Below are 56510 nucleotides of genomic sequence, written 5' to 3' on the forward strand. Positions count from 1 at the left end.
CCGTCGAAGAACGGGAGGATTCGCTCGTGGTCGTAGGGGCTGCGCAGGGTGCGGTCGAAGTCGGTCACCGCGTCGAACTCGCCGCTGTCCCTGATGAATTCGTTGACCTGAAGGCGTACGGACTCGGCCGCGGGGTCCCACTCGGACCAGCCCTTGAACGGCGCGATGGTGGCGCCGACGACGCACTTCCCTGCCGCATGGGCCCGTTCGGCGATCGTGCGATAGCCGTCGATCATGTCCTGGGCCGTGACGCCCGTGTGGGCCTTGATGTCGTTGACGCCCTCGAAGAGGAACACGGTACGCACTCCGGGGTGCGAGAGCACATCGCGCTCAAGTCGGTTCAACGCGCTCTGCCCGGCGCCGTCCGCGAGCACCTTGTTCCCCGAAATACCTTCGTTGGCAACCCCCTTGACCGACAGGTCGTCCGCCGACTGCAACCGGCGGGACAGGTAGTCGGGCCAGCGCCGGTCGAGGTCGGTGGTCGACTGCCAGCCGTCGGTGATGGAGTCGCCGAGCGTCACGACGGCCCCCGTCTCCGCGCCGGTCCGCACGGTGACGGAGTCGAGGTAGAACCAGGAGCCGATCTGCTCGGTCCAGTTGTCCGCGCCTTCCTCGGAGGCGTGGTCGCCGGTGGCCGCGTACGACGTCTGCATGGCCATGGAGTGGCCCGTCGCCGTACCCGCCGCTTGCGCGGTGTGCAGGCTCACGACCAACGTGGTCGCGGCGGGCAGCCGCCCGGGCAACGGGTCGCTGTACGTGGTGTCGCCCGCGGGCACGGTGACGGAGCGCGCCCCGCCGAAGGTCAGATGTCGGTTGCTGCCGGGGACCAGTTCCGCGCCTTCGCGCTGAAGGCCGGCGTAGGCGCTGTCGAAGGTCACCGGTTGGTCGCCGAAGGCGTTGGAGAGCCGGATGCGCAGGCCGTCCCCGCCGACGCTGGTGTGCACGATCAGGCGGTAGCTGTGATCGGGCACTGCGTCACCCATGCGGTCGGCGCTCGCGCCCCAGGTGATCACGTCGTGGCGGGCGGCCGCCGGGCCGGCATGGGCGACTTCGGGTGCCCATGCGGCGGCGATCAGTAGCGTGACCGTGATGGCGGCGAGGCGACGCCACAGGTCGAACAGCCCACTGGGCATGACCGATTGCCCCCTCTCGGCCCTCACCGGCCGAACTCCCTCAGGACCGTGGCCTCGCCCGGATTCAGGCTCATCTTCCGTGACATCCCGCCGTACGGCACCGACGTCGTCCCTCTGCTCGCAAGCGCGCCCAGACGGCCGTTGCCGACGGGCAGGGCGGGGGACCCGGTGGGGCGCTGCGGGGCGCAAGAGGCGGTGGAGGCGGCCAGGCCGGCGAGTGCGGTGACGGCTCCGGCCGCCGCGGCGAGGGAGAGCAGGCCGCGTCTGCCGGGGAGTCTGTCCGGTGGATCGGTCGGGAGGGTGGCGTCCATCGTGCGGCTCCAAGGGGAAGGGCGGACAGGTCAGGACGACTTGGGTACGTCGATACGGTCGATGTCCGGTGCGTAGCCGGAGCCGCTGTCGAAGGTGATCGTGTTGCTGCCGGCCTTGAGGGTGACGGGCACGCTGACGGTCTCGACGCTCCCCCAGTCCCCGGTGGACGGGAACTTGTGACGTGTGGCGCCGTTGCCGTTCGCGGAGACGTCGGCCGAGCGGGCGTCACCGCTGATGTACGCGACCTTGACCATGTATGTGCCGGCCTTGTCCACGTCGATGTCGTTGAAGCGGAGCTTGCCGCCGCCGTAGAGGTTGCCGACCTTGTGGTCGCCGGAGCAGGCGCCGCAGTCCCCCACGGAGGCGTTGCCGCTGAGGGTGTTGGCCGGGGCCTCGGCCTCGTGACCCTTCCAGGTCACGGCGGCGCCGTTCGGGGTGACCGTGAACAGGCGCGAGCCGTGCGCGGGCAGGGCCCGCGTCACCTTGTTCTTGTACGTACCGAGGTTCTTGTGGTTCCACAGGTCCCGGACGTCGGCCCTGCCGGTGAAGCCGAGGGACGTCCAGTCGGCGGTGACGGAGGCCGGGGCGTCGGAGAGGTTGAAGAGGGCGACCGTGTAGCTGCCGTTCGCGTTCTTCGCGGCCCACACCTGTTGAGGGTCCGAGGGCGTGACCGGCCGGGCAGGAGGCGTACTCCCCTGGTTCAGGGCGATGACCTCGCGGTTGGTCAGCAGGGAGATGCCGTAGCCGTCCAGCTTGGTCAGGTCGTCACCGGTGTAGAGCGGGGACTTGGCGATGGCCCACAGGGTCGCGTAGCTCTGTCGCTCCGCCTTGGTCAGCCCGTCCATCTCTCCGTTGCCGACGTCGAGCGAGTCGAGGTCGTTCCAGCCGCCGGGACCACCGTGCCGCGTCCAGCCCGGAGCGTCGTCCCAGCGGTCGTCGACGGAGTTCTCCCAGCTGACCAGCGTGTTGCAGTAGCACTCGACGTCCGTGTCGATGCGCCAGCCGTTGGAGTACTTCTTCCAGTCGGCGGCGTGCCCGATGTCGAGGGACCAGGAGATCTCCAGGTGGACCGGGCGTCCGGCGGCGGCGATGGCCTTGTTCCAGGCGGCCACGTCGGCGACGTTGTCGTACTGGTCGCCGCTCTTGCCGGAGCCGGGGCCGACGCCGTCGAGCTTGAGGAAGTCGTAGCCCCAGTCCGCGACGAGCTGCGCCTGGGAGTCGACGTACTTCTGCGCGCACGGCTTCGAGAAGTCCAGTTTGTAGGCGCTGTCCCAGCCGTTGGTGGTGCGCAGGTCGCTGTAGACGATGTCGGCGGTGGTGCAGTCGCCGGTGTTCGCGATGGGGGTCTTGCCCTCGCCGTACGCCTCCTTCTCCAGGCCGGCCGGGAGGTAGATGCCCGCCTTGAGGCCCTTGGCGTGGATGTGGTCGGCGACGGACTTCATTCCGTGCGGGAAGCGGTCCGGGTCCGCCTTCTGGCGCGCGTTCTCGTCGAACTCGGGCTTCCAGGTCTTGTCGCGCCACCAGCCGGCGTCGATGTTGATGTACTCGTAGCCGTACTTCTTGAGCTTCGACGCCATGGCGTCGGTCTGCTTGAGGACGTTCGCCTCGGTGAGGTAGCTGTAGTCGCCGTCCGGGTTGAGGCCCGGGTACTTCGACGACTGCATGCTCCAGCTCGACCAGCCCATGTACGGCTTGGCCGCCGGCTCAGTGGGAGTGGTGGTGTCGGCCTGGGCCGCCGGGACGGTCGTCACGAGGCCTGCTGAGAAGGCGAGGACGACCAGGGCTCTGAGGGGGGTGCGGCGGCCGGAGCGGGCTGCTCCGGGCATGACGGAGTACGAGGATGACCGCATGGGTCGGACCTCCAAGGACGGTGTGAGCGGGGGTGGTTGGGGCCGTGCTGCGGGCAGTTGTCGGTCTTCGGTGCGCGTCGAAACTTCGGGGCGTCGCCGGCTGTCAGTGCCTGTCCGGTCTTCAGCACGCGTCTGAACGTCAGTGCGTGTCCGCTGTGATGAAGGACTGGATCGCGGTAGCCGCGGCACCGCGCGCCCACTCCTCGAAGGGCAGGGGGTGGGTTCGCAGGTCGCAGCGGGCGGCGGAGCCGAAGGCCGCCACGGTGAACGCCTCGCGGATCTGCTCGGCGAAGAGGTCGTACGCCGCCAGGCCCTCGCCGGAGATGATCACGCGCTCGGGGCCCAGGAGGTTGGCCACCGTGGCGATGCCGCGTCCGATCGCCTCACCCGCTCGCGCGTACACCTCCCGCGCTCCGGGGTCACCGCCGTGGGCCAGCTCCAGGGCCTCGGCAGCGTCGGCCACGTGCACACCCGTCACCTCCCGGACCTGGCTGACGATGGCGGAGTCCGCGGCGATCGCCTCGACGCAGCCACGGTTTCCGCAGTGGCAGAGGGGTCCGGCCGGGTCGATCGCCACGTGCCCGATCTCGCCGGCCACTCCGTTCGCCCCCGCCACCACCTGGCCGTGCACCACGAGGCCGCAGCCGATACCGGCTCCGACGGTCACCACCGCGAAGTCGGACAGGCCCACGCCGGCTCCGAACCACTGCTCGGCGACGGTCAGCGCCCGGACGTCGTTGTCCACGGTGACTGGCAACCCTGTTGTCATCCCGGCCAGTTCGGCGAGGCCGACGTCGCGCCACTCCAGGAAGGGCGAGTAGCGCACCGCGCCGGCCGCCCGGTCGACGTCACCGGAGACCGCGATGCCCAGGCCCTGCACCTGCACGCCGAAGCCGTCCGCCTCGGTCAGCAGCTCCTGCACGAGTCCCGCGATCGAGGCGAGGACCGACTTGGGGTCACGGGAGGTGAGCGAGACATGCCGGGCGATCCTGATGCGGCAGCACAAGTCGGCGAGTACGGCGATGAGTTCGTCGCCCGTCACCTTGACCCCGATGAACAGCGCCCGTCCGCCGTCGACCCGCACCGGGTTGGCGGGCCGCCCGAGAGACGGCTGCCGCGCGTCCTCGTCGACGTCCTCCAGGAGATAGCCGGACTCGATCAGCGGCCGCACCGCCTTCGTCACCGCCGCCGCCGAGAGACGGGTCCGCCCGGCGATCTCCGACCGGGTGAGCGGGCCGTGGGACAGCACGGTGGTGAAGATCTGGGAAGCGGCCGGCGTGTGGGCCGGGAACGCCTCGGTGAGGGAAGTCGAGCGCATGGCCGGGAACCTAGGCCCCTTATTTTCCGCTGTCAATGAAAGAAACAGGAATCGCCTGTGCACTCTCTTTGAGGCAGCGGAAACCTCCAAATGCCAGATACGCAAGGGGGATTGATACATGATCCAAGGATTCGGTCGGGTTCCCGCCTCGTTGGCGACCACGGCATCGACTCCCTCAAGTGGGACATGAACCGTGCGTTCAGCGAGGCGGGCCGGCCCCGCCGGCAGGACGGCACCGACCGCCTGGGACCCGCGTACGTACGCAACCTCCAGGGCGTGATCGACCGCCCCCGCGCGGACCATCCCACGCTCCGGATCGAGTCGAGCAGCCGTGGTGACGGACTTGCCGAACCAGCTGACAGGGCGCACGGTGCCACTGCGGTTCCGCTTCCACGTCGCCATGGCCGGAGCGCCGGGCACCGGCGGCGATCTCACGCGATGGCCGGAGGGCGAACCGCGGGAGACGGCCGCGTTGGTGGCCGACTACAACAACGTGCGCCATCTCGGGCAGCACGGCAGGCTGGACCGCCTGTCGCCTCCCTCCGACGACACACCCTCGGTGGTGCAGTACTCCGCGTCGGGACGCCACGGAGACCCTGCTGCTCGCGTGGCTGCGCGCCTCCCGTCACTGAAGCCCTCAACTGCCCGTCCACCCAAGGGTATTGATCCACAAAACTCGCTACCACGACGCACGCACCGCCTCCGTGCACCATGCCGCCGTACGCACCGCGTACGGAATGCACCTCGACCTGCCGCCCGGCGACTGGTCCAGCGCGGCCGTGCGCTGATCCGCGAGACGGAGGCCCGAGCCCCCGCACGAGTCCGGTCTCGGCTGGGCGTATCAGCAGGGCGTCGCATTGGCATGGACCTGCCCATGATCCTTCGATAGGCTCCCCAGCGGGCATTTCCTGGGAGCGCTCCCAGGCTTTGCTGTTCCACCCCCACGATGCTGGAACAACGAAGGGCCAACCCCATGAGACGCACGAAATCCCTGCGCATCACCCTGTCCGCATTACTGGTCGCCGGAGTGTCCGCCGGGTTCGTACCGGCCTCCGCCGGTGCCACCACCCCCGCGGACGAGAAGGCACCGGCCTCCGGGCCCATGCTCGCCGCCATGCAGCGCGACTTCGGCCTCACCAAGAGCCAGGCCGAGGCTCGGCTGAGCGCGGAGAAGAAGGCCACGTCCGTCGAAGGAAAGGCACGGCGAGCGGCCGGATCGTCCTACGGCGGCGCCTGGTTCACACCGGAGAGCGGCCGCCTGACCGTGGCCGTCACCGACCGGAACAAGGCCGCGGCCGTACGGTCGACGGGCGCCGAGGCCAAGCTGGTGAAGTACAGCGCCAAACAGCTCGACGCGGCCAAGGAACGCATCGACGCCCTCAAGGCACCCAAGGGCGTGGCAAGTTGGCACGTCGATCCGGCGTCCAACCGGATCGTGATCGAGACCCTGGCCGGACGGCAGGGCGACAACGATGTCAAGCGCTTCCTCGCGCAGGCCCGCGAGGCCGGCCCTGTCACCGTCGAGAAGACGGCCCACGCACCCCGCACCCTCGCCGCCGGCACGGTCGGAGGCGACCCCTACTACACGGGCAACGTCCGCTGCTCGATCGGCTTCTCGGTGAACGGCGGATTCGTCACGGCCGGCCACTGCAGCGGCGCCGGCGCCGCAGTGAACGGCTGGGACGGTTCGTACATCGGCAACTTCCAGGGGTCGTCGTTCCCGGACAACGACTACGCCTGGGTCAACGTGGGCAGCGGCTGGTGGACCGTCCCCGTGGTCCTCGGCTGGGGCACTGTCCCGGACCAGCTGGTGCGCGGCTCGGCCGAGGCCCCGATCGGCGCGTCCATCTGCCGCTCGGGCTCCACCTCGCACTGGCACTGCGGCAATGTGCTGGCCAAGAACGAGACCGTGAACTACAGCCAGGGCGCGGTGCACGAGATGACCAAGACGAACGTGTGCGCCGAACCGGGCGACTCGGGCGGCTCGTTCATCAGCGGCGACCAGGCCCAGGGTGTCACCTCGGGCGGCTGGGGCGACTGCTCCGGCGGCGGTGAGACCTGGTACCAGCCGATCAACGAGATCCTCAACCGGTACGGCCTGACGCTGACCACGGCCTGACCGCCGCACCGAGGGGCCGGGCTCGGTACGGCGTCGGAAGCACCACCCCGCCGTACCGAGTCCCCCGCATTTCTGCCCCAACGTGCCTTCACCGCACGCGAGATGGCCCCCACGCCCCTCACTGACAGCTCTGCGCGACGGCTTGGCCAGTGACATAATCGCAAGGTCCTTCACGGCCTGACCCAGGGTGCGCGCAGCGGTCCCGGTGAGTCGGTCAGCGATCTAGTACACGCTGGAGTCACGCATGACGGCACAGTCCTCCGGAAGCCGCATCGACACGAGCAGGGCCCACCCGGCGCGTGTCTACGACTGGCTGCTGGGCGGCAAGGACAACTATCCGGTCGATCAGGAAGTGGCGGAGAAACTGCCTCCGGAGTCCCGCCTCAGTGCCCGGCGCAACCGCGCGTTCATGCACCGTGCGGCGGCCTGGCTGGCGGGCAACGGCATCGACCAGTTCCTCGACGTCGGCACGGGCATCCCGACGAAGCCGAACCTGCACCAGATCGTGCAGGGCATCCTGCCGTCGGCGCGGGTCGCGTACACCGACAACGACCCCATCGTGCTGCGGCACGCGGAGGCGCTGCTGGTCAGCACGCCTGAGGGGGCGACCGACTACATCGAGGCAGACGTCCGTCAGCCCAAGGTCATCCTCGACCACGCCCGTACGTTCCTGGACTTCACCCGGCCCGTCGCGCTGTCGATGCTCGCCCTGATGCACTTCATCACCGATGAGGAGGACCCGTACGCCCTCGCGCGAACCCTCATCGAGGCTCTGCCCTCGGGCAGTTACTTCGTGTTCTCCCACGGCACCACCGATGAGCACCCGCACCTCGCGAAGACGGTGAAGAACACGTACCGGCAGGGCGAGATCCCGTTGCGGATGCGTACGCGGGCCGAGGTCGAGCCGTTCTTCGAGGGTCTTGAGTTGGTGGATCCGGGTCTCGTGACGGCGACCCAGTGGTACAAGGACTCGCCCGCGCCCGCGCCCGAGGCGGAGCCGAGCGGCTTCTACGTCGGGGTCGCTCGCCTGCCCTAAAGACCCGACTTCCGCGCATACTCCGCGAGTCCGTCGGCGGTGTCGCCCGCCCACCCCACGTAGCCGTCGGGCCGCACCAGGTACACGCCCGCGCCGTACGCCTCGTACGCCGGGATCCGGACGGTGGGGACGCCGAGCTCAGGGAGTTCGGTGTCCGTGCCCACCGTGAGCAGCGTCCAGTGCGGGCCGCGGAAGGTGTCGAAGAGGCGGACGCCGTCCACCGTTCCGTCCGGCGCCCGGTCTCCCGAGCGGACCGGCCCCGCGGTCGTGCGGGTGTCCACCGCGAGGGACGATTCCCGGTAGCCCAGGCCCAGTTGACGGGTCGCCTCGCCGCGGCGGATCTCCCCGCGGTGCACGCCCGTCGAAATACCGAGCATGTGCGCGGCGACCGGACGACGCTCCTCCTCATACGTCTCGACGAGGGACTCCGGGGCGCCGTCGCGCAGCACCGCGCCCAGCTTCCACCCCAGGTTGTACGCGTCCTGGACGCTGGTGTTCAGCCCCTGGCCGCCGGCCGGCGAGTGGACGTGCGCGGCGTCCCCGGCCAGGAGGACGCGCCCGGCGCGGAAGCGGTCGGCCAGCGCGGCCCGCGGTCGGAAGTCCGAGGCCCAGCGCACTTCGGTCACATCCTCGGGCGTGAGATGGGAACGCGCGGCGACGACCTTGCGGATGCCGTCGAGGGAGACGTCGGGCACGGTTCCCTCGGGGAACTGCGCGGTCACCTGGAAGTCCTCGATGCCGGCGAGCGGGCAGATCGCGAGGAAGCCGTCGCTCCCCTCGCGGGGCGGGAAGACGTGCCAGTTGTCGCGGTCGAGGCCGGTGATGCGCACATCCGCCACGAGCATCGGGTGCGGGTCGACGGTCTCGCCGGTCATGCCGATGCCCAGCGCGCGGCGCACGGTCGAGCGGCCACCGTCGGCGGCGACGGCGTACCGCGCGCGGACCGGGTCTCCGGCGGCGAAGTGCGCGGTCACCGTGTCCGCGTCCTGTTCCACCGCCACCAGCTCGCGGCCGAACTCCACCCGGCCGCCGAGCTGCATGAGCCGCTCGAACAGGATCTGCTGCGTGCGCCACTGCGGCACCATCCACGGGTCGGCATACGGGGAGTCGTCGCTCGCCTCCGCCGGGTCGAACATCCTGTGCTCGCCGACCCGCGTGCCGTCCTGCCAGATCACGCCGACGGGGTAGGGGCCACCGGCTGCGTGGATCGCGTCCAGCACGCCGAGATCGTGGAAGACCTCCCTCGTGCGCGGCTGGATCCCCTTGCCGCGCGACCCGGGGAAGAGCGCGTCGGCGCGCTCGACGACGAGGGCGTCGACCCCGCGCCGGGCGAGGTCGACAGCGAGGGCGAGGCCGGTCGGACCGGCGCCGACGATGAGGACCTCGGTGTGCGTGATGGTGTCTGTACGGGTGCCCACGACAAGCTCCTTAACGTCGTTAAGTTCCATGCTTCGCAGCATGCGCTTAACGGCGTTAAACTGTCAAGTGTGGCTACCCAGAGATCCCCCAAGCTGGACAAGACGCAGGTCGTCGACACCGCGCTGCGCCTGCTCAACGACGTCGGCCTCGACGGCCTCACGCTCCGCGCCATCGCCAAGGAGCTGAACGTCCAGGCGCCCGCGCTCTACTGGCACTTCAAGAACAAGCAGGAGCTGCTGGACGAGATGGCGACGGAGATGTACCGCCGCATGACGGCCGACGACCCGCTCACACCCGACGCCACCTGGCGGGAGCGCCTGCTGACGTCGAACCGCGGACTGCGTACCGCGCTCCTGAGCCACCGCGACGGCGCCAAGGTCTTCAGCGGCTCGCGCTTCACCGGCACGCTGCACGCGGTCGAGATGGAGCGGACGCTGCGCCTGTTCACCGGCGCCGGATTCACGCTCACCCAGGCGGTGCGGGCCACCACGACCGCGTACATGTACACCCTCGGTTTCGTCACCGAGGAGCAGGGCGTCCAGCCCCTGCCGGGCGAGCGCCGCGAGGGGTACGACATCGACGAACGCGCCCGCCGGATGGCCGACTTCCCCCTGTCGGCCGCGGCGGGCGCGGAGATCTTCGAGGACTACGAGCAGCACTTCGAGGACGGTCTCGCCCTGGTGATCGCGGGGATCGAAGCGCGCTACGGGATGGCCTGAGCCATTCCCGCGGTGGTGGCGAAGGGTTCGCGGCCGCGGGAGGCAGGGGTGGTTGGGGGCCTCCGGTCGAGGGCCGGCCGTCACTCGACCGGAGGCTGTACAGGAGGACCGGCGTCTACAGCCCCACGTCGCGGCTGCGGATGTCGTCCAGGGACTCGCGACGGACCAGCAGGCGGGCGCGTCCGCCGTCCACGGCGACCACCGGCGGGCGGCCGACCAGGTTGTAGCCGGACGCCATGGACAGGTGGTAGGCGCCGGCCACGGGCACCGCGAGCAGGTCTCCCGGGTGTACGTCGGCGGGGAGTTCGACGTCGGTGGCCAGGACGTCTCCGGCCTCGCAGTGGCGGCCCACCACGGTCATCGCCGTCCGGTCCGCGGTGCTGTGACGGCCGATCAGACGGGGTGCGTAGCGCACGCCGTACAGCGCCGGCCGAGGGTTGTCGCTCATGCCGCCGTCCACGGCCACGAAGGTGTGTGCACCGGTGCGCTTGACGGCGAGTACCCGATAGAGGGCGACACCGGCCGGTCCGGCGATGGCACGCCCCGGCTCGATGATCAGGCGGGGCACGGTGAGTCCGGCCGCCGCGCACGCCCCGACGAGCTCCGCCCGGACCTTGCGGGCCAGGGTGGTGACGTCCAGGGCCTGTTCACCCGGCCGGTACGCGATTCCGTGTCCGCCGCCCAGGTCGAGTTCGGGCAGGACGAGGCCGTGCTGCTCGTGCAGCCGGGCCATCAGCCCCACCATGCGCCGCACGGCTGCCAGATACGGCTTGACGGTGGTTATCTGCGAGCCCAAATGGCAGTGCAGGCCGGTGAGTTCGAGCTGCGGCTGGTCCAGTATGCGGGCGATGGCGTGCTGGGCGTAGCCGTCGGAGATCGACAGGCCGAACTTCTGGTCGTCGGTTCCGGTGCGGATCTTCTCGTGGCCACCGGCGCTGATCGCGGGCACGACGCGGACCATGACCTTCTGATGTCCGTCGGGCCCTACCGCGGCGGCCAGCCGGGCGATCTCGGAGGGGCTGTCGATCACGATGCGCCCGACGCCCAGGCGCAGCGCGAACTCCAGGTCGTGCGGGGACTTGGCGTTGCCGTGCAGCATTATCCTCTCGGGCGGGAACCCGGTGGTGACCGCGAGTTCCAGCTCACCGGCCGAACAGACGTCGAGCCCAAGACCCTCGTCGTCCACCCAGTGGGCCATGGCCCGGCACAGGAACGCCTTGGCCGCGTAGAGGACTTCGGCGTCGGGGAATGCGTGCCGGTAGGTGCGACAGCGCTCGCGTACCTCGCCCTCGTCGAGTACGTAGGCGGGGGTGCCGAAGCGGTCGGCGACGCCGGCGAGCGGTACGCCGCCCACGGCCAGGTCGCCCGGGTGGGGCTCGGTGGTGGAGGCGGGCCACACCGACAACTCGTCGGCGGTGGCGGTGGTGACTGCGGGTTCGTGAACAGTGGTCATCGTGTGTTTCCCTCTCAACCGATCCACAGAGCGAGCGCCGAGACGAGCGCGGCGGCGCCGGTCACCCGCAGTACCCCGACGGCCTGCGGATCCCATGTGTTCACGCGTGAACGGGAGACCCCGTCCGGCACGGAGGCGACGGGCCTGGCGGGCGCGGGAGCCGGCGCCGAGAACTGGGGGTCCACGGTGACCGTGGTGACTCCCAGCGGCGCCGCCAGCGCACGCAGCGCGGGCTCGGCGAGCCTGATCCACGGCTGCTCGGAACCGAGCGTCGCGGTCAGCTTCCGCTCCGAGGTGAAGCCGACGGCCGTACGGTCGCCGAGGGGGGTACGGAAGAGCCGGGCCGCGCATCCTGTCGGTCCCGGCCGGACCGGAACGAACAACGGTCCGGCCGGGAACCGATCAAGAGGCTCCGGGTCTTCGGGGTACGAGGGTTGTGCCATGGGATGCCTCCTGGAGGATCCGGGGTGATTCACGTGCGGGGATCGAGACCCCGGACGCCGGCGGCTGCCCGGGGCTCACCGCTGAAGCTATGCCCGCCCACTCCCGCTCACCGATACCTCATAACGGGACGCTGACGGTGAGCGGGCCGACGCATACGGGACGCTGACGCGAGGAGCGATCGACGGTGGAGACACCCGTCAGAGGAGCGCCAAGAAGTGGCGTTCGGGCTGTCCGAAGGCCCCGCACCAGGAGTGAGATGGAACCGACCCTCAGGACTGCCCGCGGGAAACCGTCCGTGGGCGCGTGCGAATGAAGAACGGTGAAGTCATGTCTGGTTCCGGCGCCCCCACAGCCGCTCGTGTCGTGGTGGGGGTGAGTGGCTCCCTCGGCAGCCTCACCGCTCTGTGCCGGGCGGCCGTGGAGGCCCGGCGCCGGAGTGCCGCGCTGTGGCCCGTCCTGGCCTGGGAGCCGCCGGGCGGGGATCTTGCCGCCCGCCGCTCCTCGTCGTCGTACGTGCTGCTCGACGACTGGCGGCGCATGGCGTGCCGGAACCTGCTCACCGCGCTCGACGACGCGTTCGGCAGCACCGGCCCCGGCGTCCCGGTGAGCGCCCTTGTCGCGCGAGGCACCCCGGGCCGGGCGCTGGTGGAGATCGCCGACGGCGAGGACGACATCCTGGTCGTCGGCGCCGGCCGGCGAAGTCGTTGCCACCGCGCTTTCTCCCGCTCGGTGAGCCGCTACTGCCTCGCCCACGCCGGCTGCCCGGTTCTCGCGGTGCCGCCGTCCCCGCTGGAGGCGGAGTTGACCAGTGCGCATCGCCGCAACACCTGGCGACTGCGCCTGGACGCACGACACTTGGCCGACGAGTCCGTACGGCCCGAGGCCTGAACCCGGCCGACGGGGCCTCGACTCCGGAAGAGTGCTGCCTGTCCAGGGGGTGACCGACAGGTCGGACTGCTCCGGCTCCTGCGCCGGCGCCATCCGCACACCGAGCACCATGGTGAGTTCGCCGCCGGGGGTGTCCTCGGCGTCGAGGGTGCCGCCCATGGCCTCGGCGAAGCCACGCGCGACCGCGAGGCCCAGGCCGACACCGGCGCCGCGCGGGGCGTCGCCGTAACGCTGGAAGGGCTCGAAGATGCGCTCCTTCGCCGACCCGCGCGTCACCGCTGTCTCCGTACACCCGGGCGTCTGCGACACCGCGCTTCTCCCGCTCTACGCCCACGAAGGCGTGACGCCTGCCGAAGGCGCCGGCCATGTGGTGCGCCTGTGTGACCCGGCGGTCGAAATCGTCAATGGCGCCTACTACGACCGCGACACGCAGGTGGATCCGGCCCCGGCCGCGACGGAGGGCCGCACGGTACGACGCCTCAACAGGCTCGCAGACCTGCTGATCGGCCGGACAGCGTGAACTTCCCCCACTGACGACGGAGTTGCCGACCATGCCGACGCGTGCCCGCGAGATGATCGAACTCGCGCCCCACCAGCTGCCCGCCCTCACGGACTGGTTCCCCCCGGACTCCCCGGGCCCGGCTGCCGTCGGCGAGCACGCCCTCGCCACCGGCATCGGCCGATGGTGGGCGGACCGAGCGATCCGCCCGCGCGCGATCGCCGTTTCCTTGCGCCGGACACGCCCTGCTGCGGGGTGCGCCGGACGTTCTCGCGCCCGAAGCCCTGGCGCCACTGGCGAACCACTACATCGACGCCCCGACCGGCTTCCTGCCCACCCTCGGCGCCGCCTTCGACCGGCTCACTCCCTGGGAACGGATGGTGTGGACCCTGCGGGCAGAACCCCAGCCCGTCACCACACCCCGCGGCGTGACCCTGCGCCGACTCGAACCCGCCGACGCCGACGCCGTGCACGCGCTCGGCCCCGACGCGGCCTGGATCCACACGAGTTGGGGCGGTCCGCCGGGCCTCGCCACCTCCGGTCACGGCTGGGCCACCACGGACAGGAAAGGCCAACTGCTCGCCATCGCCTGTACGTACTTCCGCGGTACCCACCACGAGGAGGTGGCGGTGTTCACAGCCCCGGACCACCGCCGCCACCGCCTCGCCCTGGCCTGTGTGACGGCCCTGTGCGCGGACATCACCGCACGCGGCCACACGCCCACCTGGAACTGCTCGGTCCTCAACCGCGCCAGTCGGCTGCTCGCCTGGACTGCCGGCTTCCGCCTGGTCCACGAGTACGTCCACCACTCGGCCGGGAGCCCCGCGAGACACCGCCGGCTCACTGCATGAACAGGCCTCAGTACGGGAGGGACGCTCTCAGCAGCGCGTCGACGCCCCCGACTGGTTGGTGAGGTTGTCGTTGGACATCCAGCCCGACGTGTTCGTGCCCGCCACCCGCACGTACGTCCAGTTGTGGCCGTATGCGTTGACGACCGAGCAGTGGTACCAGAGCTTGGAGCCGTTTTCGGCCAGGGCGACGGACGAGCACGTCTGGTACGGCCCGGTCACGATGTGGTAGCTGCCGGACATGTAGCCGTACGTGCCCGGGTTCGGGTCGCGGTGGGTCCAGCCGCTGCAACTCTTCGACACCGAGCTCGGCTTGGACGTCGGAGGGGCCGGCGGCTGCGAGGCCGTGGCACCGCCGTCGCTGCTCGGTCGCGCCGACGACCCGCCGCCGTTGTCCGTGTCGCCCGCGCCCTCGTCCCCCGCCTCACTCGGCTGCTGCGACGGTGTGCGAGACGGCGCCTGCGAGGTCGCCGACGACGAGGCGCTCGGCGACTTCTTGCCGCCACCCACGCTGCCCCTGCTCGGCAGATCGCTGACCTGCGAGGCACCGGAACGCGTCGGCGCCGTCCGGGCCTCGTCCGACTTCGTGTCGTCGCCGGTGCCCACCAGGGCGTACGTGATGCCGCCGCCCGCGATCACCACGGCCGCGGCCGTCGACGCGATGACGGCACGGCTGCGGCGCCGGGCGCGGCCGGAGGCGCGGCCCGCCGCCCGTCCCACGGTGGGCTCGCCGGACTGGGGAAGGGTGCTGGCCAGGCCCGGCGCCGGGTGGCCGCCGCCCTGCGGAGGCTGAGGGTACGGCGCGGCAGGAGATCCGAACCCGGGCCCGGACTGATGAACCGCATGCGGCGCGGGGACAGCACCCTGGGCCTGCGCCTGGGCCGGGGGCCCGAAGCTCACCGTGCTGCCCGCCGCCACCCGCTCCAGCATCTCCCGCGCCTGGCCCGCATCCGGCCGGCTCTCCGGGTCCTTCGCCATCAGCGCCCTGAGCACCGGCGCCAGCGCCCCCGCCCGCCCCGACTCGGGCAGCGGCTCGTTCACGATCGCCGCCAGCGTCGACCACACCGACGTACGGCGGAACGGCGACGTGCCCTCGACGGCCGCGTACAGCGTCATGCCGAGCGACCAGATGTCCGACGCGGGGCCCGGCTCCTTGCCCTGCGCGCGCTCCGGGGGCAGGTAGTCGAGGGAGCCGACGAGCTGGCCGCTGCGGGTCAGCTTGTCCATGGCGTCGTCGCCCGCGGCCTCCATGCTGGCTATGCCGAAGTCGGTGAGCACGACGCGGCCGCCGTCTTCGAGCAGTACGTTCCCGGGCTTGACGTCCCGGTGCAGCACCCCCGCCCGGTGCGCCGCGTCGAGCGCGTCCATCAGCTTGGCACCGATCGCGGCCGCCTCGTGCGGCTCCAGCGCGCCGCGCTCGGTGAGCACGTCGTCGAGCGAAGGCCCGTCGACCAGCTCCATGACGATGACCGGCAGGCCGTCCTCCTCTGTCACGTCGTGCACCGTGACCACTCCGTTGTGGCGGATACGGGCGGCGGCCTGCGCCTCCCGCTGCATGCGGACCCGCAGACCGGCCAGATCGGACGCGGAGGAGTCGGTGAAGGCTCTGAGGATCTTGACAGCGACCTCTCTGTCGAGCAGCTCGTCCACCGCCCGCGCGACCACCCCCATGCCGCCGCGCCCGATCATCGAGGTGACCCGGTAACGCCCCCCGAGTACCTTGCCGATCAGCTCGCTGCCGTTCTTTTCCCCCGACGTCACCGCACGCTCCGTTCCGTGACTGTTCGTCAATTCCCGTACCTGGAAGGCATAAGACTAGGGGAATGGGAACAGCGGGGAACTCGCGGCCGGCCGCTGGGCTCAGGTGCCCGGCTTGCGGCCGTAGACGTAGACGTCGTCACCCGTCTTCAGCAGGGACCAGTACTTCTTCGCGGTGGTACTGGTCATATTCACGCAGCCGTGCGAGCCGGGCGGGTTCCACATGCTCACGCCGACCGAGTGGAAGGCCTGGCCGCCGTCGAAGAACTGGCTGTAGGGCATGGGCACGTTGTAGATGCTCGACACGTGGTCGATGTGCCGCCAGTAGATCTTCTTCAGGCCGGTGCGGGTCTCGTAGCCGTTTCGGCCGGTGCGGACCGGCACCGGCCCGTAGACGAGGTTCTTGCCGTCCTGGATCCAGCTGAGCTGAAGCGTCAGGTTCACGCAGGCGATGCGCCCCTTGTTGACGGGACATTTGCCGTCTTTGTTGGGATTGCCGCCGACGGCCTTCTGCTTGTTCATCAGGTCCATCACGCCCCACGTGACGGGTCCCGCGTAGCCGATGTTCGGGCTGATGCCGTGCTTGTTCTGGAAGGCCTGGACAGCCTTGCAGTCCGCGGCGGACTGCTTTCCGTCGACCGGCCGGCCGAGGAACCCCTCCACCTGCTTCTGATAGGGACCGGTCGATGTCGTGCAGCTCGCGGCCTGCGCGGGCGCGGCGCCCAGCGCGAGCGTCAGCGGTGCGACGAGTCCGGTGATCCCCAGTGCGACGGCTCCCCGTCTGCGTATGTCCCCCATGGTGGGCCTTTCCTTGCAGGGCGCTCGATGCGCTCGAAGCGTTTCTCTGCCAGGTAGACCGGTCTCGGGTCGCTCAGGTTGTGGCGTTGCTCGGGCTGGGACCCAATGGTGACAATTCCGAGTTCTTCGCTGGTGAGGAGCGCGGCGACCACGAGCGTCGCTTCGGACTGTCCTGACATGGGCGCTCCCGCCTTGTCGTAGCGGCAGCGCGACCCTTTGTGACGGCCGGGTGTCCCGCGCGGCGGGCCGGGCGATCCCGGTCACGACTCCCCGGAGCCGGTTGCGGATGCTCCACACCCATACTGAGCAGCGGCGGCGCGTCAGCAGGCGCCGACCCACTCCTCGTCGCCGTCCGAGAAGAACTGGTGCTTCCAGATGGGCACCTCGTGCTTGAGGTCCTCGACGAGGCGGGCGCAGGCGGCGAAGGCCTCCGCACGGTGCGGGCAGGAGACCGCCGCGATCACCGCGACGTCGCCGATCTCCAGACGGCCCGTCCTGTGGACGGCGGCGAGGGCGCTGACCGGGAAGTCGGCGGCGACCTTCTCGGCGACCCGGCGCAACTCGCTCTCGGCGGCGGGATGGGCACTGTATTCGAGGGCATCCACCGACCTGCCGCCGTCGTGGTTGCGCACGGTTCCGACGAAGACGGCGGTGCCTCCGGCGGTGGCATCGCCCACGGCCTCGTACACCTCGTCCAGGGAGAGCGGGGTGTCGCGCAGTGCGAGCAGTTGAACGGGGTGGCCGGAGGGGTCCGGGATGTGCGGCATGGTTCGTTCCTGGGGTTGGGGGGCGTTGCGGTGCGTGCAGGGGCGGCGTGAACTCCGGCTTGTGCGTGGCGAGTTGGGGGGGATCAGCCGCCGGCGAACGGAGGCAGTACCTCGACCGTTCCCCCTTCGGCGAGGTGGACCGAAGCGTGGTCGCGCCCGCCGACCGGGCGGCCGTCCACAAGGAACGAGCAGTAGCCGAGCACCCGCGCCAACCGCGGACGGCCGTCGTGCCGGGAACGGACTTGTTCCAGCGCCTCCGCGAGTGTCGCCGCGCGGTAGGGCTCCTGGGCCGTACCGGCCGCGGCCTTGGCCGCCGCCCAGTAGCGGATGGTTCCGGCCGGCGTCGTCGGCGTCGCCACGGCTGTGCCTCCTGTTGTCGAGTTGCTCCGGTCTACGTTCGGCTGTCCCCACGCGGTCACTGTCCCGGCACCTCGAAGACTTCCGCGGTGGCCCCGGCGGGCACCCCGCCGGGCGGGATGACCGCGAGGCCGTCGGCGAACGCGAGGCCGCGCAGCATCGCCGGGCCGTCGAACGGGAGCGGTGCCACTTCGTGGTGCGTGCGTTGCACCGGCAGCAGCCGGGTGTCCCGCGGGTGGCCTGGCAGCTCGGTGGCGGCGCGCATCCGGCAGGGTTCCGCGTCCGGGTGCCCGCCGAGGTGCCGCAGCAGCGGCGCGGCGAGCGTCACCGTGCCGGCGACGGCGGCAAGTGGGTTGCCGGGCAGGCCGACCAGCCGGCGAGTCCGACCGTCGGGGGTGGGCGGCAGCTCGGCGAGCAGCATGGGGTGGCCGGGCCGTACGGCGACGGAGTCGACGAGCAGGCTGGCGCCCGCCTCTTCGAGGGTGGCGTGCAGGAAGTCCACCGGGCCGGCGGCGGTGCTGCCGGTGGTGACGACGACATCGGCGGGCGAGTTGTGTACGGCCTCCCGCAGCAGCCCCAAGTCGTCCGCCACCCGGCGGCGCCCGATCACGTCGGCGCCGCAACTTCTCAGCCACGGCGGCAGCATGGGTCCGAGCGCGTCGCGTACCCGCCCGTGCCGGGGGAGGCCGGCCTCCAGCAACTCGTCGCCGAGTACCAGGAGTTCGACGGTCGGGCGGCGGTGTACGGCGAGCCGGTCGTACCCGGCCGCCGCCGCGAGTCCCAGCACGGCCGGGGTCACCGTGATGCCGGCCGGGATCAGCGCCTCGCCCGCACGGCACTCCTGGCCACGCGGCCGGATGTCACGGCCCGGAGCCACCGAGCCGGGCCCGGTGGAGCGATCGCGCAGCGTGCCACTCTCGGCGTCGAACTCCCCATGTTCCCTCCGCAGTACGGCCGTTGCGCCCGTCGGCAGCCGGGCGCCGGTGGCGATGGGAACGGCGGTGCCGTAGTCGCGGAGCGGCGCGGACCGGTCGCCGGCGAGGACGGCGGCGCCGCCCACCAGCCACGGTCCCGGTCCGGCCACGGCCCAGCCGTCCATCGCGGACGTGTCGAACGGCGGCAGATCGGTGAGCGCCGTCAGCGGTTCGGCGAGAGCGTGACCGAGCGCGTCCGCCAGGGATCGGGTGACGACGGGCAGCGGCTGTCCGACGCAGTCCCGGGCGATCCGCCGGGCCTGGTCCCAGGTCATGTGGGACTCTGCTGCCACTCGCACTGCGCCCGTGCCGTCCAGGGTGTGCGCGCCTGCCGGGGTCATGCGGTGCCCGCGCTGTTCTCGGGCTCGGCAGCCCAGCGTTCGGCCGGCGCCGTCAGCTTGCGGTTCGCGACGTCAAGGTCGACGTCGAGTTCGGACTTGACGTCCTCGATCCATGTACGCATCCAGCTCACCTTCGTTCTTGTCTGCCTCTTGTTCGTTCTTGACTGCCTCTTGTCTGCCTCGGAGGCTCCTGAAATGGGGCCCGTCAGCCGCCGATGGCCGACATCGGGCGTTCCGGGCGGCGGAACTCCGGGCTGTTGATCGCGTGGCCGGGGCCCTTGCGGCCGACCGAGGTCCGCCAGGCCGCCTCCACCGTCGCGTCGTCGGCGCCGCCTCGCAGCAGAGCCCGCAGGTCGGACTCCTCAGTGGCGAAGAGGCAGTTGCGCAACTGCCCGTCCGCCGTCAGCCGCACGCGGTCGCACGTGCCGCAGAACGGGCGGGTGACACTGGCGATGACACCTACCAGCGCCTCGCTGCCCACGATCCGCCACTCCTCCGCGGGCGCGTTGTCCTGCCGCCCGACCGGCACCAGTTCGAAGCGCTCGCCGAGCCGCTCCAGGACCTCCGCGGCCGTGACCATCCGGTCCCGGTCCCAAGCTCCCTGCGCATCCAGGGGCATCGATTCGATGAACCGCATGTGGTATCCGTTCTCAGCCGCGAACGCGGTCAGGTCGACGATCTCGTCGTCGTTGACTCCCCGCACCGGCACCGCGTTGATCTTCACCGGGTTCAGACCCGCGTCCCGGGCGGCCGAGAGTCCGGCCAGTACGTCCTTGATCCGGTCGCGCCGGGTGATCTCGGCGAACCGCTCCGGGCGCAGGGTGTCGAGGCTGACGTTGACCCGGCCGAGCCCAGCCTCCCGCAGTGCGTCGGCGCCGCGTGCCAGGCCTATGCCGTTGGTGGTGATCGACAGTTCCGGAGCCGGCTCCAGGGCGGACAGACGGGCCACCAGGCCGGGCAGGCCCCTGCGCAGCAGCGGCTCCCCGCCGGTCAGCCGGACCTCGGTGATCCCGAGGCGCTCGGTGCCGATGCGGACCAGGCGTACGACCTCGTCGTCGGTGAGGACTTCGGCACGAGGCAGCCAGTTCAGCCCCTCGGCCGGCATGCAGTACGTGCAGCGCAGATTGCAGCGGTCGGTCAGCGAGACCCGCAGGTCCGTGTGGACCCGGCCGAAGCGGTCCACGAGGGGCGACGGAACGGCCGGAAGGCGCTCCGCGCGGTGGCGCCGGAACTGACCGGTCTCGGTCGGCTCGTCGCTGTGATCAAGCACGGTTGCGCCCTCCCATGAAATACCGGTGACCGGGGTTGGTGAAACATTAGAGACCAAAGTTCGCGAATGATCCAGGGGTCGGAATCCGAAGCCTTTCCTCACTCCACTTCTTCCCCACTTATCGATCATCATGGAAAGCTTTCCCCAAGAAGTCAAAGAGGGGCTCTCGATGGCATCATCGGTCGAGGTTATCGAGCCTCGAACCCCAGGCAGGACAAGGGAAAGCGCCTTGATAAGCGGCACCTATCAGGTGATCGGAAATGCCTCTTTGACGCACCACGCGGATTGCAGGAAGCTTCTCTCGCGGCGATGACGCGTAAACGTATCCGGCGCACACAAGTAAACCGCGGTAGAAGTGAACACGGAGAACAGGCGGCCGTTTCCCGGGGACCCGTCCGCCCAGGTGCATGAAAGAAAGAGGCAGACCAGATCATGAGCAGCAGCATCGAGGACCCGATCGACGACCTGACGGTCACGCCGCCCAAGACCTGGGCGACGGGTCTCCCCGCCGTGACGCACGCGCTGGAGTACTCCCTCAGCCAGACGTCCCCGCGCCGCACCATGCTGACGCTGCTGAACATCAACCAGGCCAAGGGCATCGACTGCCCCGGCTGTGCCTGGCCCGAGCACGCGCCGGGCAAGCGGCACATGAACGAGTACTGCGAGAACGGCGCCAAGCACATCAACGACGAGGCCACCTCGCGCCGCGTCACCCGTGACTTCTTCCGCGAGCACTCCATCGCCGAGCTGGACTCCAAGTCCGACTACTGGCTCAACCAGCAGGGGCGGCTGACCGAGCCGATGGTCAAGCGCCCCGGCGCGACCCACTACGAGCCGATCGGCTGGGACGAGGCGTTCGGCATCCTCGCCAAGGAGCTCAAGCAGCTCACCTCCCCCGACGAGGCCCTGTTCTACGTCTCGGGGCGCCTCAACAACGAGGCCGCGTTCCTCCTCCAGCTCTTCGCCCGCGCGTACGGCACCAACAACCTGCCGGACTGCTCCAACATGTGCCACGAGTCCAGCGGCTCCGCGATGTCGGAGACCCTGGGCATCGGCAAGGGCACGGTCTCGCTCGACGACCTGGAGAACTCCGATCTGGTCTTCGTCGTGGGCCAGAACCCGGGCACCAACCACCCCCGCATGCTGTCCTCCCTGGAGGAGACCAAGCGCAACGGCGGCAAGATCGTCGCCGTCAACACGCTCCCCGAGGCCGGCCTGCTCCGCTTCAAGCACCCGCAGCGCCCGCGCGGCATCATCGGCAAGGGCACGCAGATCGCCGACCAGTTCCTGCACATCAGGGCCGGCGGCGACCTCGCCCTGTTCCAGGCCCTGAACCTGCTGCTCCTGGAGGCCGAGGACGCCAACCCGGGCACGGTGATCGACCACGCCTTCATCGAGAAGAACACCATCGGCTACGAGGCCTTCGAGAAGCACGCGCGCCAGGTCACGTGGGAGCACATCTACGACGCCACCGGCCTCTCCCGTGAGGAGATCGACGAGGTCTTCGAGCGCGTCCTGAACGCCAAGTCGGTCATCGTGTGCTGGGCGATGGGCCTTACGCAGCACAAGCACGGCGTCCCCTCCATCCGCGAAGTCATCAACTTCCTCATGCTGCGCGGCAACATCGGCAAGCCCGGTGCGGGCGCGTGCCCGGTGCGCGGCCACAGCAACGTGCAGGGCGACCGCACGATGGGCGTGTGGGAGCGGATGCCGCAGAAGTTCCTGGACTCCCTGGGCAAGGAGTTCGGCTTCACGCCGCCCGCTCACCACGGTCTGGACGCCGTCGACGGCATCCGCGCCATGTACGAGAAGCGCGCCAAGTTCTTCCTCGGCGTCGCGGGCAACTTCGTACGGGCCACCCCCGACAGCGAGGTCACCGAGCAGGCGATGCGCAACTGCAGCCTGACGGCCCACGTCTCGACGAAGCTCAACCGTTCCCACACGGTCTGCGGTGAGACCGCGCTGATCCTGCCCACCCTGGGCCGCAGCGACAAGGACTTCCAGGCCACCGGCGAGCAGTTCATCACCGTCGAGGACTCGATGAGCGACGTGCACGCCTCCCGCGGCAAGCTGCCGCCGGCCTCCCCGGACCTGCTCAGCGAGGTCGCCATCATCAGCCGCATGGCTCTCGCGACCATCGGCGACAAGTACGGCATCCCGTGGCAGGGCTTCGAGGACGACTACGGCACCGTCCGCGACCGGATCTCCCGCGTGATCCCGGGCTTCGAGGACTTCAACGAGCGTGTGTCCGAGCCGGGCGGCTTCAACCTGCCCAACCCGGCCAACCGCGGCGTCTTCAACACCCCCAGCGGAAAGGCCGTGTTCACGCAGAACGATTTCACGATGCCGCACGTGCCGGAGGGTCACCTGCTGCTCCAGACGCTGCGCTCGCACGACCAGTGGAACACCATCTGGTACGCCCCCAACGACCGCTACCGCGGCATCCACAACGCCCGCCGTGTCGTGATGGTGAACCCCGCCGACCTCAAGCTGCTCGGCATCGAGGACGGCGACATGGTCGACCTGGTCAGCGTCTGGCACGACGAGCGGGAACGCCGCGCCGAGAACTTCAAGGTCGTCGCCTACCCGGCCAGCCCCGGCTCCGCCGCGGCCTACTACCCCGAGACGAACGTCCTGGTCCCGCTGGACAGCGTCGCCGACATCAGCAACTGCCCGACTTCCAAGGGAGTTGTGGTGCGTCTGGAGCCCGTCGGCACTCCGAGCTGACCCAACACCCGGCACTCCCACGGCAGCTCAGGGAGTGCCGGAGTCCTCGGAGTGCCCGCCGCGACGGCGGGCCGAAGCACCGTGTTCAGAAAGGTACTTGCCTGCATGCCCGCATCTCGCGCCGTCCGCGGCTGGCTTCCGGCGGCGGCCGCGGTGTTCGCCGCCGGGTGGGGCGCGAACCAGTTCACCCCGCTCGCGGTGGTGTACCGGACGCAGGAGCACTGGCCTCCCGTCCCGGTCGCCGCCATGTTCACCACCTACCTGCTGGGTCTGCTCCCCGGCCTGCTGCTCGGCGGCCCGGCCGCGGACCGGTTCGGCCGATGCCTCACGGTCCGGCCCGCCCTGGCCCTGTCCGCCGCCGCGAGCGCCCTGCTGGCGGCGGCGCCGGTGAGCGCGAACGCCGTCTACGTGAGCCGACTGGCCACCGGATTCGCGGCAGGTGTCGTCCTGACCGCGGGGACCAAATGGCTTCGGGAGCTGTCGGCCTGGGCCGGGCGCCCGGATGCCGGTGACCGGCGCGCGACGTACGCCACCGGTGGTGGCTTCGCGGCGGGTGCGGTGACGGCGGGCGCTTTCGCCGAGTGGCTGCCGCATCCGATGGTGCTGCCCGGCCTCGCCCACTGTCTGCTGGCCCTGCTGGTGCTGGGCGCGACCCGCCGCGTACCGGAGACGGCCCCTGCACCCGGTGCCGCCCCGGTGCCGTCCCGCGTCGTGGACCTGCACCGGGCGGTCGTCGGGAACAGGCGCTTCCTGTGGGTCGTGCTTCCCGCGAGCCCGGCGGTCTTCGGCGCCGCGACCGTGGCGTACGTCGTGCTGCCGCCGCTGGTGGCGAACCGGGTTCCCGGATACGCGCCGCTCTTCAGCGGTCTCGTGACGGCGCTGACGCTCACCATGGGCATCGTCGTCCAGCCCCTGGCCGTATGGCTGGACCACGCGCACAGCGCGCGGGCCACCCTGACCGCCATGGTCACCGTGATCGGAGGACTCGCCGTGGGCGCGATCGCCGTGCACCGGAACTCCGCCGGTCTCGTGTTGGCCGCGGCGGCCCTGCTCGGTGCCGGATACGGGCTCACGCTGGCGGCGGGCCTGATGGAGATCGAGCGGCTCATGCCGCCGAAGGCCCACCCCTCGACGGCGGTCCTCTACCAGGGCGCCACCTACAGCGGCTTCCTCACACCGCTCCTGCTCGCCCTCACGGCGGGCGCGGGCACCGCCCCCTACCCGGCGCTCCTGGCGGGCATGGCGGTTGTGGGCCTGCTGTGCCTGGCTGTCACAGCCGGGAACAGCCGCCGGAGTCTTCCCTGATGGCGCGGCCGCAGGACGAGGTCCGCCACGCGTCATATCGTCGACAACATCGGAGTACTGCTCCGAGGAGAGGAGCACCATCATGGGACGCGTGACCGCGCGTCGGCGTGTGCTGCGAGTTCGGGACGGGGTGTCCTCGTACCGGCCGGACACCATGGCCGTCGAGGAACCGATGGAGATCAGGGTGGGCGGGCGTCCGCTCACGGTGACCATGCGGACACCGGGCGACGACTTCGATCTCGCGGCCGGGTTCCTGGTGAGCGAGGGCGTGGTGCACGCCGGCGACGATGTGGCGGGGATCCGTTACTGCGCGGGCGCCACGGCCGACGGCGGCAATACGTACAACGTGGTGGACGTGGCCCTGGCCCCCGGCGTGGCCGCACCCGACGCCTCTCTGGAGCGGAACTTCTACACCACGTCCTCGTGCGGGCTGTGCGGCAAGGCCAGCCTGGACGCGGTGCGCACCTCTGCGGCGTGGACCGTCTCCGAGGATCCGCTGCGCGTCGGTCCGGAGCTGGTGACGGCGCTGCCGGACCGGCTGCGGGCGGCCCAGAAGGTGTTCGACAGCACGGGCGGCCTGCACGCCGCCGGCCTGTTCACCGCCGACGGCGAACTGCTGTGCCTGCGCGAGGACGTCGGCCGGCACAACGCCGTCGACAAGGTGGTCGGCTTCGCTCTGCGCGAGGGGCTGCTGCCGCTGCGCGAGACCGTTCTGATGGTGAGCGGCCGGGCCTCCTTCGAGCTGGTGCAGAAGGCGCTGATGGCCGGAATCCCCATGCTGGCGGCCGTCTCCGCCCCGTCCTCGCTCGCCGTGGACCTCGCAGCCGAGAGCGGACTGACCCTGATCGGCTTTCTGCGCGGCACCTCGATGAACGTCTACACCGGCGCCGAGCGGCTGGAACAGGTGCCCGTGGCCTGATGCCCTGACCGGTGACTCGTCCGGCGGCCAGCGAGCCCGGTTGGCATTCCCCTGGGCCGTCGGGTAGACCCATGACGTGCTGTTTCGCCAACTCGAATACCTGGTGGCCCTCTCGCGGGAGCGCCACTTCGCCCGCGCCGCCCAGGCCTGTTACGTCTCCCAGCCCGCCCTCTCCGAGGCGATCCGCAAGCTGGAGGAGGAACTGGACGTGCCGCTGGTCCGGCGCGGCCGCAAATACGAGGGCCTCACACCCGAGGGCGAACGCATCGTGGTGTGGGCGCAGCGGATCCTCGCCGATCGTGACGCGCTCAAGGACGAGGTCGGCGCGCTGCGCACCGGGCTGAGCGGCCGGATGCGGATCGGCTCGGTCCCGACCGCGTCCGGCGCAGTCTCCCTGCTGACCGGCCCGTTCTGCGCGGAGCACCCGCTGGTGACCGTGGAGGTGATAGCGGACCTCCAGTCGCGGGACATCCTCCGCCAGCTGCAGAATTTCGAGATCGACGCCGGAATCACCTATCTGCACAAGGACCTTGCGGAGAACTTCCACACCGTCCCGCTGTACGAGGAGCGGTACGTGCTCCTGATCACGGCCGCCGATGCTCTGGCGCATCGCACGACGGCCACGTGGACGGAGGCGTCACGGCTGCCGCTGTGCCTGCTGACCGACTCCATGCAGGGGCGCCGCGTGCTGGACGAGGTGTTCGCCGAGGCCGGGACCCGGCCGTCGCCCCGGGTCGAGACCGACTCGGTGGGCGCGCTGTTCGCCCATGTCAGGACGGGCCGGTGGGCCAGCATCGTGCCGCACGCGTGGCTGCATGTCTTCGGTGTCCCGCACGGCATGCGCGCGGTGCCACTCGTCGAACCCTCCCGGACCGTGCCGGTCGGACTGGTGGTCACGGCCCGCGAGCCGGGTTCGGTCATGGCCCGCGCGCTGACGGACGTCGCCCGGCACACCGACGTGGCGGCCGCGCTGGAACGCCTCCCCGGTGGTCCCGGGGTCTCCTAGGGTCTGTCGTTTGGATCCGGCCGGATCAGGGAGCAGGTCCCCCTGTTCGAGCTCAGCCGAGAGCTTGGGGAGTCGGCGACCGACGGCAACGCCGCGAGGTGCGGTGCCAGACCACGCGAGCCCGGCATGATCCAAACGAGAGGCCCTGGACGCGTCCGGCTACTCGCCGACGGACACGACCGTCACCGTCGCCTGCCCGTCGGGCGCGTCGTAGCTGACGCTGTCGCCGGCCCGGTGGCCGAGCAGCGCGCTGCCGAGCGGGCTGTCGGCGGTGACCAGCGTTTGGTCGAGCACCGCCGCGCCCTCGCCGATCTGGACGGTCGCCACCGAGCCGTCCGAGTACCTCACCTTGAGCGTGCTGCCCACGCCCACCACGTCCGCGCTGGGCCGGCCCGCGTCGGCGGCGCCGCGCAGGCGCACCTTGATCTCGTCGATGCGGGCGTCGAGACGGTGGGTCTCGTCGGAGCGGATCAACTCGTCGGCCTGGTCGGCACGGTCGCCCACCTCGGTGGTGTCCTGCAACGTGGCGGCGTCCGCGTCGCGTTCGGCCGTCACGTCGGCGAGTTCCTGCTCGAGCGCGCGGCGCTCGGTGGCGCTCATCGGTTCGGGCTCTCCGCTCATTCCTGCTCCCTTCACTTGTCGTGGCCGGTGGTCTGCGGTCGTCTGCGTCTGCGTCTGTGTCTGTGTCTGTGTCTGCGGGAAGGTCACTTGCCGTAGCGGGTCGGCGGGAAGGCCTCCCGCTCCGCCCGGGACATCTTGCCGCTGGGCATCTCGCCCCTGTCGACCTCGCGGTCGACCTCCCTCTGGATCTCCTCGTACTGCTTCGCGGGCCGCTCGGGCTTCTTCACCCGCAGCCCGACGCCCCGCAGGTCCTCCTGGGTGCGCCTTTCGAGCTCGTCCACGTTGGGCCGCAGGGGCATGCCCCGCCGGTCGTCGGGGTTGCCCTCGACGTCTCGGTTGGACTTGTGGTGATGGACCATGTGTCCTCCTTGGTTCAGGCGCCGTCAGGCGCGCCCGACCGGATCAGGCATCGGGAGTCTGCTGCGCCTCGGCCGCGGGCGGGTCCTCCGCGGCCCCTTCGGCCTTCGCCTTCTCTCCAGCGCCGTCCTTGCGCACGGTGCAGTGGATGGTGTCGTTCACCACGTCCGCGACGATGGTGTCCCCGGGCTCCGCGTCACCGCTCAGCAGGATCGACGCGATGCGGTTGTCGAGTTCGGCCTGGATCGTGCGCCGCAGCGGACGCGCACCGAACTCCGGCTGGTGACCGTGGGCGACGAGCAGCTTCTTGGCCGCTTCCGTGACGTCCAGGGTCATGCCCTGCGCGTGCACCCGGCGCTTGCTCCGGTCCAGGAGGTGGTCCACGATCTGCGAGAGGTCGTCCCCGCTGAGGCTGTGGAAGATGATGATGTCGTCGATGCGGTTGAGGAACTCCGGCAGGAACCGGCTCTGCAGGTCCTGCATCAGGTCGTCCTTGATCTCGGACGTGTCACCGTGGTGCGCGAGGATGCGGTGGGCGCCGATGTTGGACGTCATGATGACGACACAGTGCCGGAAGTCGACGGTGCGGCCCTGACCGTCCGTCAGACGCCCGTCGTCGAGGATCTGCAGCAGTGTGTTGAAGACGTCCGGGTGCGCCTTCTCCACCTCGTCGAACAGCACCACGCTGTACGGCTGCCGGCGGACCTTCTCGGTGAGCTGGCCGGCCTCCTCGTACCCGACGTATCCGGGAGGGGCGCCGACGAGCCGGGCGACGGTGTGCTTCTCCTGGAACTCGCTCATGTCGAACCGGATCATGTGATCCTCGTCGCCGAACAGCAGGTCGGCGAGGGTCTTCGCGAGTTCGGTCTTGCCGACGCCGGTGGGGCCGAGGAAGAGGAACGAGCCCACGGGGCGGTTGGGGTCACCCATGCCGGCTCGGTTGCGGCGTACCGCCTCCGAGACGGCAGTGACCGCCTCATCCTGGCCGACGATCCTCTCGTGCATCTCCGCTTCGAGATTGAGGAGCTTCTCCTTCTCGCTCGCGGTGAGTTGGGAGACGGGGATCCCGGTGCGGCGGGAGACGATGTCGGCGATGTCGGACGCGGTGACGGAGACGACGCCCTCGCGTCGCTCCTCGATCCCGGCGAGTTCGCCTTCGAGCTGCGCGATCTGCCGCTTGAACTCCGACGCCTTCTCGAAGTCCTCACCGGCCACGGCCTCTTGCTGCTCGCGCCGCAGCTTGGCGATGTGGTCCTCGCGGCTGACGACCTCGGTGGAGCGCCCGGCGCTGCGCAGCCGCACGCGCGCGCCTGCCTGGTCCATCAGGTCGATGGCCTTGTCCGGCAGGAACCGGTCGCTGATGTAGCGGTCGGAGAGCTCGGCGGCCGCCGCGAGGGCGCCGTCGGCGAAGCGGACCTGGTGGTGGGCCTCGTACGCGTCGCGCAGCCCCTCCAGGATCTGCACGGTCTGCTCGACGGTCGGCTCCGGAATCAGTACGGGCTGGAAGCGGCGCTCCAGCGCTGCGTCCTTCTCGATGTGCTTGCGGTACTCGTCGATGGTCGTCGCGCCCACGAGCTGCAGCTCGCCACGCGCGAGGGCGGGCTTCAGCATGTTGCCCGCGTCCATGGCGCCCTCGCCGGTGGCTCCCGCGCCCACGACGGTGTGCAGTTCGTCGATGAACAGGATGATGCTGCCGCTGGCCTGCTGGACGTCCTCGATGACCTTCTTCAGGCGCTCCTCGAACTGGCCGCGGTACTGCGCGCCGGCCACCATGCCGGAGAGGTCGAGCGAGACAACTCGCTTGTCCTTCAGAGTTGCCGGGACCTCACCCGCCACGATGCGCTGGGCCAGACCCTCCACGATGGCGGTCTTTCCGACGCCGGGCTCACCGATGAGTACAGGGTTGTTCTTGGAGCGCCGCGAGAGGATCTCAATGGTCTGCTCGATCTCGTCGGCCCGCCCCACGACCGGGTCGAGCATTCCCGCCTTCGCGTCCTCCGTCAGGTCCCGGCCGTACTCGTCGAGCGTCGTCGCCGGCTTCTTGGGCTCCGCGGCCCCTTCCGTGCGGGACGCCTGATCCGCGAGGCTCTCCAGTCGGTCCGGGCTGAAGCCCTGCGCGCGCAGCAGTCGGGCGGCGCCGCTGTCGGAGTCGCTCAGGAGCGCGGCGAGGATGTGCTCGGGGCCGATGTACGAGGCTCCGGCCGCCTGCGAGTGCGAGTAGGCGGCCTGGAGCGTGCGCTTGGCCGCCGGGGTGAGTCCGGGCTCCGCCGACGGCTGGCCTGACTCCTGCGGAAGGACTGCGGCGACTTCCGTCGACAGCGCGTCGGGGTCCACACCGATCTGGGAGAGCAGCTTCCGGGTCGGATCGATCTTCGTGGTCGCCCAGAGCAGGTGCTCGGTGTCGAGATCGGAGGTTCCGTCCTCGATCGCCTTCTGGGCGGCGAGACCGAGGAGTTCCTGCGACGAATCCGTCAACAGCCGTCCGATCGGCACGCGTTGGACGGCCGGCGGTGAGGATGCCGGCGACATTCCGAAGAACCGGTTGAACAAGTCGCTGAAGGGGTCGGACGAGCCGAACCCTGAACCGAAGGACATCGACATGCCTGCTCCTGATGGAGAGATATTGGTTCAACTCAAGCGCGATGTCAGCTGGGCCGCAACAGCAGCGAAATCGGTGCACCTGAGCGCCGGAATCAAGTGCGGAGGGGAATGCAACCCAATGGCGCGGGCCTGATTACCCAATGGCGCGGGCCTGATTGCGGGCGGGCGGCCGGGGACGCAGGCTGTCGTCGAGAGAATCCGGCGGGTGAGCGCCGCGAGAGTCGACGGAGTCGGAGAGCACATCATGGTTGAACGCGCAGACGTCACGCGGTCGCATCCCGCACGAACTGCCTGGTGGGCAGGGGCCGATCCGGCAACGGAGCTTCAGCACCTGTGGGGCGAGGTGAGCCGTCTGCTGGAGCGCTCCTCGCAGCCTGCCGGACCTTCGCAGCACTGGATGCCCGTGGTGGAGGAGGCGGACTCAGGTGTCGCCTATGTGGTGCGCGCGGAACTGCCCGGTGTCCCTCGTGAGCGCGTGAACGTAGAGGTGGACGGCAGGGAACTTCACATCTCCGGCGCCGTCGACGAAACCACGGACGGAAATGCGCTGCGTCGCCGGTCCGGGACCTTTTCCTATGGAGTTCGCGTTCCCGGCGACGTCGATATCGATCGTATCCAGGCGGATATGGCGGAAGGCGTCCTGACGTTGCGCCTGCCGAAGACCGCGGCGGTGACGCGGCGAACGATCGAAATCCGCGCCGAAGACACCGAAGAATAGCCGAAGGCACCGAAAAATAGGGGCCGAGCGGCGCCCGTCCCCTCTCAGTGTCCACCCGCCTGCTCCGGACGTCCTGTCTGCGGAGACCTCCTGTCGTGCGGATGTCAGCCGGTGACGATGCCCGTGACGAGGTTGATGGTCGTGGCGAGGATGCTGGTGCCGAACACGTACGACAGCAGCGAGTGCCGCAGCACCACCGAGCGGATCGTCGAGGTCGAGACGTTGGTGTCGGACACCTGGTAGGTCATGCCGAGGTTGTAGCTGAAGTAGAGGAAGTCTCTGTAGGCGGGCGGGTCGTCGTTGTTGAAGTCGATCCCGCCGGAGGCCGTGTAGTACAGGTACGCGTAGCGCGTGGCGTACATGAGATGGAGTGCCGCCCAGGCCATGAACACGCCGCCGAGCGCTACTGCCGCCGCGGCGTGGCCGCTTTCGGATTTGCCGAGCAGGAGCAGCAGCACGGTGGCGACCAGGCCGCACAGGGCGACGCCGACGATCACGAGCTCATCGGTGATGGGCTGGAAGTCCTCCCGTCGGGCATTGACCCGGGTGGCTTTGGCGTCCATCGGCCACAGCACCACCCAGCCCGCCAGCACGAAGAGCAGTTCGGTCGCGGCGATACCGGAGAGAACACCCAGCGCCGCGTTGTTCACCACTCCGACGATCGCCCCGACCACCGCACCACCAACCACGGCGGCACCGAGCCGGGGAACCGCGGACAAGGGCAACCGTGTGGTCATAGATCACCACACTAGTCTTTCCGCCACGGGCCAGCCTGGCGAAGCCTGCGGCGGGGGCACAGACTGGATTCAGCTGGATCCGGTGCAGTCGGCTGCAGTCGGCCGGATCCGCCGCAGTCGGTCGGAACCAGCTGCAATCAGATCGGAAACTCCGCTCGGAGCCGGTGGTATATACCGGACATGCCTTCTTCCCGCCGCCCAGTCGCTGCCGTGACCAGGCACGGTTGGCGGCCTGCCGTGGCCAGCGTGGTGCGCCTCCTCTCCCCGCGCGGCTCACTCGCGCTCCAGCGGGCGGACGGGGCTCTTCTCTTCGCCGTACGCGGCGCCTTGGCGATGGCACTTGTGGCGCTGCCGGTGGCGATCGCTGGGCGGCCCGATCTGTCCGTGTACGCGATGCTGGGCGCCTTCACCACGACGTTCGGGCGCAACCTGCCCTACCCGCGTCGCGCTCGCGTTCTCGCGCTGGTCGCGGTGGCCATGACGGCGTGCGTGGGCTGCGGATCGGCGCTCGCCGCGTGGGTTCGTCCGGGAGCCGGCGGCTGGGGTGCCGCCGTCGTGGTCGCGGCGACGGCGTTGGTCGCCGGGCTGGCGAAGCTGGCGTGTGACGCGACCCGGTTGAGCGGGCTCGGCGCGGTGCTGTTGTTGTTCTCCTTCGCGGTGGCGGCCAATGGCGCGCCCACCACCGCCGAAGTTCTCCCGCAGACCGGGCTTGCCGCGGCCGGCGCAGCGGTCGCCTGGGTACTCGGTGTGTCCGGCTGGCTGGTGCACCCGGACCGTCCGCAGAGATTCGCCGTGGCCAGGGCCCTGCGTGAGCTCGCGGGACTGCTGACCGGGCCTGGACCCGGCGGCGACACCCGGCAGGCGCGACACCGTACGACGGTTGCGGTGCTGCAGGCGTACCACTCCCTCGCTATCGCGCCTCCGACGCAGGCGCACCAGGCCGGCCGGGACGGAGTCTTCGTACGCCTCACCGACCTGTCGTGGTCGCTGCTGATCAGCTCGGCGCGCAGGGCGCCGGTCGACCCCGCCGCGACGGCGGAGCAGCTGCTCCGGCAGGCTCGTATCCTCACCGAGCGGAGCCGCCGACCGCCCGCGCTTCTGCCGGAGCTGGCCGGCCCGCCTGGCGAGGGCTCTCCCACGGCCCCTGTGTCGGGGCCCGCCGCGGGACCGGGCCACCCTGTCGCCTGGCGCGCCACCGAACTTCTGATGGGGCGACGCGCTGGTGGGCCCGAACACCGCGCCGTCCTCGCCGTTCCCGCGGTGCGGATGGTCCTGGGCACCGGGATCGCGGGCGGGCTGGCCGTGGCCGGGGGGCTTGAGCACAGCTACTGGGCGTCGATCTCCGCCGCCGCCGTGCTGCACTCCGTCAACCTCCGCACCACGGCCCAGCGCGCCGTCCAGCGCACCCTCGGCACGGTCATCGGTCTGCTCCTCGCACTCGGTGTGCTCGCCACAGACCCGAGGCCGGTGGCACTCGCCTGCGTGATCGTGCTGCTCGAATTCCTCCTTGAGTACTTCGTCCCGCGCAACTACGGGCTGGGCGTCGTCTTCCTCACCCCGCTGGCCCTGCTGATGAGCGACCTCGCCGCGCCCGCCCCTGCCGGGGAACTCGTCGCCGACCGCGTCCTCGGCAGCGTGCTCGGCATCGTCGTCGGGCTCGGCTGCGCCCTTCTGGTGGTTCATGACCACGCCGCGCTGCGCGTCGAGCGTGCGCTGGCCGCCTGCACGCAGGCATCCGATCAGGCGGCACGTTCGCTGGCCGAGAGCTCGGGACCCCAGCTTCCGGTCGTCCAGGTCCAACTGGTGCTGGCAGTGGTCGAGTTGCGCGATGCCGACGACGCCGCCGCGGGCGAACTGTGGCCGGCGGGGATCGACCCCGCCGAACTCGCGGCCGCCGAGCAACGTGCGTATCTCCTGCTGGAACGGCTCCACCATCAGCGGTAGCGGCCCACGGCCAACGCGCGCGGGCCTCCGGCCTCGGGCTAGCGTGGTGTGATGCGCCACGAGGTGTCCGATGCCCATACCGCGAGGACGGTGGGAAGCGGTGACCTGCCCGTTCTCGCCACCCCGTGGCTGATCGCGTGGATGGAGGCGGCCACCGTGCGGGCCGCTGCGCCCTTCACGGCGCCGGACCGGACGACGGTCGGAACCGGTGTCCGCATCAAGCACCTTCGTGCCACACGCGTGGGCGCCTGGGTCGACGTCCTCGCGGAGCCGCCGGCCGAAGCGGAAGGCCGACGGCTCACCTTCCTCGTACGGGCCCTGGACAGTACGGGAGCGCTGGTCGCGACGGGCGAGATCGACCGGGCGATCGTCGACCGGCGACGCTTCCTCGCAGGGGTGTCGGACCAGGACTCCGGGACCGATCAGGGTGCGCGTGGGGGCCATCCCTGATGGAAGCGCGCGGCGTCGGCGGCAAGATCGACGTCATGACATCCCTCTCGCGACGTTCCCTGTTGGCAGGCAGTGCGGCGGCGGGCACGATGCTGGTCGGCACGGGACGTGCTGCCGCGCAAACGCCGTCGGGCTCAGGCTCGCTGGACACACGCGCCTTACAAGAAGCGATCTCCGACCTCACCCACCCACCGGCCACGTCCGCGCAGTTACTCGTCGACCATCCGGGGCAGCGCTGGTACGGCACGTCAGGCGTGGCCGACATCGGAACGACCCGTCAGGTACGCCCGGACGACGCGTTCCGCGCGGGCAGCGTCACCAAGGCATTCGTGGCGACGGTGGTGCTGCAACTGTGGTCGCGGGGACTCGTGGACCTCGACGAGCCCCTCGGACGGCACCTCCCCGGACTGCTTCCGGCCGAGTCCGCGCGCATCACCGTGGCGCAGTTGCTGAACCACACGAGCGGGCTCCCCGACCATCGCGACCTGCCCGACGTCAGCACCCCGGAAGCCGTCCTGCGCCATCGGTTCGACAGGTGGACGCCGGAGGAACTGGTGCGCACCGTGACGCTCGATCCGCTCAAGTTCCGGCCGGGCAGCAAGCAGGAGTATCGGGGCATCAATTACGTCCTGCTGGCTCTGCTGGTCGAGGCCCTCACCGGACGCCCGTACGGCGAGGTGATCAGAGAGCGTGTCGTCCGTCCACTGGGCCTGCGAGGCACTCTGATACCGGGCCACGACACGCGACTGCACGGCTCTCATGTGCGCGGCTACCTGCAGATGACCGACGGGTCGCTGCGGGACGTGACCGTGTACGACCCTTCCTACGCGTGGGGCGAGGGCGAACTGGTCTCGACGGTCGCCGACCTCATCCGTTTCCATCAGGCGCTGTTCTCCGGCGAGTTGCTGCCACCGCGCGCGATGGGCCACCTCTTCACGATGCCACCCGACAGCGTGCGCATGCTCGACGGCAGTCCCGCCCGGTACAGCCTGGGTCTGCAGCAGGCCACGGTGAACGGCGTGACGTTCTGGGGGAAGACAGGGGACACCTATGGATACCGGACGCGCGTGTTCTCCACACGCGATCAGCGGCTCCGCTGGGTGCTCGCTTACACCCAGACCCGGCTGGCTTCTGCGGAGGACATGACCAACCGGGTCGTTTCGGTCCTGACCTCTTGAACCAGGGCCTCTCGTTTGGATCAGGCTGGGCTCGCGGGGTCTGGCACGCCCATCTGCGGCGTTGTCGTCACTCGCCGACTCCCCCAAGCTCTCGGCTGCGCTCGAGCAGGGGGGACCCCCATGACCCTGCTCCCTGATCCAGCCTGATCCAAACGAGAGACCCTAGCGGCGGACTTTGTAAAGGAGGTGCAGTACGCGGTCCCCCTGGAGCACCACGTGGGGGTCCTCCAGGAGGTGCTGGGTGTCGACGGACCCGAAATACCGCTTGCCCGAGCCGAAGACGACGGGCACGACGTCCATGGCCACCTCGTCGACCAGCCCCAGAGCGAGCGCCTGCCCGCCCACATCTCCGGCGGCCACGCCGACGGTGCTGTCCCCCGAGAGTTCCTTGGCCTTCGCGATCGCCTGCGCCACACCGTCCACGAAGTAGTACGACGCCTCTGGGTGCCAGCCCTCGGGCCTCGGCCGGTGCGACACCACGACCACGTGCTCCCCCGCCGGCGGTTTCCCCTCCCAGCCGTTGGTCATGTCGAACAAGTGCCGCCCGATCACCAGCGTCCCGATGCTCTCCCACATCGGCCGGACGTAGTCGGCTGAGATCTTCGACATCGACAGCTTCCCGTTCGAGCCGATCTCGATGTCGCCGTTCGCGTACCAGTCGAACAGCGGGCCGACCTGGTCCTCCGAGTCGGCGATGAAGCCGTCCACGGAAACCACGTTGTGCATGACCACTTTGCTCATCGGATCTCCTGGGTGTCCGTCGCGTGAATCCCTTACATGCATAGACCGAGCACGCCCCAGGGACTCATCGCTCGACGAGAGACATAAGCGGGCAGGTCGCACCGCCCGTCTACGTCACCCCGGGTGTCAGTCCCTTTCGACGTCGATGTTGGTCAACCGGGCGTAGCGCTGCGGGTCCCGGCGCCGGATGCGCAGGGCGATGTACATGCCTGCCAGCAGGACCACGGGCAGGGGTGCCAGGAGGACGGCGTTGACCGTGTCTGAAGCGCCCGTCAGAAGGTCGAAGTGGAGGACCGCCAGGACGGTGAGGAGCGCGAGACCGGCGAACGCGATCAGCGGGGACCAGACCACGCGGGCGGCCGACATGCCCCGTCGGTCGCGCCGGAAGAAGGCCCACACGGCGAGGGCCGCCAGGGCCTGCATGACCATGATGCCCAGGACGGCGATGCTGTTGGTCCAGATGAGGACCTGCGAGAACGGGTCGGCGGCAAGGGCGGCCCCGAGGAGGATCACCAGGAGGTTGAAGACGGTCTGCGTGCTCACCGCGATGCCCGGAGAGCCGTGCCGGGCGGAGACGATGCCCAGTCGCCGCGGCAGGAGTCCTTCGCGTCCGAGGGCGTAGAGGTAGCGTGCGGCGGCGTTGTGGAAGGCGAGGGTGGCCGCGAAGGCGCTGACGATGACGAGGGCGTGCATGGTGTCGGCCAGCCACGAACCTACGTACAACTCGCCTGCCCTGAAGGTGAGTTCGGGGCCGGTTGCGGCGCGGGCCATGGCCACCGCCTTGTCCGTGCCGAACGCGCCCATGATGAGCCATGCGCCGACGGAGTAGAACAGGGCGAGGAACCCGATGGCGATGAAGGTGGCACGCGGGACGGTGCGGCTCGGTTCGCGCACCTCCTCCGCGTAGATGGCGGTGGCTTCGAAGCCCGTGAAGGCGCCGATCACGATGACGAACATGCCCGCGATCCCGCCGGTGGCGAGCGTGCTCGGGTCGAAGGAGTGCACGTCGAGGGCCTCGGTGCCCCGGTGGCCGAGGATGCCGCCGTCCATGATGAGCAGGGTCAGCACTTCGAGGATCAGCGCGACGCCGAGGACCTTGGCACTGAGGGTCACCCTGAGCCAGCCGAGCACACCCACGGCGAGGACGCAGACACCGGAGAGCACCCACCACGGGATGTCCGCTCCGGTCGCGTCGTGCACCGAGCCGGCCGCGAAGTAGCCGAAGGCCGCAGCCACTCCGGGGGTGATGAGGTTGTACGACACCACGGCGACGTGGGCGATACCGACGCCGATGGTGCGTCCGAGGCCGCGGGCCACGTAGGCGTAGAAGGCGCCGGCGTTGCGTACATACAGGCTCATCGCCGTGAAGCCCGCGGCGAAGAGGACGAGCAGGGCGCCTGAGATCAGGTAGCCGAGGGGGGCGCCGGGGCCGCCGATGGCGATGGCGACGGGTGCCACGCCGGCGAGCACCGTGAGTGGGGCGGCGGCGGCCACCACGAAGAAGACGAGATCGAAGGTGCCGATCCGTCCGGAGGAGAGACCTCCGCCCGAGTCCTGCCCGGCGTCGCCGGGTGCGGGTCTACCGGCGGCTCCGGCCACTCCGGTGGCTCTGGTGGCTCCGGCCGCTCCGGCCGCGGGCTCGGCTGTGGACGGCTGGACGCTCATCGCTCCTCCTGCGGGGCAGAGGCGTCGCCGCCCGGTACGGAAATGGCGGGGAAGTTCGGGAAGTCGTGCTCGGGTGCGGGTCCCACGACGCGTCCGCCGTGGAGGACCAGGAGGCGTCGCGGGTGGGCCGCGACGGCCTCCGGTACGCCGGCTGCGGCGATCACGACGAGGTCCGCGCGGCAGCCGGGGGCGAGGCCGTAGCCGGTGAGGCCGAGTGCGGCCGCGGCCTCGTCGGTGGCCAACGAGGCCGCGTAACGCAGTTCCTCGTCGGTCATCAGGTCGCCTTGGAGGCCGATGACGGTGGCGCGTTCGAGCATGTCCGCGGTGCCGTAGGGCCACCAGGTGTCGCGGATGTTGTCCGAGCCGGCGAAGACGCGGACGCCGTGGTCGCGCAGGCGCAGCACGGGCGGCATGGAGTGCCGGGGGCCGTTCGTCATGATCGCCACTCCGGCCGTGGCCAGGGCGGTGGCGGTGCGGTCGAGTTCGGGGCCATCGACCTCTCCGAGGGCGTAGGCGTGGCTGACGGTGACGGTGCCGTCGAGGCCGAGTGCGGCCGTCCGCTCCGCGATGGCCCGCAGCTGCCGGGTGCCGGTCAGGCCGCCGTCGTGCAGATGGATGTCGATGCCCGCTCCGTGCCGCTCGGCCAGGCCGAAGACGATGTCGAGCTGGCCGTCCACGTCCCCGTCGAAGCCCGCCGGATCGAGCCCGCCGATCAGGTCGGCGCCCTCCGAGAGCGCCGCGTCGAGGAGGTCGGCGACGCCCGGCGCGGTGACCACGCCGCTCTGCGGGAACGCGACGATCTGGATACCCAGCCGGTCGCGGAACTTCTCCCGCACCTCGACCAGCGCGTGCAGGCCGTCCAGACGCACGTCCGGGTCGATGTCGACGTGCGACCGCACATGGCCGGTACCGAGGGACACCATGCGGTGCGCCAGAGCCGTGGCCCGGTCGGCCACCGGTACGTCGGTGGAGGCGCGCAGGGCCCGTTCGTTCGCGATGTGTTCGCGCAGCGTGGCCGAGGTGGGGTGCGGCTGCCAGGGTGCGCCGAGCAGCGTCTTGTCCAGGTGGGCGTGCCCGTCGACGAGCGCGGGCAGGACGAGTGCGCCCCTGAGGTCGATGCCGCCGGGCCCGACGACCGACCCTCGGCCGGTGTCGGGCCGGCCGGGCTCGTTGGGCCGGCCGGCCTTGTCGGGTTGGTCGACCAAAGCCGTGACCCGACCGTCCGCGAGGTGGATGTCGGCGCGCCGGCCGTCGGGCAGCGTGGCGTTCCTGAGGACCTCGGGGGCGAGCGGGATCGACGGGGTGTCGGCGTGATGCGACACGACTTCCTCCAACTGTTCGTTCGGCGCCCGGCACGACTGACCAGCCGGTCGGCGAATCCGGCGGAACGCTGCTGGTGAGCGGCGGGCAACGACAAGCTAACTGGTATACCAAATACCAGGCAATGGTCTGTGGGATCTTGTTTCCGCGGTCTGCGATGATCAGGAGCACCCCCGGGGGCGGTCACGGCCGTGCCCGCTCGCCACTGAAGAGGACTCGATGACCACCCGCGCTGACCGCCGCCCCACGATCGGTGAGACCCACCAGTCCCTGAGAGAGCGGGTCTACGTGGAACTCCGCGAGCGGATCATCGAGGGGACGTTCCCGGCGGGCATGCGACTGGTGGAGCGCGAACTGGCGGAGCAGCTGGGCGTCTCCCGCATCCCCTTGAGGGAAGCCATGCAGCGGCTCGAACGGGAGGGCTTTCTGTCCGTGCAGGCCAGGCGCGGCTCCGTGGTCACGGATTTCGGCGCGCAGGACGCGACGTACCTCTTCGACGTCCGGGAGAACCTCGAGGGCCTGGCGGCGGGACTCGCGGCGCGCCACGCGACGACCACCCAACTACGCACGATGGAGCGCCTGTTGACGCGCAGCCGCAAGGCGTCCGACGCGGGTCGGCTGCGCCAGGCCGTGGCGCACAACGCGGACTTCCACCAGCAGATCGTCGAGGCGTCGGGCAACCCGCTCCTCCAGGAGCTGATGGCACCTCTGGACGCGCGACTGCGCCGGCTCTTCCGGCTGACCTCCGACCTCAACGACGGCGATCCGATGTGCGGGGAGCACGAGCGTCTGTACGAGGCTGTCCGCGACCGCGACGCGGTCCGCGCGGAGGAACTGGCCCGACGCCACGTGGCCGGCACCCGCGACTCGGCGCTGCGTTACTTCTCCGACACGGCGACGCGGATCGCTGACGGAGGCAATGGCGTGGACAGCGGCACCGACGCGGGCTGAGCAACGCGGGAGGCCAGGGCCCCCGCCTCCCGCCACTCCTGTCCGAGGAGCAGCCCCGTGCCGAGTTCCGTCAGGCGGTCCGCCGGGTCCGGGCGCTCGCCGAGGCTCCGCGTTCTGACGGCGTTGTCGATCACCGCGAGGACCGCGCGGACGGTGATCTTGGCCTCGTCGAGGGCGCGGGCCGGTGGGGGTCATGCCCGCACGTCGCTGTTCGCCGCCGATGATGCCTCCGCGACGGGGAGTTCCGTCTTGCCGGGGAAGTGCTTGTGGAGGCTGGGCCCGGCGCCCACAACCTGCGCGATGTCGTCGGTGTTCACCGACTGGAAGCCGCGCTCGTCGAAGGCGCCGGGGCGATCTGTTCCGGGCCGGCGGTTCCGCTACTCGACGGGTGCGGCGGCCGGAGTCACCGCCTCCTGCTCATCTAGGTCCGCAACCTTCGACTCCATGCCCGGCGCCGGCCGGAACGCGGCGAGGCAGCCCGCGCTGACCAGCGCCATCACGGCGAAGGCGCTGGCGACCGGGATCCATGAGTCTCCGGCGGCACTGAACAGCCAGGTCGCCGCCGCCGGAGCCAGCGTGCCGATGAGCCCCGCCGTCTGGAAGCTCATGGAGAGGCCCGTGTAGCGCACCCGGGGAGCGAACCAGCCGGATATGAGCGTGCCGATCGAGGCGTACGCGACGGTGCTGGCGAGCATCGGCAGGCACATGGCGAGCCAGAGTCCGGGCACGGAACGGGTGTCGGCGAGCCAGAACATCGGGAAGGCCACGACGAGGTGCAGCAGGATGCCGGTCAGCGTCACCCGGCGCAGCCCGAGGCGTTCGGCGACCAGGGCGGCCAGCGGGGTGCACACGATGACGACGACGGAGGCGGCCGTGCCGGCGCCCGCAACCTGCGAGTCGGTGAAGCCGAGTTCGTTGACGGCATAGGTCGACATGAAGGTGACGACCACGTAGTAGCCGCCGACGGTGATGAGGAAGGCGCCGGAGGCGAGCAGCCAGGTCTTCCAGGCGTCGCGGACGACGGCGACGAACGGTGCGGCCTGCTTCTCCTCGGCGGCCTCGGCCCGGCGTGCCGCCTCGAACTCGGGCGACTCCTCCATGGAGCTGCGGATCACGAGGCCGACCAGCACCAGGACGGCGGACAGCAGGAAGGGCAGGCGCCAGGCCCAGCCGACGAGTGCGTCATGGCCCGCCAGTGCCGCGAGCGCGAAGACGCCGGTGGACATGAAGTAGCCGACCCCGTCGCCGACTTGAGGGAAGGAGCCGAAGAAGGCCCGGCGCCGGGGCGGGGCGTGTTCGACGGCGAACAGCACCGCGCCGCCCCACTCGCCGCCGACCGCGAGCGACTGGACCATGCGGATGAGGACGAGCAGGAGCGGCGCGGCGACGCCGATGGAGGCGTAGCCCGGGAGCAGGCCGATACAGAAGGTGGCGCCGCCCATGAGCGTCATGGACCAGATCAGGGCGCGCTTACGGCCGTAGCGGTCACCGATGTGCCCGAACACGACCGCGCCGAGCGGGCGTCCGAGGGAGCCCACGAAGAGCGTCGCGAACGACATGAGCGTGCCGAGCGCCCGGTTCATCTCGGGGAAGAACAGCTCGGGGAAGACGAGTGCGGCGGCGGTGGCGTAGATGCCGAAGTCGTACCACTCGACGCTGGTGCCGATCATCGAGGCCCCGGCGACCTTCCACGGACCGGACCGGCGCCGTGCTCCCGGGTCCGTAGCGCCACCTGCGACTGTGCTCATGTGCGTACTCCTTCACGGCCAACAATTGGGTTCGCCATGGACCCAAAAACGTGGGGGCGACGCTAAGGCGGTCGTCAGGGCCTGTCAATAGGGTTCACGCCAAGTCCAATATCATGGCCACCCGGGGGCATGACGGGACGCGCGTGACCCGCGAGTTGGGAGAGGGCCCGTGAGCAACAGCGAGAGTCGTGACGAATGGACGGCCGGAACCCGCCAGGCGGCGTCGCACGCCGTGGTGGCCGAGGCGCTCCGGCAGCGCATCGCGCTCGGCGGCTTCGGGCCGGGCGACCGGCTGCCCACCGAGCGGGAGCTGTCCGCCGTCTTCGGGGTGGGGCGCAACACCGTGCGGCAGGCGGTGCGTGAACTGGCCGAAGAAGGCCTGGTCACGACCACGTTGGGGCGAAACGGCGGCACTCGCGTGGCGCCCATCCGGCCCGGCGGGGAAGGTTCCCGGGCCGCGATCACCGCGACGATCCGGGCCTCGCTGCGCGACTACATGGAGTACCGCCTCGCGATCGAGCCGTACGCGGCGCGCCTCGCCGCCGAGCGCGGGGCGGGGGCGGCCCGCCGCGAACTGGTGGCGATGCTGGAGAACCAGGTCGCCGACCTCGGCGAGTACCACCGTTGCGACACCGCGTTCCACCTGGGCATCGCGGCCGCCGGCGGGAACGAGGTGCTCGCGGAGGCGGTGACGCGGGCCCGCGCCGAGATGTTCGTCGGCGGCAACGCGCTGTGGCTCGGCTCCGACTGGAGCCGCGTGTACCCGGCGGAGCGGGACTTCGGCTCCGCGTTCCGGGAGGAGCACGAGGCCATCGCACTCGCCGTGCTGTCCGGCGACGGCGACGCGGCAGAGGCGCGGATGCGGGATCACCTGCTCGACTCGAACCGCCAATTCCTGGCGCTGCTCGACCAGTTCGCCGCTCAGGACTGACCTCGGGCGCACCCCCGCACCCCATACGACCGGCCCCCTGCACCCGCAGTCCGTACGCCCGTCGATTGACGCGCGCCCTGGGCGACGCCTAATCTCCGAAATGGGTCCAGGTGAGACCCAAAAAGCAATTCCGCAGCGCGCGACAGGAGAGACGCCCCGTGCACTCTTACGACGAGGACCTCACTCAGCAGGTCATGGACCACCTGCTGCACCGACTCCGGCTCGACCCGCCGCCGCTCGGTCGCCTCGGCGACCACCAGGAACTGACCCTGGCGCTCAAGGACGCGATCGGACCCGCCCCGCAGCCCCCCGCCGATGTGCTGCGCACCTACACCGACGCCCTGGAGCCCACGGTCGTCTCGTGCGACCACCCGGCGTTCCTCGCGTTCATACCCGGCGCCCCCACCAAGGCCGCCGCCCTGTTCGACATGGTGCTCTCCGCGTCCTCCCTGCACGGCGTCTCCTGGCTGGAGGCGTCCGGCGCGGTCGCGGCGGAGAACCAGGTGCTGCGCCTGTTCGCCGACCTGGCGGGGCTGCCCGCCAACGCCGGCGGCTGCTTCGTGAGCGGCGGCTCCGCCGGAAACCTCTCCGCCCTCGTCGTCGCCCGCGACACCGGCCGCCACCGCCGCGGCCTGGACGAGCGCGCTCCGGTCCGGATCGCGGTGAGCGACCAGGTCCATTCCTCGGTCGGCAACACACTGCGCATCCTCGGCGTCGAGCCCCTCGTCGTGCCCACCGCCGACCACCGCCTCACCGGCGAAGCCCTGCGCGCCGCGCTGGACGCCGCCGAGCGGGACGGCGGCGCGCCCGTCGTCGCCGCCGTCGCCACCGCGGGCACCACCAACGCCGGCATCATCGACGACCTCGAAGGCGTCGCCGAGCAGACCCGCGCCCGTGACCTGTGGCTGCACATCGACGCCGCGTACGGCGGCGCGGCGCTCTTCGTCCCGGAGCTGCGCGAGCGGCTGCGCGGCATCGAGCACGCCGACTCGCTCGTCGTCGACCCGCACAAGTGGATGTTCGCGCCCTTCGACTGCGGCGCGCTGCTCTACCGCGATCCGAAGCTGGCCCGCGCGGTCCACACCCAGGACGCGTCCTACCTCGACGCCATCCACGGGGCGGACGGCGCCGACGACGAGACCGAGTGGAACCCGAGCGACTACGCGTACCACCTCACGCGCCGCCCCCGCGGTCTTCCGCTGTGGTTCTCGCTCGCCGTGCACGGCACCGACGCCTACCGCGACGCCGTCGCCCGGGGCGCCGACATCGCCCGTCGCACCGCCCGCCTCGTCGAGCGGACCGAGGGCCTGGAGCTGCTGCGCGAGCCCGAGTTGACCGTGGTCCTCGTGCGTCGCACCGGCTGGCAGCCGGAGGACTACTACGCCTGGTCCAAGAGGCTGCTCTCCTCGGGGACCGCCTTCGTCACCCCGAGCGTCTGGGAGGGCGAGACGGTCGCCCGCCTCGCCTTCCTCCACCCGGACATCACCGAGGGGACCGTCCGCGCCATCCTCGACTCGCTCGTCGACGAGGGGTAGACCGGGCGCGGGACATCACGGCGACGGGGCGCGCCACCGGGCCGCACACGGGTCAGCACGTAGACACCGGCGCGCCACCGGGCCGCACACGGGTCAGCACGTGGACCGGGGCGCGTCACCCGTGCCGTACAGGGGTCGGCACGTGGACCGGGGCTCGTCAGTCACCGTGCCGCACAGGGGTCGGCGGCTCGTCAGCGCCCGGGCGTCGCCGCCTCGACCGGCTCCTTGCCCATGCGGCTGCGGGCCGCGCGGACCGTGGACGCCGGCGTGGGGGCCAGCGTCCGGTGGAGGTTGGTGCGCATGGTCGACGCGGCGTCGAGCACGTAGTTCTGCCGGACCTTCCACGGACTGCGGTCGCCCTGTCGGGGGAACGCGTCGATGGAGCGCTTCACGTAACCGGAGGCGAGGTCGAGCAGCGGGCGCTCGTTCAGAGCGCCCGTCGGCCTGGGTTCCACGGCCGCGTAGTCGTGGCGGCGCATGTGGTTGAGCACCTTGCACACCAGCCGCGAGGTGAGGTCGGCGCGCAGCGTCCAGGAGGCGTTGGTGTAGCCGATGCACACGGCGAAGTTGGGTACGCCGGTCATCATCGCGCCGCGCCACACGAACTGCCGGTTCAGCGCGACGGGTTCACCGTCGACGCGCGGCGCGATGCCGCCGAAGGCGAGGAGCTTGAGTCCGGTCGCGGACACGATGATGTCGGCCTCCACGACGCGGCCCGACTTCAGGCGGATGCCCTCGGGGACGAAGCGGTCGATGTGGTCGGTGACGATGTCGGCGTCACCCGAGTTGAGGACCTTGAACAGGTCCGCGTCGGGCACCGCGCACAGCCGCTGGTCCCACGGGTCGTACGACGGCGTGAGGTGCTCGTCGACCAGCCGGTCGTCCTTGACGATGCGCTTGTTGAGCCCGGTGAGCACGCGCCGCGCCACCTTCGGGCTGCGCCGGCAGAACTGGTAGACGCCGATGGTGAACAGGATGTTCTTGCTGCGCACCACCCGGTGGGCCACTCCCGCGGGCAGGGCCGCGCGGATGCCGTCGGCGAGTCTGTCGCGGGAGGGCAGCGAACTGATCCAGGTAGGGGAGCGCTGGAGCATGGTGACGTGGGCGGCGCTCTGCGCCATCGCGGGGACCAGCGTGACGGCGGTGGCCCCACTGCCGATGACGACTACGCGCTTGCCCGCGTAGTCCAGGCCCTCGGGCCAGAACTGCGGGTGCACGACCGTGCCGGAGAACGAATCGGCCCCCTCGAACTCGGGAGTGTGCCCCTTGTCGTAGTCGTAATAGCCCGCGCAGGAGTAAAGGAAGTCGCAGGTGACGGTGGACAGCGCACGGTGGCCAGCCTCGTCGGTGCGCTCCAGCGTCAGGGTCCAGCGCGCCGCCTCGGTCGACCAGTCGGCGGCGAGCACCTTGGTGCCGTAGCGGATCCGGCGGTCGATGCCGAACTCGGCCGCCGTCTCCTTGATGTAGCTCAGGATGGACCCGCCGTCGGCGAGCACCTTGCGGTCCCGCCACGGCTTGAACGGGTAGCCCAGCGTGAACATGTCGGAGTCCGAGCGCACGCCCGGGTAGCGGAACAGGTCCCACGTCCCGCCCATGGACTGCCGCGCCTCGATGATCGCGTACGAGCGTTCGGGGCACTCGGTCCGGAGCCGGTACGCGGCGCCGACACCGGACAGGCCGGCGCCCACGATCACCACGTCGATGTGCTCGGCAGGGGCCCCGGAGCCCGCGGTGCTGGAGTCTGCGGTGTGCGTCATGTTTTCCAGTGTCGGGAACCACAGCCCACAGGAATTGACCTGGGACGACAGATCTTTGACCCTGTACGACATGTCCGTGATCAGATCGGCGGGGTTGCGCGGCTTTCGCGCCACGGTGGCGGAGCTCGGCGGTGACGCCGACTCGTACGCACGGCAGGCCGGTTGCCCACCGGACGCGCTCGACGTGGACGACCTCCTGGTGCCCGAGGAGGCGATGGCGACGGTGCTCGAACTCGCCGCCGCCGACCTCGGCTGCGCCGACCTCGGGCTGCGCATCGCCGCCCGGCAGGATCTGGGCATGCTCGGCGCGCTGGCCCTCGCGATCCAGAACTCGGACACCCTCGGCGACGCCCTGGAGTGCACGAGCCGCTACCTCTTCGTCCACGCCCGCTCGGTGAACCTCAGCCTCGAACCCGATCCGTACGGCACGCCGGGGATGGCCGCGCTGCGCTACGGCGTGCGCGAGGGGGTGGTCGCGCCGCCGCAGGGCATCGACCTCTCCCTCGGCTTCATGCACCGGGCCATCAGATATCTGGTCGGCCCGTACGGACTGGGCTCCGTGGAACTCCCCCACCCCTTGCTCGCCCCGCTGTCCGTGTACGAGGACTTCTTCGGCGTACCCGTCAAGGGCGACCGCCCCGCGGCGCTGCTGCGCGTACCCCTGAGCCTGGCCAACCGGTCGCTCGGCGGCAGCAACGCGCACCTGCGCCACCTCGCGCTCGCCTACCTCGACGAGCAGTTGCCGAAGGAGCCGGCGGACGTCGTGGGCAGCGTCCGGGCCGTCGTCGAGCAGTCGCTCGGCACGTCGTCGCCCGAGATCGGGGCCGTCGCCGGCCTGCTCAACGTCCATCCCCGGACCCTCCAGCGGCGGCTGCGCGCCGCGGGCACGACGTTCGCCGAGGTCATCGACGAGGAGCGGCGCACCGCCGCCCGCCGCTACCTCACCGCCACCGACCTCCCCCTCGGCCAGGTCGCCCTGCTCCTCGGCCTCTCCGAGCAGTCGGCCCTCAACCGCTGCTGCCGGCGATGGTGGGGCGCCACACCTCGCGCGATACGCCTGGGCACGCAGGGACAACCGACCGACTCGTGAGCGAGCCTTGGACCCGACCGGCCGACGCGGGCCTTGGGCCGACTGCTCCACTGCGCCGCCCACCCCGCTCCGTCCCACTTATGGTGCTTTACGAGGATGGTCCGGCCGTGAGGACGTAGGGAGTGCGCATGCGGCGTCTCACGTGGGCACGGGCCGTGGCGGCGGTCGTCCTGGGGAGCGTCCTCGTCGTCGCCGGGCCGCAGGTATCCGCCGCCCACGCCGAGAGCCGCCGCGCGGAGTGCGGCACCGACGCGTACCCGTGCTCCGGGGTGAACTGGCTGTACGAGTACAACTTCGCCCTCGGGCTGCATCCCTTCACCACCCCGCACGACGTCCGGTCCCAGCTCACGCACCACTTCTGGCTGTTCCCCGTGAGCGGCAGCGGCTGCCGGGGTTCGGTGCAGCAGGGCGATCAGTGTTCGCTGGTGGGCGACAACCCCGTGTCCGTCGAGCGCGTCGGGAGGACCTACTTCCAGATCACCACGCTGCCGGGACACACTCTCGGGGACGGTCTCCACATCCGGTTCTCCTTCTCACGGACGCTCGGCATGCACTTCCTGACCGTGCGCGCCTGGTACGACGAGGCGACGACGTGCACCAACGGCTGCAGTGTGGTGAGCGGGCTCGGCGCCCTGGCGGTGTGGCAGGTCCTTGCGGACACACTGAAGATCTCGGCGTTCGCCGCGTGAGATCGTGGGCCACGCCCGCTCGTTGCTCACTCGAGTCCAAGGAGAAGCGTCGTGACCGGTTCGGCACCGACCTCTGATCTCACCGGCTGGCAGAAGGCGCCCTTCACGGGCGCCGGGCTGACCTACGACGTGTACGAGAAGGGCAGCGGCCCCGGCGTCGTACTGATCCCCGAGATCCCCGGCATCACGCCCGCCGTGCTCGGCCTCGCCGACCATCTGGTGGAGCAGGGGTTCACGGTCGCGATCCCGTCCCCGTTCGGCGAGCCGGGCCGCGAGGAGTCCGTCGGCTACTCCCTCAAGGTCCTGACCCGGCTCTGCGTCGCCTCCGAGTTCCGCGCCTTCGCCACGAACGCACGCCGCCCGATCGCGGACTATCTGCGCGCACTGGCCCGCGATCTCGCGGCGCGCACGCCGGGGCCCGGGGTCGGCGTCATCGGCATGTGCTTCACCGGAGGCTTCGCGCTCGCCGCCGCGGTGGACGACGTCGTGCTCGCGCCGGTGCTCAGCCAGCCGTCGGTGCCGTTCCCGGTCAGCGGGGCGCGGCGGGTCGACCCGGGCCTGTCCCGCGCCGAGTTCGACACGGTCGTCAGCCGCTCCAAGGAGTCCGGCCTGTGCGTGCTCGGCCTGCGCTTCAGCGAGGACAGGGCGGTGCCCGCCCAGCGGTTCCGCACGCTGCGCGAGCACCTCGGCGACGCGTTCGAGGTCATCGAACTGGACTCGTCGCCGGGCAACGCGGGCGGCTTCGCCAAGTCCGCGCACGCGGTGCTCACCACGGAGGTGCGCGAGGAGCCGGGCAACCCGGCGCTCGCCGCCCGCGAACGAGTCGTCTCCTTCCTGCGCGAACGGCTGGTTTCAGAGGCTTCGTAGATCCCGGGACCTGGCGCGGGGGCGCAACCTTCCTGCAACGTAGCGGGGAGTTGACTGTGGCCCCGCGACACCGTCCTACGGAAGGAGCCTGCCGTGAGTGACGAGGCCCCGCGTGTGGAGCTGACCCCGGCGGCCGCCGATCTGCTGCGGCGGCTGCGTTCGGCCCATGGGCCCCTGATGTTCCATCAGTCCGGCGGGTGCTGCGACGGCAGCGCTCCCATGTGCTACCCGGAGGGCGAGTTCCGTACGGGCGGCAGCGATGTGCGGCTCGCGTCCCTGACCGTGGAGGGTGTCGCGGAGCCGGTCGCGTTCTGGATGTCGAAGAGCCAGTTCGAGGTGTGGAGCCACACGCGGCTGATCGTCGACGTGGTCGAGGGCCGCGGCAGCGGCTTCTCCCTGGAGGCACCCGAAGGTGTACGTTTCCTGATCCGTTCCCGGCTGGTCGGCACGTAGCCATCGACGTGCCCCTCCGCGTCTGATGAACTCCCTTGTGACAGAGGTGAGTTACGCGGACAGCAGGGGGTCACATGAGACATCGCGACGGACGCTACAGATCGGCCCTCTCGGCCTGTGCCGCATTCGGCGCGCTGGCCGGCACCGTCCTCGCCGGGGCGGCGCCGGCCAGCGGCGCGGAGGGCGGCGGCACTTCGATCGCTCCGGGCGTCACGTACGAGGAGTTCGACATCCCCGCGGCGAAGGGGCTGACGCACGCGCATGTGCTGAGCGTCGATCTGCGCAACGCGCGCGTGCGGGTCGATCTGCTGCACCCGGACGCGGTCGGCGGACGGGCCACCGTCTCCTCGCTGGCCGACGAGAGCGGCGCGGTCGGCGGCGTCAACGGCGACTTCTTCAACATCACCGAGTCCCAGCACCCCGGCGTAGAGGCCACCGGTGCCTCCGTCGGTCCGGCCGTCGCGAGCGGCCGGACGCTCAAGGCCGCCGTACCGGACGGCCAGCGCTTCGGTCCCGCGCTCCCGCCCGGCACCACTACCGAGGACGTGCTCGGCGTGGGCGTCGACCACCGCGTCCGGCTCGACCGCATGGCCCTCGACGGCTCGGTCAGCGCCGACGGCCGACGGCTGCCGCTCGGCGGCCTCAACCAGTACGCACTGCCCGTCGGTTCGGTCGGCGCGTTCACCTCCGACTGGGGCGCCGTGTCGCGGGTGCGCGCCACGTGCGGCACCGACACGAACCGGGCCGCGCCGTGCAGCACGGACACGTACGAGGTGACGGTGCGCCACGGCCGTGTCGTGTCATCGGCCGGCACTCCCGGCAGCGGTCCCATTGCGTCCGGCACCACTGTGCTCGTCGGACGCGAGGCGGGCGCGCAGGAGCTGCGGAAGCTGTCGGCGGGCGACCACGTCCGGATCAGGCACCGCCTGGTGGCGGCGACGTCGCACATTCCCTACCAGTTCGCGGTCGGCGGCTACCCCGTACTGCGGGACGGCGCCCCGCTGCCCGGCCTCGACGCGAAGACGGCCGCGGTCCGCACCGCCGCGGGCACCACGGCAGACGGCCGCCGTCTCTTCCTCCTGGCCCTGGACGGCGCCCCGCAGTACCGCACCGGCCTGACCATCGCGGAAGTGGCGGACGCGATGCGCAAGCTGGGCGCGGACGACGCGTTCAGCCTGGACGGCGGCGGATCGTCCACCCTGGTCACGAGGGACCCGGGCGCCGCGACGACCACCGTGAGAAACCACCCGACGGACCCCCCGGAGCGCGCCGTGGCGAACGGGATCGGGGTCTTCTCGCGACGCTGAGCTCCGCGCTCACGCGGCCAGGAACTCGTCGCGGAGGGCTACTCGGAGCCCTCCGCGCACCGCCCGTCTCACGCCCTGTCACGCACCGCCACAAGCCCGTTGAAGACCCCCACATACGCTGTTCCGTCCGGGCCGAGCGTGACCGGGGCCCAGTTGTTGTCGTAGGTGATGCCCGTTCCCGCGAGTTGCTTCCAGCGGGGTTCGCCCGTATGGAAGTCGACTGCCGTGAGGTACCAGGCATCTATGCCCAGGGAGTTGGGGTCCTTCGTGTAGAAGTACAGGAGGCCGTTCGCGGTGGAGAGTTTGGGGACCGTGGAGGGGGAGCGGACCTTGCTCTCCCATACGGTGTCGCAGCCCGAGCCGTCCTTGCGTACGTCGACCCGGGTGACGCCGCCGACGACGGAGCGGCCGAAGGTGAGTGAGGTGATGTTCTCGTAGCCGTAGTTGTTCTCGACGACGAGGCTGTTGCCGTAGCTGATCAGGGAGTTGTCCGTCGTGGAGGCGCCGGAGCCGAAGACGGGGACCTTGCAGACGAGACGCTGGTCGTCGGGGACGTCGCGGCCGCGGCGGTAGACCAGGATGTTCATGCGGTCGTCCGCGTTGTCGGTGATCGCGACGTAGTCCTCGCCCGAGCCGAACAGGTCGGGTGTGGTGCCCGAACCCTGGTTCACCGAGCCGGGCTTGGTGCCCGTGCCGCGGTCGTACGTCTGGCGCCAGACGGGCTTGGGAGTACCGTCCGCCGCCGCCTCGAAGCTGTAGAGGGCGTGCTCGGAGACGATCGAGACACCGTCCTCGGCGACCGAGAAGGAGTTCTGGATCTCCTCCCCCGGCAGCTGGATCGACTTGATCGTCCCGTTGGCCGGGTCGACCGTGCCGACGCGCCCCTGTCGCGTCACCCACCAGACGCGGCCCTGCCAGTCGGGCATCACCGACGTCACCGGGTCGCAGGTGCCGCTCGGGTAGAGGTTCGTCCAGCTCACGCAGTCGTGCGGCACCTGCCCCGTCAGGTCCCAGTCGTCGGTCACGCGGAAGCTCCAACTGCCGTCCGCCGCCTGCTCGTGCGCGAGTCTGATGATGTGCTGGCGCGAGTCGGCGAGGACGAGCCGGTCCTCGTTGTCGAGGTACGAGTAGGCGCCGCCCGAGGTGTCCTTGAAGATCTTCGAGAAGTCGAGCCGGGTGATGGCCTCGACGGTGGACGGGCGCTGCGGGAGCTTGTACTCGGCGAGGGTCTTCAGGGAGTGCGGGTCGAGCAGCTTCACCAGGAACCCTGTGAACGTGCCGCAGACGGTGACGATGCGGCCGTCCTTGTCGAAGGTCACCGTCGCGCATTCGCCGCCGAGCGCGGCCATCTTCTCGCTGCTCACCTCGGGCTTGTTCCCCAGCGGCCCGCTCCAGGGGTACGTGCCGCTGCCTGCCGCGTCCGCGTGCATTCCGCTGCGGCCGTTCGCCGCGAGATACGGGTGCTGCGGTGGCGCCTGACCCGGCACGGGGCGCGCCTCTGCGGGCGCTCCCGCGTACTGCTCGACGAGCCGGTGACCGGGCGCCTTGGGGATGTCGTCCGCCTGGGCGGGGTACGCGACACCGGCCGCGGCGATCGTCATGGTCAGGGCGAGGGCACGGCTCAGAGCTCTGCTCGTCATGGCGCGAAGCTAAGGCCACACCCTTGAAGTGTCCATGCGCACACGGGTGTTGTTCACGAACCCGAAACGATCTACGGACCCGTGGGCGACGGCCGATGGATCAAGGATGCAGACTGCTCACGATCCCCGCCGTAGCCGTCAGGCCGTTGTGCAAAGTGGGCGCCATACTCGTGCCGGCCAGCAGGAATCCCAGCAGCACGCAGACCATCGCGTGCGAGATCTTCATCGCGCCGTTGCGCAGAAAGACCACCGCCAGGATCAGAAGCAGCAGCACGACCGAAATCGACAGGGACATCGCCGAACCTCCTCCGCCACGCCAACACCGCGGCCTTCGGCCGCAAGTGTGGCGTAGCGGAGGCTGCGCCCGGGCGAGTGACGTGTCCGCCGAACGAGTGATGTGGCGGCGGACGCCTACTTCTCGTGGGCGTCGAGGAACGCTTCGAGACCCGCGAGGTCGTCCGTGTTGAGGTGGTCCACCCCGGCAGCGAGCAACTCGCCCCACACGGCGTCGCGCTCGGGTCCCGCGACGTCGGGCGTCGCCCAGAAGCGGACGCGGCGGCCCTCCCGGTGGGCGGCCGACACGATGGAACGCAGCTTCTCGCGCTCGGCGGCCGGGATCGGCCCCGCACCCTGCCAGGTGAAGTTGTTGGCCCAGTTGTCACTGATGAGCGGAGTGAAGGAGGCGGGCGCGGCAGCGCCGAGGTCGGTGAGGCGGCCGTCGTAGAACGCGCTGCGCGCTCGCTGCCGCTCCATGGGCTCGCGGGCGGCGCGGTCCCCGGAGATCACCGCGGTGACCGCGCCGGTGCGCACGCGGCCGTGGGCGTACGTGGTGAACAGGTGGCGGTAGCCGCGCAGTTGGCGGTCGAGTTCGAGGTAGGTGGCCGCGCCTTCGGTCTTGATGTCGACGAGAAGCTGGAGGGGCGTGCGGTAAGCCCGGTACACGGAGCCGTGATTGGCCCTGACGCGGGCCGCGAGCGGCTCCAGGTAGAGCGCCGCGAGGGTGCGCTTCGGGTCGAGGTCGATCGGGTCGTGCGCGACGAGGAGCTCGCCGTCGACGAGGTAGATGTCCGCCTCGACGCTGGCGAAGCGGTGGTCGAGGGCGTCGAGGAGGGGCCGGGGGTGCTCGTAGTCGTTGTGTGCGTGGGCGCGCAGCAGGGGGCGGGGGCCGCGTCCCCGCTCGGACGCCTGCGCGTACCCGGGCACGGCGACGGTCGCGGTGACCGCCGCGGCGAGGGTCGTGAGGGCTCTGCGACGGGTGAGGTGGGCCATGTGTTCCTCCCGGGGAATGCCGTACGGGCCTCAGCGAGTATGAGGTCCCGCACGTCTCAATGGGCGATACCAGGGAGGGAGTTGGCCGGACCTGCATGCGGCGTTCACCTGTGTGCTCAGGGTGAATGACGGGCAGCCGGGCGGGGGTCGGACCGCCCCTCGTTCACCTGCCTTCTCCGGCGGAGCCCAGCGCGTCCCACGCCACCGTCCGGCCGCACCAGCGCTCGAGGAGACGCCGGTCGTGGCCCACGGCCAGCAGCCCCGCGCCCGTCTCCGCGCGATAGTCCTCCACAACGCCCACCAGGGCCGCCGTCGTGGACGCGTCGAGCATCGCCGTCATCTCGTCGCAGATCAGCCAGCGGGGGCGCAGGGCGAGGGACCGGGCGAGGCAGGCGCGTTGCAGCTGGCCGTCGCTGACCTCGTGGGGGCGACGTGACAGGAGGTCGGCACCCAGGCCGACGGTCGCGGCCAGCTCGCCGACGCGATCGTCCGGTTTCAGGCCGGTGGCCCGCAGCGGTTCGGCGATGAGGTCGGCGAGGCGCAGCCGTGGGTCGGCCGACATGCGCGGCTGCTGGAAGACCACGCCGAACGCGGTGCGCTGCTCGCGGGGCGCGCGGTGGCGCCAGCCGCGGGCCGGCTCCCCGTCGATGACGACGCGGCCGGAGTCGGGGCGGTGGAGCAGGGCGGCGACGCGAGCGAGGGTGGACTTGCCGCAGCCGCTGGGCCCGAGAAGCCCGACGGCCTCGCCGGAGGCGATGGTCAGGCCGGCGTTCCGCACGACGGGGTTGCCGCGCTCGTACCCGGCGGTGACGGAGATCAGTTCAAGCACACGGCGCCTCCGGCGGCACGGTCGCGGGATGGTGGCAGGCCACGCCGTCCGCGAGTGCGGGCCGGGTCCCGCAGGTGTCGGCGGCGCGGTCGCAGCGCGCGGCGAACGCGCAGCCGGCCGGGAGCGCGCCCAGTTCGGGCGGCATCCCGGGAATGGGCGTGAACTCGCGGTCGGGCAGCGCGTCGAGGAGGCCGCGGGCGTACGGGTGCCGGGGCCCGGGGCCGCCGAAGAAGTCGGCGGCATCGGCGAGTTCGACGATGCGGCTCGCGTACATCACGGCCACGCGGTCGGCGATCCGCTCGGCCGCCGCGAGGTCGTGCGTGATGAGCAGGAGCGCGCGCTCCGCCCCGATGTGGCGGCGCAGTTCGTCGACGGTGCGCTCCACGAGGTCGCGGTCGAGTCCGGTCGTGGGTTCGTCGGCGAGGAGTAGGGGCGCGCCGCCGACCAGGGCCAGCGCGGTCGCGGCCCGCTGGACGAGCCCGCCGGACAGTTCGTGCGGGTGCCGGTCGAGATGCCCGGCGGGGAACGCGGCGCGCTCCGCGGCCTCCTCGGCGGCGGCCCGCAGCCGTGGCCCGCGTCGCACGCCGGTCAACTCACTTACGGTTTCCTCCAGTTGGGAGCGGACGGTCCGTACGGGCGTGAGGTGCGCGGCGGGGCTCTGCGGTACGAGGCCGACGCGGCGGCCGCGGACGGTGCGGGCCAGTGTGCGCTCGTCGGCGGCGAGCAGGTCGAGGTCGCCGATGAACGCGGACCCGGCGGTCTCCGCGTTGCCCGGCAGGAGCCCGAGGAGGGCCGACGCGAGCACCGACTTGCCGCATCCGCTCTCCCCGACGAGGGCCAGGCACTCGCCGCCCGCGAGGTCGAAGCGTGCGCCGCTGACGGCCTGCACGTACACGCCGTCTCGCATGCGGAAGCGTACGGACAAGTCCCTTACGGACAGCACGGGTTGGGGCCCGGTCACAGCATGAGCTCCGATCGGCGGCGGGGGTTGAGCCGTTCCCGCCAGGCGCCCGCGAGGCCCGCGATCGCCAGGGTCGGCACGATGATGAACAGGCCGGGGAAGAGCGTCGGCCACCAGTCCCCGGCGAGCAGCGAGCCGCGTGCGGACTGGACGAGGGTGCCCAGGCTCGCCTGGTGCGTGGGCAGGCCCAGGCCGAGGAACGACAGGGCGGACTCGTGCCAGATGGCGTGCGGCACCATGAGCACGGCGGCGAGCGCGGCCTGCGGAAGGACGCCCGGCAGCAGGTGGCGCACGGCGATCCGCCACCGCGACGAGCCCCCGGACACGGCCGCGTCGATGTACGGCCGTGAGCGCAGGGAGAGGACTTCGGCGCGCACGATACGGGCCGTGGACAGCCAGTGCGTGAGCGCCACGGAGACGACGACCGGCCAGACGCCCGGCCGGAACATGGCGACGACGAAGATGCCCAGGAGCAGGTGCGGCACCGACGAGAAGACGTCCACGAGCCGCATCACGACCCGGTCCGTCCAGCCTCCGACGGCGCCCGCGAGCGCGCCCACGGCCGTGCCGATGACGGTCGCCACGACGGCGGCGACGACCCCGACGAGGAGGGAGACGCGCAGCCCGTACACGCAGCGCAGCAGCAGGTCGCGGCCCACGTCGTCGGTGCCGAACGGATGGGCCCACGAGGGCGGTTGAAGCTTGGCGGCGAGGTCTACGGCCTGTTCGTCGAGGTGCGCGAGGAGCGGCACGACGAGGACGGCGAGGACGACCACCGCGACGAGGACGGCGGACGTGCGCACCCGCCACGCGCGCGTGGAGCGGCGCGCGCCGCCGTAGGTGCGCCAGGTGAGCTCAGCCATCGAAGCCCACTCTCGGGTCGGCGAGGCCGTAGAGGAGATCGGCGGCCAGGTTGCCGAGGAGCACGGCGAGCGTGGCGAGGACGGTCAGCGCGGCGAGCAGCGGGAAGTCGACGGACGTCGCTGCCTGCACGGTCGCGGCGGCGATGCCCGGCCAGCTGAACACGGTCTCCACCAGGAGCGCGCCGGTGATCAGTTCGGGTACGCGGGAGCCGATGAGGGTCAGCACGGGCAGCATTCCGGAGCGCAGGGCGTGGCCGAGCAGGACGGTGCGCGGGGCGAGTCCGCGTGCGCGCGCCCCGCGGACGGGGTCCTCCTCAAGTGCGTCGCCGACGCCCTGGCGTACGTACAGGACGAACCAGGGAAGTTGCGAGACGGCGAGGACGGCGGCGGGGAGCACCAGGTGCGAGGTGACCTGTCCGGCGGTGATCGTGGTGCTGCCGGTGTCGGTGAGTCCGCCGGCCGGGAGTGCGCCGAGTCTGAGGGCGAACAGCCATACGGCGAGCAGGCCCAGCCAGAACGGGGGCGCGGCTTCGAGGGTGTAGGCGACCGCGGTGACGGTCCGGTCGAGCCAGCCGCCCTGGCGTCGCGCCGCGAGGACGCCGAGCGCCGTGCCGAGCAGGACGGCGGCGAGGAAGGCGGTGGCCGCGAGCAGGACGGACCAGCCGATGCGTTCGCCGACGACGTCGGCGACGGGCTGCCGCAGTACGGAGGAGTCACCCAGGTCGCCCTGGAGCGCGGAGGTCAGCCAGTCCCACCAGCGGGTGACGAGGGGCCGGTCGACGCCGAGGTTGGCGCGGAGCTGGTCGAGGTTGTCCTGCGAGGCGGTGAGACCGGCCGTGCCCGCGTAGGCCTTGACGGGGTCGAAGGGGGACGCGGCGGCGATCGCGAAGACGCCGAAGGTCACGGTGGCGAGGACCGGGACTGCGAACAGGATCCGCCGTCCCGTCAGGCGCGCCATCGGCCCCCAGGGGAGCCGCCGCTTCACGAGGCCGACTGCCACTTCTCGACGTTCCACCAGGGGCCGGAGG

General features: G+C 70.8%; 53 protein-coding genes and 4 pseudogenes (2 of these 57 running past the window's edge). 24 read left to right on the top strand and 33 right to left on the bottom strand.

The window, feature by feature from the left end:
- The 4 genes and pseudogenes from OG698_RS06145 to OG698_RS06160 all read right to left on the bottom strand — a co-directional run.
- Positions 1-1133 carry the 5' portion of an SGNH/GDSL hydrolase family protein gene (locus OG698_RS06145; RefSeq protein WP_406101917.1) on the bottom strand. 82 nt of this gene lie to the left of the window's left edge, so 1133 of the gene's 1215 nt are visible here — the first part of the coding sequence; it begins with the start codon at positions 1131-1133; its stop codon lies beyond the left edge, outside the window.
- A 116-nt stretch (positions 1134-1249) separates the two neighbouring features.
- Positions 1250-1444: pseudogene (locus tag OG698_RS06150) on the bottom strand (hypothetical protein); the annotation flags it as partial.
- Positions 1445-1474: 30 nt separating this feature from the next.
- Positions 1475-3295, bottom strand: a complete 1821-nt coding sequence (locus tag OG698_RS06155) for an alpha-galactosidase D (protein WP_406101918.1) — start codon at positions 3293-3295, stop codon at positions 1475-1477.
- A gap of 139 nt (positions 3296-3434) precedes the next feature.
- On the bottom strand, positions 3435-4613 hold the full coding sequence (locus OG698_RS06160; RefSeq protein WP_406101919.1) for an ROK family protein: 1179 nt from the start codon (positions 4611-4613) through the stop codon (positions 3435-3437).
- Positions 4614-4799: 186 nt separating this feature from the next.
- Between OG698_RS06160 and OG698_RS06165 the strand changes: the two genes are divergently transcribed.
- From OG698_RS06165 to OG698_RS06180, 4 genes are all read left to right on the top strand, one after another.
- Entirely contained in the window at positions 4800-5279 is a 480-nt protein-coding gene (locus OG698_RS06165) for a hypothetical protein (RefSeq protein WP_406101921.1), read from the top strand.
- Positions 5276-5401 (top strand): hypothetical protein, encoded by a 126-nt coding sequence (locus tag OG698_RS06170; protein ID WP_406101923.1) that lies wholly within the window; start codon positions 5276-5278, stop codon positions 5399-5401. Before OG698_RS06165 ends, OG698_RS06170 begins: the two co-directional genes overlap by 4 nt.
- Positions 5402-5586: 185 nt before the next feature.
- Entirely contained in the window at positions 5587-6732 is a 1146-nt protein-coding gene (locus OG698_RS06175; protein ID WP_406101924.1) for a S1 family peptidase, read from the top strand.
- A gap of 244 nt (positions 6733-6976) precedes the next feature.
- Entirely contained in the window at positions 6977-7768 is a 792-nt protein-coding gene (locus OG698_RS06180; protein WP_406101926.1) for an SAM-dependent methyltransferase, read from the top strand.
- Here OG698_RS06180 and OG698_RS06185 read toward each other — a convergent pair.
- On the bottom strand, positions 7765-9216 hold the full coding sequence (locus tag OG698_RS06185) for an FAD-dependent oxidoreductase (protein WP_406101927.1): 1452 nt from the start codon (positions 9214-9216) through the stop codon (positions 7765-7767). The genes OG698_RS06180 and OG698_RS06185 overlap by 4 nt on opposite strands.
- A 39-nt stretch (positions 9217-9255) precedes the next feature.
- Between OG698_RS06185 and OG698_RS06190 the strand changes: the two genes are divergently transcribed.
- A complete protein-coding gene (locus tag OG698_RS06190) occupies positions 9256-9906 on the top strand; it encodes a TetR/AcrR family transcriptional regulator (protein WP_399971355.1) in 651 nt (216 codons plus the stop codon).
- 115 nt (positions 9907-10021) lie between these two features.
- Here OG698_RS06190 and lysA read toward each other — a convergent pair whose 3' ends face one another.
- Positions 10022-11359: a diaminopimelate decarboxylase gene (lysA, locus tag OG698_RS06195; protein WP_406101929.1), complete on the bottom strand. Its 1338-nt coding sequence runs from the start codon at positions 11357-11359 to the stop codon at positions 10022-10024.
- Positions 11360-11373: 14 nt separating this feature from the next.
- Positions 11374-11802, bottom strand: coding sequence for an SAV_915 family protein (locus tag OG698_RS06200; RefSeq protein ID WP_406101931.1), 429 nt, complete (start codon positions 11800-11802; stop codon positions 11374-11376).
- A gap of 328 nt (positions 11803-12130) precedes the next feature.
- On the opposite strand from OG698_RS06200, the gene OG698_RS06205 reads away from it, so the two are divergent.
- The gene (locus OG698_RS06205; protein ID WP_406101933.1) at positions 12131-12691 is read left to right on the top strand and encodes a universal stress protein; all 561 of its coding nucleotides are present in this window, start codon (positions 12131-12133) and stop codon (positions 12689-12691) included.
- Positions 12692-12763: 72 nt separating this feature from the next.
- Here the strand turns inward: OG698_RS06205 and OG698_RS06210 are convergent.
- Positions 12764-12952 (bottom strand): annotated as a pseudogene (locus OG698_RS06210) (ATP-binding protein); the annotation flags it as partial.
- Between OG698_RS06210 and OG698_RS06215 the strand changes: the two are divergent.
- Both OG698_RS06215 and OG698_RS06220 read left to right on the top strand, forming a co-directional pair.
- A pseudogene (locus OG698_RS06215) lies at positions 12951-13211 on the top strand (short-chain dehydrogenase); the annotation flags it as partial. The pseudogenes OG698_RS06210 and OG698_RS06215 sit on opposite strands and share 2 nt — an antisense overlap.
- Positions 13212-13618: 407 nt before the next feature.
- Complete coding sequence (locus OG698_RS06220; RefSeq protein WP_406101935.1) at positions 13619-14041, top strand: GNAT family N-acetyltransferase; 423 nt, start codon at positions 13619-13621, stop codon at positions 14039-14041.
- A gap of 27 nt (positions 14042-14068) precedes the next feature.
- Here the strand turns inward: OG698_RS06220 and OG698_RS06225 are convergent, their stop codons facing one another.
- From OG698_RS06225 to moaA, 7 genes are all read right to left on the bottom strand, one after another.
- Positions 14069-15799, bottom strand: coding sequence for a serine/threonine-protein kinase (locus OG698_RS06225; protein WP_406101937.1), 1731 nt, complete (start codon positions 15797-15799; stop codon positions 14069-14071).
- Between the two features lie 99 nt (positions 15800-15898).
- Positions 15899-16594 carry a L,D-transpeptidase family protein gene (locus OG698_RS06230; protein WP_406101938.1) on the bottom strand — a complete coding sequence of 232 codons (696 nt, stop codon included), beginning with the start codon at positions 16592-16594 and terminating at the stop codon, positions 15899-15901.
- 320 nt (positions 16595-16914) lie between these two features.
- Positions 16915-17361 (bottom strand): molybdenum cofactor biosynthesis protein MoaE, encoded by a 447-nt coding sequence (locus OG698_RS06235; protein WP_399971347.1) that lies wholly within the window; start codon positions 17359-17361, stop codon positions 16915-16917.
- A gap of 83 nt (positions 17362-17444) precedes the next feature.
- Positions 17445-17720, bottom strand: coding sequence for a MoaD/ThiS family protein (locus OG698_RS06240; protein ID WP_406101939.1), 276 nt, complete (start codon positions 17718-17720; stop codon positions 17445-17447).
- Positions 17721-17776: 56 nt separating this feature from the next.
- Positions 17777-18967 carry a molybdopterin molybdotransferase MoeA gene (locus OG698_RS06245; protein WP_406101940.1) on the bottom strand — a complete coding sequence of 397 codons (1191 nt, stop codon included), beginning with the start codon at positions 18965-18967 and terminating at the stop codon, positions 17777-17779.
- Between the two features lie 62 nt (positions 18968-19029).
- On the bottom strand, positions 19030-19155 hold the full coding sequence (locus OG698_RS06250) for a hypothetical protein (protein WP_406101942.1): 126 nt from the start codon (positions 19153-19155) through the stop codon (positions 19030-19032).
- Positions 19156-19238: 83 nt separating this feature from the next.
- Positions 19239-20216, bottom strand: coding sequence for a GTP 3',8-cyclase MoaA (moaA, locus tag OG698_RS06255; RefSeq protein ID WP_406110877.1), 978 nt, complete (start codon positions 20214-20216; stop codon positions 19239-19241).
- 519 nt (positions 20217-20735) lie between these two features.
- On the opposite strand from moaA, the gene OG698_RS06260 reads away from it, so the two are divergent.
- From OG698_RS06260 to OG698_RS06275, 4 genes are all read left to right on the top strand, one after another.
- Entirely contained in the window at positions 20736-23030 is a 2295-nt protein-coding gene (locus tag OG698_RS06260) for an FdhF/YdeP family oxidoreductase (RefSeq protein WP_406101943.1), read from the top strand.
- Between the two features lie 105 nt (positions 23031-23135).
- Positions 23136-24335 carry an MFS transporter gene (locus OG698_RS06265; protein ID WP_406101944.1) on the top strand — a complete coding sequence of 400 codons (1200 nt, stop codon included), beginning with the start codon at positions 23136-23138 and terminating at the stop codon, positions 24333-24335.
- A gap of 82 nt (positions 24336-24417) precedes the next feature.
- Positions 24418-25254, top strand: a complete 837-nt coding sequence (gene fdhD, locus OG698_RS06270) for a formate dehydrogenase accessory sulfurtransferase FdhD (protein ID WP_406101945.1) — start codon at positions 24418-24420, stop codon at positions 25252-25254.
- A gap of 76 nt (positions 25255-25330) precedes the next feature.
- Positions 25331-26260: a LysR family transcriptional regulator gene (locus OG698_RS06275; protein WP_399971335.1), complete on the top strand. Its 930-nt coding sequence runs from the start codon at positions 25331-25333 to the stop codon at positions 26258-26260.
- 159 nt (positions 26261-26419) lie between these two features.
- Here the strand turns inward: OG698_RS06275 and OG698_RS06280 are convergent, their stop codons facing one another.
- The 3 genes from OG698_RS06280 to OG698_RS06290 form a co-directional block, all read right to left on the bottom strand.
- Entirely contained in the window at positions 26420-26881 is a 462-nt protein-coding gene (locus tag OG698_RS06280; protein ID WP_406101946.1) for a GreA/GreB family elongation factor, read from the bottom strand.
- 83 nt (positions 26882-26964) lie between these two features.
- Positions 26965-27240, bottom strand: a complete 276-nt coding sequence (locus tag OG698_RS06285) for a hypothetical protein (RefSeq protein ID WP_406101947.1) — start codon at positions 27238-27240, stop codon at positions 26965-26967.
- A gap of 43 nt (positions 27241-27283) precedes the next feature.
- Positions 27284-29839, bottom strand: a complete 2556-nt coding sequence (locus OG698_RS06290; RefSeq protein ID WP_406101948.1) for an ATP-dependent Clp protease ATP-binding subunit — start codon at positions 29837-29839, stop codon at positions 27284-27286.
- Positions 29840-30083: 244 nt separating this feature from the next.
- Here OG698_RS06290 and OG698_RS06295 point away from each other — a divergent pair, with 244 nt between their 5' ends.
- A complete protein-coding gene (locus tag OG698_RS06295) occupies positions 30084-30557 on the top strand; it encodes an Hsp20/alpha crystallin family protein (RefSeq protein WP_406101949.1) in 474 nt (157 codons plus the stop codon).
- Positions 30558-30661: 104 nt separating this feature from the next.
- On the opposite strand, the gene OG698_RS06300 is transcribed toward OG698_RS06295, so the two are convergent.
- Positions 30662-31294 carry a DUF1345 domain-containing protein gene (locus tag OG698_RS06300; protein ID WP_406101950.1) on the bottom strand — a complete coding sequence of 211 codons (633 nt, stop codon included), beginning with the start codon at positions 31292-31294 and terminating at the stop codon, positions 30662-30664.
- 180 nt (positions 31295-31474) lie between these two features.
- On the opposite strand from OG698_RS06300, the gene OG698_RS06305 reads away from it, so the two are divergent.
- Genes OG698_RS06305 through OG698_RS06315 form a run of 3 tightly spaced genes read left to right on the top strand, consistent with a single transcriptional unit; the run spans position 31475 to position 34866 of the window.
- Entirely contained in the window at positions 31475-33238 is a 1764-nt protein-coding gene (locus tag OG698_RS06305; protein WP_406101951.1) for an FUSC family protein, read from the top strand.
- Positions 33239-33289: 51 nt separating this feature from the next.
- The gene (locus OG698_RS06310; RefSeq protein WP_399971321.1) at positions 33290-33688 is read left to right on the top strand and encodes a thioesterase family protein; all 399 of its coding nucleotides are present in this window, start codon (positions 33290-33292) and stop codon (positions 33686-33688) included.
- The gene (locus tag OG698_RS06315) at positions 33688-34866 is read left to right on the top strand and encodes a serine hydrolase domain-containing protein (RefSeq protein WP_406101952.1); all 1179 of its coding nucleotides are present in this window, start codon (positions 33688-33690) and stop codon (positions 34864-34866) included. Before OG698_RS06310 ends, OG698_RS06315 begins: the two co-directional genes overlap by 1 nt.
- 162 nt (positions 34867-35028) lie before the next feature.
- On the opposite strand, the gene OG698_RS06320 is transcribed toward OG698_RS06315, so the two are convergent.
- The 3 genes from OG698_RS06320 to OG698_RS06330 all read right to left on the bottom strand — a co-directional run bounded on the left by OG698_RS06320 (position 35029) and on the right by OG698_RS06330 (position 38594).
- Positions 35029-35607: a dihydrofolate reductase family protein gene (locus tag OG698_RS06320; RefSeq protein WP_406101954.1), complete on the bottom strand. Its 579-nt coding sequence runs from the start codon at positions 35605-35607 to the stop codon at positions 35029-35031.
- Between the two features lie 126 nt (positions 35608-35733).
- A complete protein-coding gene (locus OG698_RS06325) occupies positions 35734-37272 on the bottom strand; it encodes an APC family permease (RefSeq protein WP_406101956.1) in 1539 nt (512 codons plus the stop codon).
- Positions 37269-38594 carry an amidohydrolase family protein gene (locus OG698_RS06330; RefSeq protein ID WP_406101957.1) on the bottom strand — a complete coding sequence of 442 codons (1326 nt, stop codon included), beginning with the start codon at positions 38592-38594 and terminating at the stop codon, positions 37269-37271. Before OG698_RS06330 ends, OG698_RS06325 begins: the two co-directional genes overlap by 4 nt.
- A gap of 217 nt (positions 38595-38811) precedes the next feature.
- Between OG698_RS06330 and OG698_RS06335 the strand changes: the two genes are divergently transcribed.
- The gene (locus OG698_RS06335; protein WP_406101958.1) at positions 38812-39543 is read left to right on the top strand and encodes a GntR family transcriptional regulator; all 732 of its coding nucleotides are present in this window, start codon (positions 38812-38814) and stop codon (positions 39541-39543) included.
- A 191-nt stretch (positions 39544-39734) separates the two neighbouring features.
- Here OG698_RS06335 and OG698_RS06340 read toward each other — a convergent pair.
- Positions 39735-39872: pseudogene (locus OG698_RS06340) on the bottom strand (hypothetical protein); the annotation flags it as partial.
- A 48-nt stretch (positions 39873-39920) separates the two neighbouring features.
- Positions 39921-41291, bottom strand: coding sequence for an MFS transporter (locus OG698_RS06345; RefSeq protein ID WP_406101959.1), 1371 nt, complete (start codon positions 41289-41291; stop codon positions 39921-39923).
- Between the two features lie 169 nt (positions 41292-41460).
- Between OG698_RS06345 and OG698_RS06350 the strand changes: the two genes are divergently transcribed.
- Both OG698_RS06350 and OG698_RS06355 read left to right on the top strand, forming a co-directional pair.
- The gene (locus OG698_RS06350) at positions 41461-42222 is read left to right on the top strand and encodes a FadR/GntR family transcriptional regulator (RefSeq protein ID WP_406101960.1); all 762 of its coding nucleotides are present in this window, start codon (positions 41461-41463) and stop codon (positions 42220-42222) included.
- A 158-nt stretch (positions 42223-42380) separates the two neighbouring features.
- Positions 42381-43757 (top strand): pyridoxal phosphate-dependent decarboxylase family protein, encoded by a 1377-nt coding sequence (locus OG698_RS06355; RefSeq protein ID WP_406101961.1) that lies wholly within the window; start codon positions 42381-42383, stop codon positions 43755-43757.
- 191 nt (positions 43758-43948) lie between these two features.
- On the opposite strand, the gene OG698_RS06360 is transcribed toward OG698_RS06355, so the two are convergent.
- On the bottom strand, positions 43949-45514 hold the full coding sequence (locus tag OG698_RS06360) for a flavin-containing monooxygenase (RefSeq protein WP_406101963.1): 1566 nt from the start codon (positions 45512-45514) through the stop codon (positions 43949-43951).
- A gap of 70 nt (positions 45515-45584) precedes the next feature.
- Here OG698_RS06360 and OG698_RS06365 point away from each other — a divergent pair, with 70 nt between their 5' ends.
- From OG698_RS06365 to OG698_RS06385, 5 genes are all read left to right on the top strand, one after another.
- A complete protein-coding gene (locus tag OG698_RS06365; protein WP_406101964.1) occupies positions 45585-46604 on the top strand; it encodes an AraC family transcriptional regulator in 1020 nt (339 codons plus the stop codon).
- 128 nt (positions 46605-46732) lie between these two features.
- On the top strand, positions 46733-47293 hold the full coding sequence (locus OG698_RS06370) for a hypothetical protein (protein WP_406101965.1): 561 nt from the start codon (positions 46733-46735) through the stop codon (positions 47291-47293).
- 51 nt (positions 47294-47344) lie between these two features.
- On the top strand, positions 47345-48160 hold the full coding sequence (locus OG698_RS06375) for a dienelactone hydrolase family protein (RefSeq protein WP_406101967.1): 816 nt from the start codon (positions 47345-47347) through the stop codon (positions 48158-48160).
- A gap of 93 nt (positions 48161-48253) precedes the next feature.
- The gene (locus OG698_RS06380; RefSeq protein ID WP_100593059.1) at positions 48254-48613 is read left to right on the top strand and encodes a DUF779 domain-containing protein; all 360 of its coding nucleotides are present in this window, start codon (positions 48254-48256) and stop codon (positions 48611-48613) included.
- Between the two features lie 74 nt (positions 48614-48687).
- Positions 48688-49920, top strand: a complete 1233-nt coding sequence (locus OG698_RS06385; RefSeq protein WP_406101968.1) for a phosphodiester glycosidase family protein — start codon at positions 48688-48690, stop codon at positions 49918-49920.
- 68 nt (positions 49921-49988) lie between these two features.
- On the opposite strand, the gene OG698_RS06390 is transcribed toward OG698_RS06385, so the two are convergent.
- The 8 genes from OG698_RS06390 to OG698_RS06425 all read right to left on the bottom strand — a co-directional run.
- Positions 49989-51560 (bottom strand): hypothetical protein, encoded by a 1572-nt coding sequence (locus OG698_RS06390; RefSeq protein ID WP_406101969.1) that lies wholly within the window; start codon positions 51558-51560, stop codon positions 49989-49991.
- Positions 51561-51660: 100 nt separating this feature from the next.
- Complete coding sequence (locus OG698_RS06395; protein ID WP_100593056.1) at positions 51661-51855, bottom strand: hypothetical protein; 195 nt, start codon at positions 51853-51855, stop codon at positions 51661-51663.
- A 116-nt stretch (positions 51856-51971) separates the two neighbouring features.
- Entirely contained in the window at positions 51972-52829 is an 858-nt protein-coding gene (locus OG698_RS06400) for a phosphatidylinositol-specific phospholipase C/glycerophosphodiester phosphodiesterase family protein (protein WP_406101971.1), read from the bottom strand.
- Between the two features lie 163 nt (positions 52830-52992).
- The gene (locus tag OG698_RS06405) at positions 52993-53658 is read right to left on the bottom strand and encodes an ABC transporter ATP-binding protein (protein WP_406101972.1); all 666 of its coding nucleotides are present in this window, start codon (positions 53656-53658) and stop codon (positions 52993-52995) included.
- The gene (locus tag OG698_RS06410) at positions 53651-54619 is read right to left on the bottom strand and encodes an ABC transporter ATP-binding protein (protein ID WP_406101973.1); all 969 of its coding nucleotides are present in this window, start codon (positions 54617-54619) and stop codon (positions 53651-53653) included. The genes OG698_RS06405 and OG698_RS06410 overlap by 8 nt, the downstream gene beginning before the upstream one ends.
- Positions 54616-55482 (bottom strand): ABC transporter permease, encoded by an 867-nt coding sequence (locus tag OG698_RS06415; RefSeq protein WP_406101974.1) that lies wholly within the window; start codon positions 55480-55482, stop codon positions 54616-54618. Before OG698_RS06415 ends, OG698_RS06410 begins: the two co-directional genes overlap by 4 nt.
- Entirely contained in the window at positions 55475-56440 is a 966-nt protein-coding gene (locus OG698_RS06420) for an ABC transporter permease (RefSeq protein ID WP_406110879.1), read from the bottom strand. The genes OG698_RS06415 and OG698_RS06420 overlap by 8 nt, the downstream gene beginning before the upstream one ends.
- Positions 56441-56463: 23 nt before the next feature.
- A protein-coding gene (locus tag OG698_RS06425; protein WP_406101975.1) for an ABC transporter substrate-binding protein crosses the window boundary here: on the bottom strand, positions 56464-56510 show its final stretch. Its footprint extends 1555 nt past the window's final position; the window shows 47 of its 1602 coding nt (coding positions 1556-1602); the start codon falls outside the window, past its right edge; its stop codon occupies positions 56464-56466.

Origin of the sequence: Streptomyces sp. NBC_01003 (genome assembly GCF_045162695.1) — a bacterium.
In the GTDB taxonomy this organism is placed as follows: Bacteria; Actinomycetota; Actinomycetes; order Streptomycetales; family Streptomycetaceae; genus Streptomyces.

Coding starts and splice junctions, on each gene's coding strand:
- OG698_RS06155 (WP_406101918.1), bottom strand. CDS start 3,295: ATGCGGTCATCCTCGTACTCCGTCATGCCCGGAGCAGCCCGCTCCGGC.
- OG698_RS06160 (WP_406101919.1), bottom strand. CDS start 4,613: ATGCGCTCGACTTCCCTCACCGAGGCGTTCCCGGCCCACACGCCGGCC.
- OG698_RS06165 (WP_406101921.1), top strand. CDS start 4,800: ATGAACCGTGCGTTCAGCGAGGCGGGCCGGCCCCGCCGGCAGGACGGC.
- OG698_RS06175 (WP_406101924.1), top strand. CDS start 5,587: ATGAGACGCACGAAATCCCTGCGCATCACCCTGTCCGCATTACTGGTC.
- OG698_RS06180 (WP_406101926.1), top strand. CDS start 6,977: ATGACGGCACAGTCCTCCGGAAGCCGCATCGACACGAGCAGGGCCCAC.
- OG698_RS06185 (WP_406101927.1), bottom strand. CDS start 9,216: ATGGAACTTAACGACGTTAAGGAGCTTGTCGTGGGCACCCGTACAGAC.
- lysA (WP_406101929.1), bottom strand. CDS start 11,359: ATGACCACTGTTCACGAACCCGCAGTCACCACCGCCACCGCCGACGAG.
- OG698_RS06200 (WP_406101931.1), bottom strand. CDS start 11,802: ATGGCACAACCCTCGTACCCCGAAGACCCGGAGCCTCTTGATCGGTTC.
- OG698_RS06205 (WP_406101933.1), top strand. CDS start 12,131: ATGTCTGGTTCCGGCGCCCCCACAGCCGCTCGTGTCGTGGTGGGGGTG.
- OG698_RS06230 (WP_406101938.1), bottom strand. CDS start 16,594: ATGGGGGACATACGCAGACGGGGAGCCGTCGCACTGGGGATCACCGGA.
- OG698_RS06235 (WP_399971347.1), bottom strand. CDS start 17,361: ATGCCGCACATCCCGGACCCCTCCGGCCACCCCGTTCAACTGCTCGCA.
- OG698_RS06245 (WP_406101940.1), bottom strand. CDS start 18,967: ATGACCTGGGACCAGGCCCGGCGGATCGCCCGGGACTGCGTCGGACAG.
- OG698_RS06250 (WP_406101942.1), bottom strand. CDS start 19,155: ATGCGTACATGGATCGAGGACGTCAAGTCCGAACTCGACGTCGACCTT.
- OG698_RS06260 (WP_406101943.1), top strand. CDS start 20,736: ATGAGCAGCAGCATCGAGGACCCGATCGACGACCTGACGGTCACGCCG.
- OG698_RS06265 (WP_406101944.1), top strand. CDS start 23,136: ATGCCCGCATCTCGCGCCGTCCGCGGCTGGCTTCCGGCGGCGGCCGCG.
- fdhD (WP_406101945.1), top strand. CDS start 24,418: ATGGGACGCGTGACCGCGCGTCGGCGTGTGCTGCGAGTTCGGGACGGG.
- OG698_RS06280 (WP_406101946.1), bottom strand. CDS start 26,881: ATGAGCGGAGAGCCCGAACCGATGAGCGCCACCGAGCGCCGCGCGCTC.
- OG698_RS06285 (WP_406101947.1), bottom strand. CDS start 27,240: ATGGTCCATCACCACAAGTCCAACCGAGACGTCGAGGGCAACCCCGAC.
- OG698_RS06290 (WP_406101948.1), bottom strand. CDS start 29,839: ATGTCGATGTCCTTCGGTTCAGGGTTCGGCTCGTCCGACCCCTTCAGC.
- OG698_RS06295 (WP_406101949.1), top strand. CDS start 30,084: ATGGTTGAACGCGCAGACGTCACGCGGTCGCATCCCGCACGAACTGCC.
- OG698_RS06300 (WP_406101950.1), bottom strand. CDS start 31,294: ATGACCACACGGTTGCCCTTGTCCGCGGTTCCCCGGCTCGGTGCCGCC.
- OG698_RS06305 (WP_406101951.1), top strand. CDS start 31,475: ATGCCTTCTTCCCGCCGCCCAGTCGCTGCCGTGACCAGGCACGGTTGG.
- OG698_RS06310 (WP_399971321.1), top strand. CDS start 33,290: ATGCGCCACGAGGTGTCCGATGCCCATACCGCGAGGACGGTGGGAAGC.
- OG698_RS06315 (WP_406101952.1), top strand. CDS start 33,688: ATGGAAGCGCGCGGCGTCGGCGGCAAGATCGACGTCATGACATCCCTC.
- OG698_RS06320 (WP_406101954.1), bottom strand. CDS start 35,607: ATGAGCAAAGTGGTCATGCACAACGTGGTTTCCGTGGACGGCTTCATC.
- OG698_RS06325 (WP_406101956.1), bottom strand. CDS start 37,272: ATGAGCGTCCAGCCGTCCACAGCCGAGCCCGCGGCCGGAGCGGCCGGA.
- OG698_RS06335 (WP_406101958.1), top strand. CDS start 38,812: ATGACCACCCGCGCTGACCGCCGCCCCACGATCGGTGAGACCCACCAG.
- OG698_RS06345 (WP_406101959.1), bottom strand. CDS start 41,291: ATGAGCACAGTCGCAGGTGGCGCTACGGACCCGGGAGCACGGCGCCGG.
- OG698_RS06360 (WP_406101963.1), bottom strand. CDS start 45,514: ATGACGCACACCGCAGACTCCAGCACCGCGGGCTCCGGGGCCCCTGCC.
- OG698_RS06365 (WP_406101964.1), top strand. CDS start 45,585: ATGTCCGTGATCAGATCGGCGGGGTTGCGCGGCTTTCGCGCCACGGTG.
- OG698_RS06370 (WP_406101965.1), top strand. CDS start 46,733: ATGCGGCGTCTCACGTGGGCACGGGCCGTGGCGGCGGTCGTCCTGGGG.
- OG698_RS06385 (WP_406101968.1), top strand. CDS start 48,688: ATGAGACATCGCGACGGACGCTACAGATCGGCCCTCTCGGCCTGTGCC.
- OG698_RS06390 (WP_406101969.1), bottom strand. CDS start 51,560: ATGACGAGCAGAGCTCTGAGCCGTGCCCTCGCCCTGACCATGACGATC.
- OG698_RS06395 (WP_100593056.1), bottom strand. CDS start 51,855: ATGTCCCTGTCGATTTCGGTCGTGCTGCTGCTTCTGATCCTGGCGGTG.
- OG698_RS06400 (WP_406101971.1), bottom strand. CDS start 52,829: ATGGCCCACCTCACCCGTCGCAGAGCCCTCACGACCCTCGCCGCGGCG.
- OG698_RS06415 (WP_406101974.1), bottom strand. CDS start 55,482: ATGGCTGAGCTCACCTGGCGCACCTACGGCGGCGCGCGCCGCTCCACG.
- OG698_RS06420 (WP_406110879.1), bottom strand. CDS start 56,440: ATGGCGCGCCTGACGGGACGGCGGATCCTGTTCGCAGTCCCGGTCCTC.